Origin of the sequence: Peteryoungia wuzhouensis, from assembly GCF_003205195.1 — a bacterium.
GTDB classification, from domain to species: Bacteria; Pseudomonadota; Alphaproteobacteria; order Rhizobiales; family Rhizobiaceae; genus Allorhizobium; species Allorhizobium wuzhouense.
Genome location: NZ_QJRY01000001.1, coordinates 385,183 through 438,376, shown reverse-complemented (window position 1 = coordinate 438,376; position 53,194 = coordinate 385,183). Strand labels below are relative to the sequence as shown.

Genomic DNA, 53,194 nt, shown 5'->3' with positions numbered 1-53,194 from the left:
GCACAATGCCCGCGTTTCGGATGACCAAAGCAATGAGGCGAGCCGTCTTGCACAGCAGGCGGCAGCGCTACGTGCAATGATCGAACGTTTCGAGCTGCAGGCGCGACCGTCGGGAATGCGCCGGGCCGCGTGAGGTCTGATCTCCCGACCCTTCTGCCATCCTGCACAAACGAAGAAAGCCCGTGGCGTATGCCACGGGCTTTCCCCGTTTAGCCTGCTGGGCAGGCTTTACCGGGCGTCATCGACATCGTCGACCACGTCCGCCATGGGCCGGTCCGCACCGTCCGCATGTTCATGGATCCACTCGCCGTTTTCGTCCTGCCAGCTGATCTCCGCATCGCCGTCGGCAAGCTGCTGGGCGCCGGCGGCATGCCGTGCAGCCGCAACGGCTTCGGCATGGGTGGCGAAGGGCTCGGAATAGACATTGCCCAGCCGGTAGGCGAAGCCTTCGTCATGTTCGACGACGTGATAGGTCACCTTGGCCATGTACTCTGCCTCAGTTCCAGCGCCAGCGGCTGTCGCGGGCCGGCGGAGCCGAGTTGGCGAGCAGGTAACCGACGACGCCACCGATGATGCCGAGCGTGATGAGACCGGCAGAGGTTGCGGCACCCGGATGGCGGCGAACAACGCCGGCAACGGTGTCCGCACCTTCGCGGGCGTAATCGGCAACCACATGGGCGGTGCGGGCTGCACCATTCACCACGTCGGAGGCGCGGTTGCGAACGTCATCGGCGCTATAGCCGGTTACCGACGAGGCGGTGCGGGCCGCATCATCAAGCGCTTCCGAGGCGCGGTTGCGGACGGTCCGGCCGCTGCGGCTCGCTTCGCGTGCAATCGTGTCCTTGAGATCGTTCATCTGCTCGCGCAGGTCACGCAGTTCTGCCTGAAGGTTCGAAGAGGCCATGGAACGGTTCCTTTCCTGTTGTCCGGTCTTGCGGAACAAACGTGGCCGGCACCGGAAGGTTCCATGCAGGAGGCTGCCTCAAGTGTCGCAGCCTGAAATGAAAACGCCCGGCACCTTGCGGCACCGGGCGTCTTTGAAATTATGGCTTGAGAAGGCCTTACTTGGTCGCGGCTTCGTACATTTCCAGCACGTAGTCCCAGTTGACCAGGCTGTCGACGAAGGCTTCGAGATACTTCGGACGGGCATTGCGATAGTCGATGTAGTAGGAGTGTTCCCAGACATCGACGCCGAGGATCGGCGATGCACCGTGAACGAGCGGGTTCTCGCCGTTCGGGGTCTTGGAGATTTCCAGCTTGCCGTCCTTGACCGAAAGCCAGGCCCAGCCGGAGCCGAACTGCGTGGTGCCGGCTGCAACGAAATCGGCCTTGAACTTGTCATAGCCGCCAAGGTCGCTGTCGATGGCAGCCTGCAGCTTGCCGGGCAGCTTGTTGCCGCCGCCGTCCTTCTTCATCCAGTTCCAGAAGTGGATGTGGTTGTAGTGCTGGCCGGCATTGTTGAACAGGCCGGCATTCTTGCCATAGGACTGCTTGACGATCTCTTCCAGCGACAGGCCTTCAAGGCCCGAGTCCTTCAAGAGGTTGTTGCCGTTGGTCACATAGGCCTGGTGATGCTTGTCGTGGTGAAACTCAAGCGTTTCAGCCGACATGAACGGCGAAAGCGAGTCGTAAGCATAGGGCAGGGCGGGCAATTCGAAGGCCATGGTGATATCTCCTTTGGGCAATGGATTGCGTTTTGGCAGGTGACGGGAACATAGGTGCGGATGGGAGGCGAGGCAACCTTCGGCCTTCCAAAAACCGGCTTCTGATCGAAAGAAATATCTTCCGTTTTTGGACTTGCACCGTGTGCCGTTCCATCCCACGTTCCCGGCCCGACATCCCCCAACCGAGGTATCCCATGTTCCGTTCCCGCAAGCTTCTCGCGATTGCTGCCCTGGCCGTTGTCCCGCTCTCCTCCCCGGCCGTCGCGTCCTCGGATGACGCCTGGGCCGAGTTCGCCAAGGATGTCGCCGCGAAATGCACGGTCCTGGCGGAGGGACGCATCGAGCAGCCAAAGGTCGTTGTCGATCCCTTCGGAACAGAGAGCTATGGCGTGGCCATCGTGACCGGCAAGGCCGTGGGGGCGGATGCTGTGGTGAGCTCGATCTGCGTCTACGACAAGAAGACCCAGGCGGCGGAGATCGGCGGCGAGCTTCCCGCCGACCAGGTGACGATCACCGTTCCCTGAGACCTACGCCTCGTAGACCTCCGGCTCGGGCAAGCCGTCGATGGCGAAGCCGAATTCGGCCCGCGCGATCTTGCACTCCTCGTCGCCCGGCATGCAGGTGCGGCAGACATGCGGCCGCACCAGATAGACTGCGCAGCCGACATGTTTGCCGACTTCGCCGGTGAGCGCCGCACATCGCCCGTTCTCGAACTTCATGCCGCTTTCGTCCTTGGCGATCATCGCTTCCGGGATGGCGGATATCTCCTCGTCGCTTTCAAGCGAAAAGCGCGGCCAGTCGGCGGAATAGGCGCAGCATGCGCCGCAGGCCTGGCAATCGAAGATCTCGGGTGGGGACGTCTCGAGCATGGGCTCAGCGCTTCGCCGCGCGCAGGCGCATGAGATTGACCGCGAAGAAGCCGGTGAAAACAAGCATCAACAGGCCGACAAAGACGGGCCCGGCATCGACCGAGACGAGATCCATGGTGAGACCTGTGGTGCCGGAGCCTGCGGCACTGCCGATCGCGTAAGCCAGAGCGAAGACGGCACTTCCCGAGACGAGAAGACCGCCGCGGAAGCGTTCGCCGAGCAAGGTGAGCGCAGCCGTATAGAGCGAAAAGCTCGCAGCCCCGAGGATCGATATGGTGATCAGCAGGGTGAGCGGAGAGGTCATCAGAGGCAGAACCAGGAAGGCGACGGCGGCAATCAGCGAGCCTGCGATGGCGATGACAGGCCGCGACAGCCGATCCAGCAGCCAGCCGACAAAGGGCTGGGCAAGCGCCGTCGGCAGCGCCACCATGGTGACGACGAAGGCCGCGAAATTCTGGCTGTAGCCACGCTCGACGAAATAGAGCGGGATCATCGAGATCGCCGCGATATCCGAAAAGCCGAAGGCGACGACCATCAGCGTGAGCACCGGTGCAAGCTTGACGAAGGTGACAAGCCCGCCCGCTTCGGAGGCCTCAGGCTTCGTCTTGGCGTAGCGACCCAGCATGACCGAGGCAAAGGCGACGAGCGCCACGTAAGCCGCCGTCAGCGCAAAGGCAAAGCCGTCCTCAATGCCGACAAGCGGAATGGCGAGCGGGCCGGCGGCAAAGCCTGCGCACATGCCAGCGCTATAGGCGCCGGACACGCGGCCGCGCAGGCGATCGGGACAAGCGGTGTTCAGCCAGGCCTCGCTCACCGTGTAGATGATGCTGGTGCAGAAGCCGAGCAGGAAGCGGGCGACGAACCAGACCCAGAGCTGGTCGAAGGCCGCCAAGGTCGCAAGCGAGATCGAAACGCCGAGCAGCGACGCCACGATCAGGCGGTCGCCACGCATCGCCTGTGTCAGCTGGCCGATCATCAGTGTCGAGGAGGCGAGCCCCAGCGCGAAAACCGACGCATTGAGCCCCGCCATGCTGGACGAGACGCCACGACTTTCCAGGATCAGCGAAATCAGGGGATACGTCAGCCCCTGGCCGACGGCAAAGGCCGTGACACCGAGAATGACGACTGCGATCGCCGCCCAGTCTGGCGCGAAATCGGGTGCAATATCCGTGGTGCCTGCCGTCTGCATGGAGCCTCCAAAGCGCGTTTCAGCGCCTGTCGATTGAAGGCCCGGTCTAGCGGGGGGAGCGGGGGAAGTCCAGAGAGAGGTGGGCTGGAGCGCTTACCCCGCCGCAATCACACCCGGCACGTCCTGACCCAGCGCCGCAAACACCGTCTTCAGAATACCGGCCGCATCGAGGCCTGCCTTGGCATACATGGTTTCGGGTTTGGCCTGGTCCATCCAGACATCGGGCAGCACGAGCGAGCGGACCTTCAGGCCGTTGTCGAGCAAGCCCTCGTTGACGAGGAAATGCACCACCTGGCTGCCGAAGCCTCCGACGGCGCCTTCCTCGACGGTGACGACCACCTGGTGGTGGCGGGCGAGTTGGCGGATCAGGTCATGATCCAAGGGCTTGGCGAAGCGAGCGTCGGCGACAGTGGTTGAAAGGCCAGCGGCATCGAGGTCTTCGGCGGCAAGCAGACAGTCGGCGAGGCGCGTGCCGAAGGAGAGGAGTGCGACCTTCGAGCCCTGCTTGACGATGCGGCCACGGCCGATTTCGAGGATCTCGCCGCGTTCGGGCATCGGAACGCCCACACCTTCGCCGCGCGGATAGCGGAAGGAGATCGGACCCTCGTCATAGGCAGCCGCAGTGCGCACCATGTGCTTCAGCTCCGCCTCGTCGGCAGCGGCCATGACCACGAAGCCGGGCAGCGCCGCGAGAAAACCGGTGTCGAAGGAACCCGCATGGGTCGGGCCGTCGGCGCCGACGAAACCGGCCCGGTCGATCGGGAAGCGCACCGGCAGCTTCTGGATGCCGACATCGTGCACGACCTGGTCGTAACCACGCTGCAGGAAGGTCGAATAAAGGGCGCAGAAGGGCTTGTAGCCTTCAGCGGCGAGACCGGCTGCGAAGGTCACGGCGTGCTGCTCGGCGATGCCGACATCAAAGGTGCGTTCCGGAAAGAGCGCATGCAGCTTGTCGAGGCCGGTGCCAGACGGCATGGCGGCGGTGATGCCGACGATCTTCTCGTCGTGGCGGGCTTCCTCGACCAGCGCATCGGCGAAGACGGCGGTATAGGCCGGCGCATTCGGCTTGGCCTTGGCCTGGGTGCCGGTGATGACGTCGAACTTGTTGACGCCATGATACTTGTCGGCTGCCGCTTCGGCCGGCGGATAGCCCTTGCCCTTCTGGGTCACGACATGAATCAGAACCGGGCCCTTGGCATTGTCGCGGACATTGCGCAGCACCGGCAGCAGATGCTCGAAGGAATGGCCGTCGATCGGGCCGATGTGGTAGAAACCGAGCTCCTCGAACATGGTGCCGCCGGTGACATAGCCACGGGCATGTTCGACGGCGCGGGTGATCGCGCGGTCGACGGTCTTGCCGAGATAGGCGGTCAGTTTCTTGCCGAAGTCGCGGAAGCCCATATAGGTCCGGCCGGAGGCAAGGCGCGCAAGATAGGCGCTCATCGCGCCCGTCGGCGGTGCAATCGACATGTCGTTGTCGTTGAGGATGACGATCAGGCGGGCATCGAGCGCACCGGCATTGTTCAGCGCCTCATAGGCCATGCCGGCCGACATGGCGCCATCGCCGATCACGGCGATCACCTTGCGGTCGGTCTTCGACAGCTCGGCGGCAACCGCCATGCCGAGGCCGGCGGAAATCGAGGTGGACGAGTGGGCAGCACCGAAGGGATCGTATTCGCTCTCGGCGCGCTTGGTGAAGCCGGAGAGGCCGTCTTCCTGGCGCAGCGTGCGAATGCGCTCGCGGCGGCCGGTCAGGATCTTGTGCGGATAGCACTGGTGGCCGACGTCGAAGATCAGCCGGTCGTCAGGCGTGTTGAACACCTTGTGGATCGCGATCGTCAATTCCACGACCCCGAGACCGGCACCCAGATGACCACCCGTCTTCGACACCGCGTCGATCATCTCGTCGCGGACCTCGCGCGCCAGCTGCGGCAGGTCACGATCTTCGACGGCCTTCAGGTCTTTCGGGAGCTTGACCTTGTCCAGGAGCGGCGTATCGGGCAGGGATGTCACGGGCTGATGCCTCTTCAGTCTGTTTGGATGCGCGATACCATCCCCCGACGATCAGGGCAATTCCACGTCATCAAGCGCTTATATAGCGGTCAACGGCCCTCCGGCAAAGGCACGAACTCTTCTTCATCGCCGGGAACGATATCGAAACGCCCGGTTCTCCACTCTTCCTTGGCCTGTTCGATTCGCTCTTTGGACGACGAAACAAAGTTCCACCAGATATGTTTCTTCGTCCCCATGGCCGCTCCGCCGAAGAGCATCACGTGACAGCCTGTCGCGCCGCCGATCAGGGTGATTTCGTCACCGGGTCGGAAGACGAGCAACTGGTCGGCGGCAAAACGGTCGCCGGCGATCTCGATCTCGCCCGAGAGGATGTAAAGCGCGCGCTCTTCCTGACCTGCGTCGAAGGGGAAGCGGGCGCCGGCTTCGAGCGACAGATCGACATAAAGAGTTTCGGAGAACGTCTTCACCGGTGACCGCAGGCCGCCCATGCCGCCGATGACGATGCGACCGGATGCGCCGCGATCGTTGAAGGTCGGTAATTCGCCCTTGGCGGTATGGGCAAAGGCCGGATCGATCTCTTCCATCTGGTCGGGCAGGGCGATCCAGGTCTGCAGACCCGACATCGCAAGCGGGTAACCGCGCAGGTTTTCCGGCGTGCGCTCGGAATGCACGATGCCGCGGCCTGCCGTCATCAGATTGATGTCGCCAGGCGCAATCACGAGTTCCGTGCCCAGGCTGTCGCGATGCTTGATCTCGCCGTCGAAGAGATAGGTGACGGTCGAGAGCCCGATATGCGGATGCGGGCGCACATCCATGGCTTCGTCTGCCTTCAGGATCGCCGGACCCATCCGGTCGAAGAAGATGAACGGCCCGACCAGCCGCCGCTTGATCGATGGCAGCGCCCGGCGCACGGAAAACCCGCCGATATCGCTGGAGCGCGGGATGATCAGATGCTCGATCGCATCACAGGCAAAACCGTCACCAGGGACAGGATCGTTTCCGGGGAAGAAGGACATGGGGGCGGTCTCCGCGTGGTCGATGGGGAGAGTGTAGGATGGCATTGAGGCCGGAAGCTAGACGTGAGGCCTGCGGGGAAGCGTGACGCTGCGTTCAGTCTTTGACGCCTGTCCAATCATGGTTCGGTAGCAGGTCGGGCGCAAATGACCCCAGTTTCACTGCAGCTTCCGAGATGCGCGCAAGGCATCTCTCGGAACCATCTCTGACCAGAGGGTTTGTCAGATACTGCGCGTAGGTCATGCCTTCGGTATAGGCGAGAACGCTTCTGGCATTGTCGAGAATGTCCATCAGGCGCAGCCATGGACGCTCAGAAGGCAAGCTGGCGATCCCTCTCTATGCGTCGAGCAAGGCGTTCCTTTTCGACCGGTTCGCAGACGATATCCACAGGTCGACCGGTGATGGTCTCGAGCTTCTGTCGCAAAATATCTAGGTCGCTGAAAAAACTGAAGCCCTTGCCCATCTTGGAATGGTCAAGGCGAACAACAACATCGACGTCCGATTCCTCGGTCGCCTCACCGCGCGCAACAGACCCGAACAGAGACAGCGACAAGATGCCATCAGCGACCAGTTCGTCGCGATGCTCCCGCAGCTTGGCAATGACCATGTCCTTGTCCATGGCCGAAAGCATAACAAATTTTCCCGCTATGGTCGAGAAAAGTCGCTCAAGCCCCGTCGAGCGGCTCGGTTCCCGTTGGCTTGCCGGCGCGATCGAGCCGGATCTTCTCAATGCGGTTTTCGGCAGCCGACAGCAGCGTCTCGCAATGCTTCTTCAGGAGTTCGCCGCGCTCATAGATCGCGATGGAATCCTCCAGCGCCACATCGCCACGTTCGAGCCGTGCGACGATGCTTTCGAGTTCGGCCACGGCCTTTTCGAACGAGAGGCCGGAAAGATCGGCGGAAACAGCGGCGTCGGACATACTCAACCCTTCATCAGTCTGGCGATGTGCAGGCCGGCCGATTCGGCGAGCCCTTCGAGATCATAGCCGCCTTCAAGCAGGCTGACGACCCGGTTGTTGCAGAAGCGATCGGCGACTTCCAGCAGACGCCCCGTCGCCCAGTCGAAGTCTTCGCCGACAAGATTGATCTGGGCCAGCGGATCGCGGTGATGCGCGTCGAAGCCGGCCGAAATCAGGATGAGATCGGGCGAGAAATCGTGCAGAGCCGGCAGGACCCGGCTCTTGAACGCCTCGCGAAAATGATCCGAGCCGACATTCGGCGAGAGCGGTGCATTGACGATATTGCGGTGTTTACCCGTCTCGTCCTTGGCGCCGCTGCCGGGATAGAGCGGCATCTGGTGCGTCGAGCAGAACAGCACCGACGGGTCGTCCCAGAAGATGTCCTGCGTGCCATTGCCGTGATGCACGTCCCAGTCGACGATCGCGACACGCTCCACGCCATAGGTCTTCTGGGCATGGCGTGCGGCAATCGCGATTGTGTTGAACAGGCAGAAACCCATCGCCTTGGATTTTTCGGCGTGATGCCCCGGCGGTCGACCGGCGACGAAGGCATTGTCTGCCTTGCCGGTCATCACGTCGTCGACCGCTGCCATAGCGCCACCAATGGCGGTCAGTGCCACCTGCAGGCTCTTCGGCGAGGCATAGGTGTCAGCCTCGATCTGGTTGATCTCGCCCTCTTCTTCGGGGATCTGCCGCATCACCGCAAACAGATGTTCTTCCGGATGCGCCAGCGTCACGGCGTCTTCATTGGCCTGCACAGCCTCGACCCGCTCAAGCTGTGCGAAGTTGGGGTGCTCAAGCGCGATGTTGAGCGAGCGCAGCCGGTCCGCCCGTTCGGGATGCCCCGGTGGCGTGTTGTGCTCCAGGAAGAGCGGGTTCTCGTAAAGACGTGTTGTCATCGGGCCATCCTCGGTCGCGGTGAACATAAGGCGGCATACCGTCATCTTCCACCTCGCAATGCGGTTTTACCCATTCCTCTTGGCCCGCAACCGGAAACCCCGCGCAGATACCTTTTTGGGACACGACTTGTGGAGGAGGGGGCGATGCCGTTAGATGCCGCTAACACACGGAAAAGACGGGACCTTGCATGGATGAGATCGACCGCGTCGAGGTGAGCGAAATCACCATTCCCTACCGCGACATCGCCGACACAGGCGAAATGCAGGCGGCGGCCTATGTCACCCATGCCGAGGCCGCCTTGCGTCATTTCTGGCGTTACCGTCCGCCGCTGGAGGATGAACCGCGCTATGCGCCGACCAAGCTGGAACTGCGTCTTCACCTGCCCCTGCGCCTTGACGATCCGGTGCGCGTGGTCGTGCGGGTCGACAAGATCGGCGGCAAGTCGGTCGGCTTCGAGGTCGAGATGGAGCGTGACGGCCAGACGGTCGCGGAGATCGACGTGACCTGGACCGCCCGCGATCGTGAAACCGGTGAGCCAGCCGCGCTGCCGGAAGACATCCGCGACTGGCTTTATCGATACCTCCGCTGAGCGTGGAGGCTCCCGCGACCTGCACATAGCCCTCAATCGAGGCCGAGCCGCTCGATCTCCTCGTCGCTGAGTTCGAAGCGGCGCTTGATGAAGTCCTCGGGAATGCCCAGGCGCTTGGCGATGTCGAGATCGGGTTTGCGCTGGGCGACCGGCGGAATGAACAGCGTCGAGATTGTGCTGATCATCGATGCGTCGAGTTCGCCGATCGTGGTTCTGAGCATGGTCGGATCGCAGACCGGATAGCGCGCGGCCTCATACACCGTGAGGGGGTGGTCGGCAGGATAGGCCTTGAGCAGCTTTTCCTTCAGCACCTCCAGCTTCTCCTGCGACAGCGAGATCTTGTAGCCCACTTCGCCGAGCACGCCGACCTGCCACAGCACGAGGTTGTTGCGCGGATCGAAGGTGCGGTCGAAGATCAGGAAATCCGTCGCCTCGAAGCTCTGGCATCCCTTGCGGGCGGGGTCGACCCCGAGATCGGCAAACAGGCAGTCCTCGGCGGAGATCCCCGGCAACATGACCGCGTCGAACCCCTCCTGTCGGGCACGGGCGACGGCCCGGTGCGACGGAAAGACGAAGATTCCGGGATGGCCGTAGAACACCGCGCAGACGTGCAGGCCCTGGCGGACATGTTCCAGAATGTATTCGGTGATATCAAGATAGGTCGCCAGACGGCTGCTGCGGTCTTCGTAGAAGGACTGCAGTGACTGCGCCGAGGGATTGAGCGAGGTGAGCCAGTATTCGGTACCAGGGTCCGTGACGAGGTAGAAAACCCGGTCTGCGGCTTCGATATGGGCCTTCGCCTCGAGGCTGGTCTGGGCCGCGAGCTTGATCCCGACGCCGACGACCGAGAGGAAGCCGGTCTTCACCGGCGGCTCTGAGCGTGTCGCGATGGGATCGAAGGGTTTTTCAGCAACCAGTGCATCCATGACGGTATCTCCCGAAAGGTGTTGATGCAGTGAGGCCGCGCCGATCTCGGACCGGCACGGCCCGCCGGATCAGATGACCACGACGACGGTCCAGACGGTTTCTCCGTCGGCTGCCTTGAGACTGTTCTTCAAGGCGGCCGCATGGAGGGTGGACTGGATCAGTTTCGGATCACGGGAGAGGAGCACGGACTCCTCCACCGGAGACAGGTTAGAGTTGTTGATCACTGCCAGCGGGTTTTCGCGGAATTTCTTGGCAGTGGAGGCGTTCGTCGCAATGTCGACGAGCAGTTTGTCGATTGCAGGCATTGCAATATCCTTTCCTTCTGCTGGTTGACGCGCGCTGGTTCAGAGCACCACGACGACCACGTTGACGGTGTCTGCGGCGGCATTGGCGCCGAAGTTCGTCTTGATCGCCTTGTGGATCGCGGGGGCGTCCTTGCTCTTGATGATCTTTGCGGCGCTGTCGGAAATGCCGAACCGTTTCAGTTCGGCATCCGGATTGGCGTGGAATCGCTGCAGCGCAGCCGCGTCCATAGACACCCCGACCATGAATCGGGCTACTTCCGTGTCACTCATGTCACGTCTCCCTTGTCGATTGTGAATGTATGCGGTGTGGATGTGTGCGGCGGGGCTGTTCAGGAAGGCAAATGGCCTCAGCGGCGCCGTGCAGAAAGATGTGTAATCTAATTTAATAACTGCTGAAATATATAAATTTAGGAAGAAAGTTTACTCTTCCTGAGTGGCTATACTTCCGGTTTTTCATCCAAGGTTCAAAAGTAAACATGAAAAAGCCCGCCGAAGCGGGCTTGTGTCATTTTGGCCAGACAGGGAATGTGCGCAATGTCACACGCGCACGGGCAGCAGCGGATATCCGACCAGGACCGCACGGGCGGCAAGCGTGGCAATCGCAGCCTTGACCAGGTCACCGGGGATGAAGGCCAGCGAACCGAAGAGCACCTTGTCGAAGGGCGTGCCGGCAACCAGAGACAGCCACGGCATGCCGCAGAGATAGACCACGCCGATGCCGCCGAGGATCGACGCGAGGAAGAAGCCGGTCATCTGCTTCGTGGCGGACTGGTCTTCCCGCACCAGCTTTTCCGCCAGGAGGCCGGTGACGAAGGCACCGAGTATCCAGCCGAAGATATAGCCGCCGGTCGGGCCGATCAGCACGGCAAGGCCGCCACGTCCGCCGGAGAGAACCGGCAGGCCGACCGCGACCAGCACGACCAGTAGCACATAGGCAAGCGCCCCGCGCCTGGCGCCGATGATGCAGCCGGCGAGCATCACGCCCATCGACTGCGCGGTGATCGGCACGGGCAAAAGCGGGATCGGCACCGGCGGCAGGAAGCCGAGCACGATGATGATGGCGGTGAAGAGGGCGGAGAGAACGAGATCTCTGGTGGTCATGGTGGCGGTCCCCAAAAAAACTTTGGGAATTTTACTGGCCTCTAATCCCGCGCGCGTCAATCGCCTCGGCGATCCGGTCGGCATCCTTCAACGTCGAAATGATCAGCGGTCCCAGCATGCGCGAGAGCTTGACCGGAATGCCACGGGCCGCGTGGGCCTCCTTCAGCGCCTCGTGGCGGGCGGCGATCTCCGGCACGAAGCGCAGAACCAGCCCGAAGGCGAGGCCGACATCGGACGCCTTGAGGAGCCCCATCCGCTCCAGAGGACGAGCGAGATCGGTGATGACCTCCATGAAGGCGGCAATCGTCGTGGTCGCGGTGATGGCGGCGGCGAGAAACAGCACGGCCAGCAGCCGAAGTGTCGTCGAGAGCGCCTCCGCAGGCGAAAGGAGAAGGATGTTGAACAGGCCGAGAATGGCGATGGTGAAGAGCACCGGCCGCACCCGTCTGAGCGCCTCGCCGACGGAAAGCCCGCTAGACAGATAAAGCCCGCCGGTCGCCAGCATGGCGAGCATCAGCGCGATGGGGTTCGAAACGAAGTAGAGCCCGAGCCCGACGAGAAGCAGCAAGGCAAGCTTGGTCCGCACGCCCACCCGGTGCAGCGGGCTCACGCCCTCAACGAACAGGCTGGTCAGCATCCGGCAATCTCCCGGTAGCAGGCGATGGCAGCGTCGCCAGGGCCGTCGAAGGCGAGCGCCTGCTCATGGAAAACCAGCACACGGGCAAAATCGGCAACGAGATCGAGGTCGTGGCTGATCACCACCGCCTGTTCGGTCAGCCCGTCGATCGCAGCCTTCACCAATGCTCGATTGCGAAGATCCAGCTGGTTGGTCGGCTCGTCGAACAGGATGATTTCGGGCCGGGTGACCACGACGGCAGCCAGCGCCGCGAGCTGCAACTCCCCGCCCGAAAGCTCATGCGGTCGGCGGCTCGAAAGCGCCTCGATGCCGAAACGGGCCAGAACGGCATCCACGGCCTGCTCGACCTCGTCAGCTCCCAGCCCGCGCGCCTTCGGCCCCATGGCAATGTCGTCGCGAATGACGGGCAGGATGATCTGGTGGCCGGGGTTCTGGAAGATGAAGCCGGTCTTAGCCCGCGCCGCCTTTTCGTCCGCGACCGTATCGAGCCCATCCAGCGTCACCCGGCCGGAGGAAGGCTTGGCCAGCCCTGCGATCAGCCGCGCGAAACTCGTCTTGCCGGAGCCATTGAGCCCGATCACACCGATGCGCGGTTCGCTGAGAGTTAGCGAGAGCGGCCGGACTGCCACGCGGTCGCCATAACGCAATTCGGCCTGGTCGAAACGAATGTGCAAGGTGGGTCTCCGAAAGGTTCGGGTCTCTATAGCGTTCGGGAACGTATGGGGGAATGCTCCAAGGTGTTGCCGACGTCTGCTGCCCGCAGTTTTCTTGACAATCGAGGGCGAAACGCCAATATTGGCGTGGCAAGTTTCGAGGTGGGAACGGCCTCCCCACGCACCCGCAAGGGTCAGTAGCCGCAAGGTGAAGAGATCCGGGCTTTGGCACCCCGGCGGAAATGGAAAGCCTCGCTTCGCGCGGGGCTTTTTATTGTGTCTCTATCAGATGCCCTTTCCGCAACCGATTTTCCAGCTTGTTGCGATCGATCGGGTAGGTCGACTTTACCATGTAGACGCCCTGCCGGGTCGGACGGATCAGCACCGCCACGAGCAGGATGAGGTCCAATTGCCGAACCTCACGGATTAACTCAAGGCCATCATTCATATGCTTCGGCGACTGGCCGACATGGCTCGGCCGCGCGACGGTCTGCGTCAGGAACGGCAAACAGGACATGAAACTGTCCGGATGTGATTTGAAGGCGTGTTTCTGAGCCGGGATTGAAAAGCCGACCGGGCCGGGCTGCAGATTAAGTCCGAAACGGCGCAGATGCTGAACCGGCAGCTCGCCCAGGATCAGAGGTTTGAACCGCGGCCATTCCTCCTTATTTTTCTCCGAAAGCTTTGGTCGACGCTTATCGGATAGGTTGTATCGCGATTGCGCGATGCTTTCCAGAGCGGCCAGCCCATTGAACAAACCACGAACAACCGCTAGCGTCTCAATCATGGCGATTCCCGTTCCCAATGCGCTGGCGCGAAAAATCTTCCTTGAACGGCAGGGCCTGTCCCGCGCGCCGACGAAGGCGCTTGGCCGCGAGGGGCTTTATCAGCTGGTCCACGATCTCGGCTTCGTCCAGGTCGACAGCATCCAGTGGGTCGAGCGCGCCCATCACCAGATCCTCTTTTCCCGCAACCAGACCTATCGCCAGACGGATCTCGCCCATCTGGCGGAAAAGGATCGCTCGCTCTTCGAACACTGGACGCATGACGCCTCGATCATTCCGTCCGAATTCTTCCCCTATTGGAAACACCGCTTCGTCCGCCGCGAGGCGAAGATCATGGAAAACTGGGCGAAGTGGCAGGGGGAGGGCTTCGACAAGGCGTTCGAGGAAACCTATGCCCGCATCCGCGACACCGGCCCGGTCATGGCGCGCGACGTCAAGGGCGACGACCACAAGTCCGGTGGCTGGTGGAACTGGCATCCCTCCAAGACCGCGCTGGAATTCCTGTGGCATACGGGCAAACTGTCGATCGCCCGCCGCGAGGGCTTTCAGAAGGTCTACGATCTGTCTGAACGCGTCATCCCGCCGGAGCATCATGCCGCCGAAGTCGATCACGAAACTTTTGTCGACTGGGCCTGCCGTGCGGCGCTCTCTCGCCTCGGTTTTGCCACCTCGGGCGAGATTGCCGCCTTCTTCGACATCGTCACGCCCGATGAGGCCAAGGCCTGGGTGGCCACGCATCGCGAGGAACTGGAGGAGCTGTCGCTCGGCACCGTCGATGGAAAGCCGCGCGCCTCCTTCGCCTTCGCGGATCGGGTCGCCGCGCTGCTGGAGGCGCCGGAACCGCCCGCCCGCATCCGCGTGCTCTCGCCTTTCGATCCGCTGATCCGCGATCGCAACCGCACGGAGCGCCTGTTCGGCTTCTTCTATCGCATCGAAGTCTTCGTTCCCGAGCCGAAGCGGCAATATGGCTATTACGTCTTCCCGCTGCTTGAAGGCGACCGGCTGATCGGCCGCATCGACATGAAGGCCGAGCGCAAGGAGGGAGTGCTCGAGGTGCGCCGCCTCTGGCTGGAGCCGGGGGTAAAGCCGAGCGCTGGCCGCCTGGACAGGCTGCAGGCCGAATTGCAGCGCGTTGCCCGGTTCTCCGGCATGGACAGCGTCCGGCTGCGAGACGGCTGGCTGGGCTGACCGACAGACATCAAAACAGACAGAAAGATCCGACGTGACCGACAACAGCGCCTACCGCATCGAGCCCCGTGTGCCCGCCATCGACGACTACATGCGCCTGCGCCTCGAATCCGGCCTCACGCCCTTTTCGCGGGAGGCGGCAGAAAAGGGCCTGCCGAACTCGATCTTCGGCGTCAGCCTCATGCTGGGCGAAGAGACCGTCGGCATGGGCCGCATCATCGGCGATGGCGGTTGCTTCTTCCAGGTCACCGACATCGCCATTCTGCCGGCCCATCAGGGCAGGGGGCTTGCCAAATGGATCATGGCGGCGCTCTCCGATGTCATCGCCACCCTGCCCAAAACAGCCTATGTCAGCCTGATCGCCGATGTGCCGGCCAACACACTCTACGCCCAGTTCGGCTTCGACGAAACGGCTCCGCGCTCGGTCGGCATGGCGCGCAAGGTGGTGTGAACCACTGCTGAGATCGGGGCTGGTTCACGCCTCTTGGCCGGCAGCCGCAAGCGCCCGGTCCTTCAAGTCCTGGAACTTGCGCGACACCGAGGCGAGCTTGGCATCCCAGGCTGGGTCCGGCCGCTGTCCCTCGATCGCCTGGAAATAGACCTGCATCAGCGCGGCAATGGCGAAAGGTTCGAGAACCGCCGCCTTCAGCGCCAGCGCACCGACGACGGCAATGGCGATCCCGAAGCCGCTCGCAGCACCCGGAAACAGAGAGACGAGCGCAAGGGCCGGGCCGATCAGCAGCACGAAGATCACCGCCGTCACAAGCCAGAGGACGATCGCCAGCCACACGGCGTTCTTCACCATTCGCCCTCCGTTCTGCGCATAGAGAACCAGGCCCTGGCGGCCGGTCTCCCACGGGTTCTGGCTGTTGGTGCGGATGTTGTGCGCCAGGATGATCTCGTCGACATAGGTGAGCGACAGCCGGATCACCGTATTGACGAACCGCGCCACGCCTTCGAGCCCCGGGATCGCCATGCCGATGCCGCCGATGATCCCGGTAATCGCCCGGATCACGCCCTTGATGAGCTGGTCCAGCACGAAGAGCAGATTTGCCTCGGCAAAACGGGACTCGACGACCGCCCGCCCATGGGCGATCTGCCCCTTGCCGTCGGGCATCAGGCGGCGGCCCTCATAGAGTTCGACCATGACGGCGATATGCGCCGCCTTGACCATGTAGAGCAGCCATTCGCGGATCCAGTAGACGGCGAAGGATACCATGCCGAAGCCGAGGATCCCGCCCCAGACGGCGAAATCCTCGCCGCTGCCGAACATCATGCCCATGCCGTATCCGACCCCGGCCGCACCGCCGGTTCCAAGCACATAGGCAAGCGTGATGGTGAAATAGATGACGATGCGCAGCGCAATGAAGGGCAGCGTGCCGGCCAGGATGCCGATCGCCCGTCCGATGGAAAAGTCCCACATGGTGAAGTCCCCCAAGCCCAAGACCGGTCCGGATTTTAGGAATGGCGCGTTCGCCAGGCAAGGTCATCGCTCACAGGCCCGCATTGCGCGCGGCCAGATCGGCGAAGATGAAACGGCTGCGAAAATTGCATGCAACCTTTGGAGTTGTGCATGAGTCCCAACTCACACAGTTCTTTCACATAACCACTGCCGGGACACCTGTGCGCCCGGCAGCCCCGTGGATATTGCGAAAGACGGTTTCATGCGCTTTTTATCCCCCGCCGGCTCGCTGGCGCGTCGTCTCCTTCTCCTCGGAAGTTCTGCTCTTTGCGCGAGCCATGTCGCCGCCGCCGATTATGGTTATGAGTGGATCGCCAGCGTCCCGGGATCGACGGTACAGCCCTCGGCGATGAGCGCCGATGGCCATGTCGTGGTCGGCAATTTCCAGACCTACTTTACACCGCCGAGCGGACCGGGCGGATATGTGTCGAATGGCTTCGTCTGGACGGACGGCAGCGCCGTCCGCACCGTCCAGCCGGAACCGGGCTGGTATTCGATCTCCATCGGCGATGTCAGCTCGGATGGAAACATCTCTGTCGGCATCCTTGCGGGCGGCAATGCCACCCAGGCCTACCGGGCGGATGCGGCTGCAGGCCAGATCGAGTTGTTGGGCTTCCTGCCCGGCGGCACGGCCTCGCGTGCTACCGGCGTCAGCGGCGATGGCAATGTTGTGTCCGGTTGGGGCAATTCCAGCAACGGCAATCGCGCTTTCCGCTGGACTTACGACCCCGTGGCCCTGTCAGGCAGTATGCAGGAACTCGGAACGCTTGGCGGGGCCGATTCCTTTTCCAACGGCATCAGCCGCGATGGGCATGTCGTGGTCGGCAGTGCGAAGGATGCAGGCGGCTTCGCGATCGCCGCCTACTGGGTCGACAACGGCCCGGCAACAGCGATCGGCGTTCTGGCCGGAGGTGACGAATCGGGCGCCATGGAGGCCAATGCCGATGGCTCGGTGATCGTCGGCCAGTCCGATGTCGCAAGCGGAACTCATGCGTTCCGCTACCTTGTGGCCTCGTCAACGATGCAGGATCTCGGAACCCTCGGCGGAATCTACTCCGAAGCGTTTGGCGTCAGCGACGACGGTTCCGTCGTCATCGGACGGTCCGGCCGCAGTGACGGAACCTCCTCCGGCTTCCGCTGGTCGGAGGCGACGGGCACGATTTCCGTTGACGACTGGCTGCGGCAGAGTGGCGTCACCATCGCAACGGATGTCACGAACGACGCGAGCGCCGTTTCCGCCGATGGCAGGATCATCACCGGCACCTTGCGGGACGGCAAGGCCTATCTCGCCCGTGGGGCGTCCACGGACCCGTCCGCACCACCAGGTCCTCCGGCTGGCATCATCACGGTCGAGGACTACATGCAGAGCTTCAACGGTCTGCCGCGCCATTTCTTCGTGCCCCAGCAGGTCGCCGATCTCGCGATGAACGGTGCCAACTCCTCGCCGATGTTCCACCGCTTGTCGGCGGGCCAGCGATCGGTGTGGGCCACGGGCGACCTGGGCGCCGTGCGCAACGACTTCGGCACTGGCCCGACCGGCACCGGCGAAATCGGCTTTGCCTATGCGCCGACGGACGACGTGACATTGCGCCTCGCCCTCGGCACCTCCTATTCCAAGGCTGATCTCGATCTTACCGGTTATAGTCGCGTGCAGGGCAGTTATGTGCTGCCCGAGGTCAGCATGGCAGTCGCGCCAAACATCTATGCCACGCTCACGGGCTTTGCCAGCATCGGTGAGCTGTCCATGAGCCGCGCCTATCTCAACGGTACGGGAACGGACATTTCGGCGGGCGAGGCCGACAGCCGCACGCTCGGCTTTCGCGCCCGCCTGGACTGGCTCGGCGCCTTCAGCGTGAAAGATGCCGTCTTCACCCCTTATGCCAGTTTCACCCATCTGACGACGAAGACCGACGGTTACACAGAGACCGGCGGCAGCTTCCCCGCCCGCTTTGACCAGGTGGAGTGCTCGTCCAACACCGTGCGCCTGGGGCTCGACGGCCGCCTTGACCTGACGACCACCGTCAGCCTTATCGGCCGAGCCGAAGTGGCCCATCGTTTCCAGGATCAGGCGCCTCACACCACCGGCGAGATCATCGGCTTCTCCAGCTTCGACCTTCCAGGGGCGCCCATCGAGCAGAACTGGCTGCGCGGTGGCATCGGTTTCCAGGCGAAGTCCGGACCGCTGGAAGGGCAGCTGATGTTCAACGTCTCAAGCCAGGAAAAGGGCAGCTACTGGCTGAGTGCCAGCTCGCGCGTGATCTTCTGAACCCGCCTCCTTGTGAAATCCTTCAAGTGACATATATTGAAGATGTCATTTGAAGGAGAAAACCGGTGTTGAACACGGCTCAACTGTCATCCGCACCCCAAGCCTTCACGCAGGGCTTTTCCCTTGAGGCGGATCGCAAGCGCCTGTCGCTGACTGCGCTCAAGGCCTTTCGCCGGCTTGTCGGACAGTGGGATCTGACAAGCCAGCAGGCCGCCGCGTTGCTCGGGGTGTCGCTCAGCACCTGGGAACGCTTGAAGCCGGATGGCGTGGCAAAGACGCTGAGCCAGGACCAGATGACCCGAGTTTCCGCGCTGACAGGCATCTACAAGGCGCTGCATCTGCTGTTCGTCGACGCCATGGCGGATCGCTGGCCGATGCTCGAAAACACCGGGCCCCTGTTCGACCGCCGCACGCCGGTCGCCGCCATGATCGAGGGCGGCATTCCCCTCATGCTTGAGGTGCGCCGCTACGTCGATGCGGTGCGCGGGGGACTCTGAGTGCAAATATCAGGCGTCCCGGTCGCCACCCTTGCCTATCCCCGCACCGTGCGCCTGGTATCGACCGCCCGGCTGCGTGCAGCCGTGCTGGAACCTCTCGTCGACACGGCCGACGAGTTGCAGCAATTGGCGGAGATCGAGGCCGCAACATCGAGCCGCATGCAGGCGCAGACGCGGGGTATCTCCGGCCTGGAGGCCCGCGAACTGGTGTATGACGTGCCGCATGCGCATTTCATCAATGCCAGCTTCACCTATGCCAAACCGCGCGAGCCGAACCGTTTCAACGGCGAGATGCGCGGTGCCTGGTATGCGGCGCTCAAGGTCGAGACCTGCCTTGCGGAAATCACGTTCCATATGACCGAATTCCTCGCCCGCACCGGCCAATACCGGGCAGTCGCCGAATATGCGGAGATGTATTGCAGCATCTCGGGGGAATTCCTCGATCTGCGTGAATTGCCGGCCCATCCGGCTTTGTCGCCGGACAAGGCATCCGGCTATCCGGAAGGCAACCGCCTCGCGCTGGAAGCACGCGGTGCGGGCCTGAACGGCATCGTCTACCCCTCCGTGCGCCACGAAGGCGGCACGTGTTTTGCCATCCTGCGCCCCGCCGCAGTCCAGTCCGTCCGCCAGGGCGATGTCTGGCGGCTCACATGGGCGGGCAAGGCGGAGCCAAAGGTCGAGGGGCCGATTGTTTCTTGACGTTTCGCAGTCGGCAGATGATCGCATCTTTTGTTTTCCGCCGGCGGTGACGTTTGCTGCGACGGACGAGCGCGACACGCCACCCTCCCCTTGAGGGGGAGGGTCGGACCGCAGGTCCGGGGTGGGGTGACCAGGCGACTGCAAGCCGCCGCGTGCGCATGAATGGATCAAGAAGGACCCGAAGGCCTCAGACGATCTCGGTCCCCGAGATCTGGATGCCGAAGCCTTCAAGCCCGACATAATGCCGTTCGCGCGAGGCCATCAGGCGGATGGAATTGACGCCAAGGTCCTTCAGAATTTGCGCGCCGAGCCCGATTTCCAGCCATTCGCTTTCGCGCGCCTGCGCCTCGCTATGGGCCTCGCGATCATGTTTGCCGCTGCGGGCGGTGGTGGAAACGCCAACCCCGACGGAGCCCTCGCGCAGATAGACGACCACGCCACGGCCCTTGTCGGCAATCCGCTTCATCACGCCGTCGATCTGCCGATCGGCGCCGAACACGTCGCGGCCCACATCTTCGAGATGCAGACGGACCGGAATGTCCTCGCCGTCCCTGATGTCACCGAACACGACCGCCAGATGCTGCATCGGGTCCCAGGGCAGCGAATAGGCATAGGCCTTGGCCGCTCCGTAAGGCGTCTGGATGTCGAACGTTGACTTGAGCTCGATCAGCGTTTCCTTGCGCTGGCGATAGGCGATGAGGTCGGCCACGGAGACCTGTTTCAGCTTGTGCTGTTCGGCAAAGGCCGCCACCTGCGGCCCGCGCATCACGGTGCCGTCGTCATTGACCAGCTCCGAAATGACGCCGATCGGCGGAAGCCCGGCCATGGTGCAGAGATCGACGGCCGCTTCCGTGTGACCCGACCGCATCAACACGCCGCCTTCGCGCGCGACCAGCGGGAAGATATGGCCCGGACGAACAAAATCGGACGCGCCGACATTGGGGTTTGCAAGGTTGCGCACCGTCAGCGTCCGGTCATCGGCGGAAATGCCGGTCGAGGTACCGTGTTTGAAGTCGACCGAAACGGTAAACGCGGTCGTGTGGGCGCTGTCGTTATCCGCCACCATGGCCGAGAGATTCAGCCGCTTGGCTTCTTCCTTCGGCATCGGGGCGCAGACGATGCCAGAGGTGTGGCGCACGATGAAGGCCATCTTCTCGGCGGTGCAATGCACGGCAGCAACAATGAGGTCGCCTTCGTTCTCTCGCCCGTCATCATCCATGACCACCACGATTTCGCCAGCCTCAAAGGCGCGCAGCGCCTCGACGACACGTTTCTGGTCATAGCTCATGCGCGGTCCTCACCTTGTGCGGTTGTTCTGGCCCCGGTCTCTCAGGATATGATCGAGAATGATGCAGGCGAGCATCGCCTCGCCGACCGGAACAGCGCGAATACCGACGCAAGGGTCGTGCCGGCCCTTGGTCCGGACATCGACATTGTTGCCATCGGAATCGATCGACTGGCGCTCGGTCAGGATCGACGAGGTCGGCTTGATGGCGAAGCGGGCCACGATCGGCTCGCCGGTCGCAATGCCACCCAGAATCCCGCCGGCATGGTTCGACAGGAAGATCGGGCGGCCATCATTGCCCATGCGCATCTCGTCGGCATTTTCTTCGCCGGTGATTTCGGCCGACTGGAAGCCGTTGCCGATTTCGACGCCCTTGACCGCGTTGATCGACATCAGGCCGGAGGCGATATCCTGGTCCAGCTTGCCATAGACGGGCGCACCGATGCCGGCCGGTACGCCCTCGGCGACCACCTCTATCACGGCGCCGACGGAGGAGCCGGCCTTGCGGATGCCGTCGAGATAATCTTCGAACACCGGCACCATCGAAGCGTCAGGGCAGAAGAACGGGTTCTGGTCGACCTCAGCCCAATCCCAGTTGTCGCGGTTGATCTTGTGTTTGCCGATCTGCACCAGCGCGCCGCGAATGGTCACGTCAGGCATGGCAAGCCGGGCGAGCGCGCCAGCGGCCACACGCGCCGCCGTTTCGCGGGCCGAAGAGCGGCCGCCGCCACGGTAGTCGCGGATGCCGTATTTCAGGTCATAGGTATAGTCGGCATGGCCGGGGCGGTAACGCTTTGCGATCTCGCCGTAATCCTTCGAGCGCTGGTCGGTGTTTTCGATGAACAGCGACACCGGCGTACCTGTTGTGATCATCGAGCCGTCTTCCTGCGGCATGACACCGGAGAGGACCTTGACGATGTCGTCCTCGCGGCGTTGCGTGACGAAGCGGGACTGGCCGGGTTTGCGCTTGTCCATGAAGACCTGCAGGTCCTGTTGGGTAAAGCGCACGCCCGGAGGGCAGCCGTCGACAACAGCGCCGAGCGCCGGCCCGTGGCTTTCGCCCCAGGTGGTGACGCGGAAGAGATGACCGAAGGTATTGTGCGACATGCGAGAGCTACCGTTCCATTCTTTCCCACCGGACAGCGTTCCGGCAGGCCCTGCCTTGGATGGCGTCACTCATAAAGCAATTCCCCGAAGGGGGGGAAGGGGTTTTCGACCCGGCCGCCCGGAAATCCGGCAGACGCAAGCGTGGTCTAGCGGCACACGGATCGCACGCCGCCATCCATCCGTCACGATGCCTTCTGCTGCGGCAGACGGTCGACGAATCGGGTGAAGTCGTCGAAGGACAGAGGCTTGGCGAAGGCATAACCCTGCAGATAGTCGCAGCCGAGCTGGCGCAGCATGCCGGCATGTTCGTGTGTTTCGACCCCTTCGGCCACCGTTTCGATGCCCAGCGAGCGGGCGATCTCGACGATGTTGCGGACCAGGCTGCGCTCCTGCGGCTGCACCGTGATCGGCATGACCAGCTGGCGGTCGATCTTCAGCCGCTTCGGTTTCAGCTTCAGCAGTGAGACGATGGAGGTGTGGCCGGTGCCGAAATCGTCGATTTCGATGTCGATGCCGAGCGCCTTGATCTTCTCGATGTTCTCGGTGGCCTTGGTGTCGCTCTCGTCGAGGAAGATCGATTCCACCAGTTCGAAACAGATCGATCCGGGCGTGATCGACAGCCCCTGCAACTGTTCGATCAGGTTCTCGTCATGCAGGCGCTTGGAGGAGACGTTGACCGAGATCCGCGGCACCGGCATGCCGGCGGCCGTCCAGCGCATCTGGTCCTTCAGCGCTGTCTGTAGAACGAGCTGGTCGATACGCGCCATGACGTTCAGGTCTTCCGCCACCTTGAGGAAGTTTCCGGAGGCCAGCACGCCGCGATCGGGATGGCGCCAGCGCACCAGTGCTTCGGCCCCGCAGAGCTGCATGCTGTTGGCTTCGAATTGCGGCTGGTACCAGACGATGAACTCGTCGCGCTCAAGCCCGGCCAGCATGTCGTCGGCCATGCGCTTCTTGGCGATGATGTTCGCCTGCAGGTCCGGCGTGAAGAATTCGTAGCAGTTCCGGCCCTTTTCCTTGGCCTGGTAGAGGGCGATGTCGGCGTTGATCAGAACCTTGCGGGCATCCGGCATCAAGCCGGAGGCCTGGGCAATGCCGATCGACACGCCACAGCGACAGTCGAAGCCTTCGAAATCGATCGGATGGCGCATCTCCTCGATAATCCGGCTGGCAAGGCTGGTCAGTTCCTCGATCGAGGTCGCGCGCCGGGCAAGCACGACGAATTCATCGCCGCCGATGCGGGCGACCAAGTCGCCACGCGGCACGTGCCGGCGCAGGACTTCCGATGTATGCACCAGCATGGCATCGCCTGCGGCATGGCCAAGCGTATCGTTGATTTCCTTGAAGCGGTCGAGATCGAGATGGAGGATCGCGAACTTGGCGCGTTGGGCGGAGTTTCCGCGGCTCAGTCCGTCGAGTTCGAGATCGAGCTTGCGACGGTTGGCAAGCGAGGTGAGCGGATCGTGCAGCGCATTGAACTCGATGCGGTTCTTGGCAAGCTCCAGCTCGATATTGCGCATATCGGCCTCGGCCTTGGCCGCCCGCATCTGCTCCGCCAGAAGCGCGTCTGCGGTGACGTCGAAGGCGATGCCGATCAGCTTCTTGCGCCCGTCACGCCCGATATGCGGTTGCCCCACGGAGCGGATGTAGCGGATCTCGTTGTTCGGCAGCACGACCTTCTGGGTCGTGTTGAGCGTCTGGTCCAGTGTGGAGGCGCGTTTGGTCGCCAGCTGGATCTCGCCGCGTTCGTCCGGATGGACCCGCGACAGCCAGACATGCTCGGGAACGGGCTTGTCGCTATAGGGAACGCCGTAGAGCTGATGCATGCGCTCGTCCCAGACAGCGGTCTTGTTGGCCGGATCGCCTTCCCAGGTGCCGCAATTGTAGGAGCCGAGTGCAAGGTCCAGCCGCCGTGAGGCTTCCGCCAGCTGGTGTTCGCGGCTCGACAATTCCTCGAGCGCCAGTTCCAGTTCGGCATTCTTGATGTCGCTGTTCTCTTTGGCGCGGCTCAGCGATTGCGTCATGAGCGTGTCGGTCGTGACGTCGCAGACAATGCCGGTGATCCGGCCATCCACCGTCCGCGCGCCGACGGATCGCAGGTAACGGAAGCTGTTGTCGCTGAGCGGCACGCGATAGGCCACGTCCCAGGAATCGGTGGTGCGGGCGATCACGCTGTCGAAATAGAGTTGTTCTGCACGGCCGAGATCATCGGCCTGAATGCAGCCATACCAGTCGGCCAGTCGGTCTTCCTCGTCGTCCAGGCTGACCGGAAGGCCGTGCAGACCGGCGGTGCGCTCGTCCCAGAGCAGCGAATGGGTGGATTCGTCGATCTCCCAGATGCCGATATTCGAGGTTTCGAGCGCAAGCTGGAAACGCTGCGACAGTTCCAGCAACCGCTCCTCGCGAGCCCGCAGCCGCTGGATGTTGAGATTGCGCTCGCGCAGCAGCACGATGGCCAGCAGGATGGAAACCATCATGGCCCCGACGCCGGCTGCCAGCAGCAAACGGCTCGGCAGCAGCCGGTTCATCGCCGCATCCCAACCCTCTTCCGGCATGCCGAGCACGACGAGCGACATGCGGTCGACGTCGACGGGCAGGGTAAGGGTTGGCTCCTCGATCAGCTTGGGGTCGCCAAGGATGATTTCCAGTGCACCGGTCGGCGTGATCTGGGCGACGGCGATCTTGAGTCCGCTACCGTCGGTGTGAGCGGTCTCGGCGTTGTCGCTGTTGATCTCAGCATCCGCCATGAAGGCCATCGAATCGATTTCGATCAGCAAGGATTGCCACTGGCGTTTCGTCTGCCAGGTCATCGGCGGCACAGGAATGTCGATCGACAGAAGGCTTCCGGCGTTTCGGATCACCGGGTCGAACGCCATTCGGAATTGATCTTGAAGAGGCTGGAGGCGGATCGATCGAAAATGCGGGTTCCGCGCCAGCAGCATGGCAACCGTACGGTTGAATTCGGGGGGGGACAGCATCGGGTCGTCGGCGATGTCATCCGCCACTTCGAGTGCCAATTGCACATCGTGGTTGATCTTGCTGCGGATCGCGGCGCTGGCATGTTCCAGCCCATCCTGAACCAGATGCTCGACACGCTTGCGCTCGTGGGCTGCGGTGTTGCGATCGATCAGGAAGCCGGCAACGAGCACCAGGAGGCCGATGACAGCGCCACCCGCCAGCAAGAAGATGCCGTTGCCCCATTTGCCGTCGGACTGCGGCCCTGCTTTCCGTTTACGCAACGCTACCAACCCTTAAACCCCTGTTGCGAGAAACCCTATGCGATGGCGGTTAATTTAGAATTTCGAAGAGTTTGCGCAGTCTTGGGCTTGGTGCCTTCGGGGCGTTCCGGGTATGCTTTGGCGGCCGGAAGAAGAGGCTAGACGTCAACGCACGGGATAAACCTTGTCCATGGCTTGATCACGGCTGCGTTCCTCTCCACAATCTCACCGAATTGACACGTCATCGGGCAAATTTTGCCATATTCCGGAGGCCTATCTTGTACTCGTTTTCAGAATTGATTTGGTCGAAGGTGGTTCGTATGCGTGTCGTGATCTCCCTGCTTCTTGGAGCGGCAAGCCTCCTGTCTCCGATCGCTGCCTTTGCCGGCAGCCACGACGTCGAGGCGACGATTGCTGCCGTCAATGTCGATGGCATGAGCCTGATGCTCGATGACGGCAAGACCTACACGGTTCCGGACGAGTTCAATTTCGAAGGCCTGGAAAAGGGTCAGAAGGTCATCGTGTTTTACACGGAAGTCGACGGCAAGCGCGTCATCGATGATCTCGAGGTCGTCCAGTAAGGCAGCCTCTGGTCTGAGCCGACGGGTGGATGCCGATCGGACAACGGCCGCCCGTCAGATCCAGCTGATCGAGCCGCCCTCGGCCTGAGGCTCGAGTTCCATCTTGAGAATCCGGTCCTGCGGAATGTTCATCTCGCAGGCCTCGTTTTCATCGACATTCCCGATCAGCCGGAAACAGCTGCGGATCACGCCGCCGTGGCTGACACAGACGGTCGCCCGATCGACCGAGGCGAGCCAGGCACCGATCCGCCAGGACAGGATTTCGTAGCTTTCCGCATCGTCGCCGGGGGGGATGAAGCTCCATTTTTGCCGCGCCCGTTCCGCCACCCGTTCGGGCGACACGCGGGCGAGTTCCGGAAGCGTCGAGCCTTCCCAGTCACCGAAGGAGAGTTCCTTGAGGCGTTCGTCGAGGCGATAGCGTTCGGGCGGCAGGCCCATGGAGCTTCGCACCCGCTCCATCGTGTCGCGGGTCCGCCAGAGCGGCGAGCTGACGAAGTCGAAATCGAGTGCCGTCTCGCCGAGGATCTGGCCGAGCTTGCGCCCGTTTTCGCTCGCCTGGGCGCGGCCGATATCGTTGAGCCCGATATCCTTCTGCCCCTGCATGCGCCCTTCGGCGTTCCAGTCGGTCTGGCCGTGACGGATCATGTAGATGAGCACGGCGGCAGACCTCGGTTTCAATCCTTGGTGACGGAAATGTCGGGCGCGTCCACGGCCTTCATGCCGACCGTGTGATAGCCGCAGTCGACGTGATGCACTTCGCCGGAGACGCCGCTCGACAGGTCGGAGAGCAGATACATGCCCGACGAGCCCACTTCATCCGTGGTGACGTTGCGCTTCAGCGGCGAGTTAAGCTCGTTCCACTTCAGGATATAGCGGAAATCGCCGATGCCGGATGCCGCAAGCGTCTTGATCGGGCCGGCAGAGATGGCGTTGACGCGAATGCCGCGACCGCCCATGTCGACGGCAAGATAACGTACGGAGGCTTCGAGTGCCGCCTTCGCCACGCCCATGACGTTGTAATGCGGCATGACCTTTTCGGCGCCGTAATAGGTGAGGGTCAGAAGCGAGCCGCCGTCATTCATGATCTTTTCGGCCCGTGCGGCAACAGCCGTGAAGGAATAGACCGAGATGTCCATCGTCCGGGCAAAATTGTCGCGCGTCGTGTCGATATAGCGGCCGGTCAGTTCGTCCTTGTCGGAAAACGCGATGGCATGCACGACGAAATCGATCTTGCCCCACTTGGCTTCGAGATTGGCGAAGACCGCATCGATGCTTTCGAGATTGGTAACGTCGCAGTCGCCGGCCAGGAATGCGTCCAGTTCGGCCGCCAGCGGCTCCACGCGCTTCTTCAGCGCATCACCCTGCCAGGTCAGCGCGATCTCGGCGCCCTGGTCGCGACAGGCCTTGGCAATGCCCCATGCGATGGAGCGATTGTTGGCGACGCCCATGATGACGCCGCGCTTGCCTGCCATGAGGCCCGAACCCTGAACCATGATGCATCCCCTAAACCGTCGATTGGTGTTGCCTATGGCATAGCCCGTTCCAGCGTTCAAGATTGAACCGGACGGTCAGGCCCTGTCGGGCCGACAATGGCCTGTATGTTTGAATTGTTGAATGAATCGAATGGCGGGGGCGATGGCGGGCGTCGGGTTTGACGCCCGCACGGGAGCTCGTCAGATGTAGAGGCCTTCGCGCATCAGGCGCATCAGGTCGGTCACCTTTTCGTCCGGCTTTTCCCACAGCATGACACGCAGTTCGACGACGAGCGCGCCGCGGCCGCCTTCGCCATCCGGCAGGCCGAGCGCCTCGATGCGGATCACCTGATCGGAATTGGACCATGGCGGCACGGTCACCTTGACCGGACCCTCCGGCCCCTCGACGTCCGTTTCGCAACCGAGAACGGCATTTTCGAGCGTGATCGGCAGAACGGTCTTGATGTCGAGACCATCGACGACGAAGCGTTCGTGGCGCTGGATCCGGACAGTGACGGCGAGGTCGCCGCGCAGCAGCCCCTGGAACTTCAGCCCCTGGCCTTTCAGCTTGACCACATGCCCTTCGGTGGCACCGCTCAGCGGCACGCGCACTTCGCGCCCGTCCGTGAGGGTTACCGGGACCGCCTTCTGTTCGAGAAGGTCAGAGATCGCGACGATCGCTTCGGCAAAGACGTCAGGCGCCTTTTCCGGCGGCGGCGGAGGAGGGGTGCCGCGCAGGCGACGCACAAGCGAGCTGAACAGCTCGATCGGCGCCAGAAGGGGCGAACTCGTATTGCGCAACGGAATGCCGTCATTGATGTCGGCCGCATCCTGATCGCGTTTCAACTGCTCGGCCGCCACCGCCGCTTCCGGGCTGTCGCCGAAGATGCGGGACACCATTTCCTCCGGACCTTCGGCCTTGCCGTTGGCACTTGTGCTGGAAGCGGAGGTCGAGGCTTGTGCCTTGGCTCCATCGCCGGCGTTCCCATCCGCCGAAGCCTTGCTGGCAGTCTCGCCGGTCGCGCTTGCCGCCTTGGGTGCCTCGGCCTTGCTCTCGGTCTTTGCGGACTTTGCCTGCTTGGCGGCCTTTGCAGCCTCGGCCTTTGCGGCGGCTGCGGCTTCCGCCTTCGCCTTTTCGGCTTCCGCCTGGGCAAGTTCCGCCAGAATGCGCTCGGCATTCGCCTTGGCCTGTTTCGCCTTTTCGGCCGCCTCGCGGGCAGCGTTGCGCTGCTGCATGATCGTCTGTTCGCGCTCCAGCGCCTCGACCTTGGAGCGCTGCTGGTCGTAGCGGCTGCGCTTGGCCGGGTCCTTCAGCACCTCATAGGCGCGGCCCATCTCGGCAAAGCGGTTATGCGCATTGGGATCGTCCCGGTTCTGGTCCGGGTGGATGGATTTCGCCTTCGTGCGCCACGCGGCCTTGATCTCGTCCGCACCCGCATCGCGCTTTACGCCCAGGATCGAATAGAAGTCACGCATCGATGACACCAACTATCGAAAGCGGCGAGGCCCGTTCATGGCGCCTTGAGCCGCAGAAATTCGGTAACCACACCGCAGACATGGCGGTGACGGCAGAACAATAGGCCGAAACCGTCGCATGCAATTCGCTAATTGAAAGTTACATGGAGCAGGTGTCGGTCAGGCTATTCTTTCAGCTTGCTTAAGCAAACCTTTCAAATGCGACCGAACAGGAGGTCACCGTTTACGAACGGCGATCGAAGCTCATAAGTTCCCAGTTACCGGTTCCCGATGTGCAGGTCTTGCCGGAGAAATAGGCGATGCCCTCATAGGAGTGGCGGGTGGTGGAGAAGTTCCGGCAGATGAAGCCCTGGCCCTTCTCTTCCTGAATGGCGGTCACGACACCGGCACTGCCGGTCGTGGCATTGGCCCAGGGAAGGGGCTTGCCATCGGTCTTGTCGAGGTCTGCGGACGAGACGGCACTCTGGACGGTCAGTTCGTCCGAATGGCTGGAGGGATTGCCCTTCTTCGCAACCGTCGACGTCGAGATCGAACTGTCGACGGTGTCGGACCCGAACAGGTCCATGCTGCTGCCGAAGCAGCCGCTGAGCGGAAGTGTCGCAGCGATGAGGAGGATCATCGAGGCTTTGCGCATGCAGCTACCCTTTGTACGCTCAACCGACTTTGCTATGTCTCTCAAGGGCCCTTCCATCCGGTGCTTCGCGCCGGTGGCTAGTATGCAGATCAGGAGCAATTGAGACAATATGTCAGAAGTCGGGTTAACAACTGGTGACTTTACCGAGGAGAGCGAGCCGTTTGCCCTGTTCGCCGCCTGGCTGAAAGATGCCGAGGCCTCGGAGATCAATGATCCCAATGCGGTAGCGCTGGCCACCGTGGATGCGGATGGTCTTCCGAATGTGCGTATGGTGCTTCTCAAGGGGTTCGATTCTCGCGGCTTCGTTTTCTACACGAATTTTGAGAGCCAAAAGGGACAGGAAATTCTCGGCCAGAAGAAGGCGGCAATGTGTTTTCATTGGAAATCGCTGCGCCGCCAGATCCGTTTGCGCGGTGAAGTCGAGGTCGTCTCCGACGCCGAGGCCGATGAATATTATCAGTCCCGCCCGCTCGGCAGCCGCATCGGCGCCTGGGCTTCCAAGCAGTCGAGGCCGCTCGAAGGCCGCTTCGCGCTGGAAAAAGCGGTGGCCGAATACACGGCGAAATACGCGCTCGGAAATGTGCCGCGTCCGCCGCACTGGTCGGGCTTCCGCATCATCCCGAAGTCGATCGAATTCTGGCACGACCGCAAGTTCCGCCTGCACGACCGTATCGAGTTCCGTCGCGATGGCGACGGCTGGTCGAAGGTCCGGATGTATCCGTGATCGCAGACGAGGGCAGGGGCGCCTTCAGCCCCTGTTGAGGCGCGAGGGAATGCCAGACGCCAGCGCCTGCACGTAACGCGGCTTCTGGTAAAGTCCGTTGAGCGAGATGCGCGGCAGGAGATGCGGCGCAGTGAGTGAGGCGGGCGACAATGTCCCGGGACGTGTGGTGACGGCGAGCTTGAGGCCTGCCCACTGCACATAACCTGCCGTCCGCGGTGTGGCACTGCGGGCATCACCATAGGGATAGGCAAACGTCACCGGCCGGCGGCCGGTGATATCGGCCACATAATCGGCGCTCTCGTTGAGTTCCGCCAGGATCTCGGTATCGCCGAGGGCGTCCAGGCCCCGATGGCTCACGGTATGAGCGCCATAGGAGACGAGCGGATGGCGACCGAGCGCCTGTAACTCGTCCCTATCCATCACGCTTTCCGCCACCAGCGCATGTGGGTTGATGCCGGCCGCCTGGGCCGCCGCGTCGAGCTGGGCGACGGATTTCGTCTCGTCGCCGGCAAACACCGCCTGCGCCACCGCATCAAAGGCAGACTGTTTGGCACGCGCCGTGCTGCAATCCACATCGATGCGTCCGGCCGGCAGGCAAAGCGTCAGGCGCTTCTGTTTGCCGATGAGCGCTGCTGCCGTATCCCACCACATCGTATGGCTGCGCTCGGACAGGCCCTTGCAGACGAAGATGGTGAAGGGCACACGGTGTTTCTCAAATATGGGAAGCGCATGCATGGGATTGTCGCGGAAACCGTCGTCGAGCGTGAAGACGGCAAAGGGCTGGGCAGGGCCGGGTTCGGCAAGGGCCGCCGCCACGTCCTCCAGCCGGATGAAACGATATCCGTCGCGCTTCAGCGCTGTGATCGCCGCATCGAGAAATTCGGGCGTGATATCGAGATGCCGGTTGGGCTGGAACGCCTCCGCTTCGGCCGGGCGCACGTGATGCAGGGTGAACACCACCCCGCGCCCCTGCGCAGCCTTGAGCAGCCCCATCCTGGAAAGGCAGAAGGAAACCTCCAGCCCGCCGGTGATCACTGCCCGCTTGATGCTCTGTTTGAGACGTCCCGCCATCGTTCCCGCCTGCACCCCCTTTTCGAGTTGCGGTCAACCTAATGGCGAAGTCCTTAAGCTTCGTTCAATGGAACTGTCTCATTTCCTGCCAGGCGTCGCGCCCCAGGGAGGCGGAGCAAGCCCGACCGTCCGGCGGGCGAGAACCATGGCTGGAAGCGTCCAGAGAATGGGCAGGATGAAGGTCGCCGTGAGGACGAGCCGCAGGGTGTCCCTGTCCAAGCCTGCGGAAAAGCCGAGACTGTTGGCCGTGAGGCCGGCGAGAGCCGCACCGATGGCATAGCCGGCCGATTGCAGGGTGGGCAACAGGCCGGAGGTCTTGTCGCGTTCCGCAGCCGGGCTTGAGGCCATCAGCATCTGGTTGAGATAGGACCAGCTGGAGCCGAAGGCGGCCCCGACCAGCGCCTGGCCGAGGACAAGCATCGGCAAGAATTGTAAACCCATCCCGCCTGCAACGAGGATCATGCCGGCGCATTGCAGCACGGGACCGCCCCGGATGGCCCGCCGCCGGGCCGACGGCGAGGTGAGGTTGGCGATCAGTACGGCGACCACGCTCCAGCTCATCGCCATCACGGCGCCGAAACCGCCGGCCGCCGTTGGTCCATAGCCGAAGACATGCTGCAGTCCGAAGACGATGTAGACGGCGCTGGTGGCCTGTGCCACCGGCATCAGCAGCACGATCCAGAGGCCGGCGCCGACCGTCGACCCGAGCCCGAACGCGCCCTCTGGCATCAGCCGGTGGGAAGCCTTTCGATCGCGGATGACGCTTGAGCCGACCAGCGCGAGACCGAGCAGGACGGTGAGCGCTGAAATCCGCAGATCGACCACCGAGCCGGCAGACAACAGCACCAGCATTCCTGCCGCGAGCAGAAGCAGGGGTGCAAGCGGTATGCGATTGCCAGTGTCGGATATGTCCCGCGGGGTGGCCGTCTTGAGTGCCAGCACAAGGAAGATGAGCCCGAGAGGGACATTGACCAGAAAGGCGCCCCGCCAGGAGACGGTCTCCGTGATCCACCCGGCAGCGAAAGGTCCGCCAAACGATGCGACCGCCCAGACCATGGCCTCGGCGCCAAAAACCTTTGGCACCAGGCGGGTCGGGTAGAGAGCCGGAATGAGCGCATAACACAGTGCAGCGACGACACCCTCGCCCAGCCCCTGCGCCATCCGGCCGATCAGCACCTGCGGCATCGATGTTGCAAAAGAGGCCCCGAGCGTGCCCGCGAGAAACAGCAGCGTCGCGATGAGCATCACCAGCCGTGCCCCAAACCGGCTCTTCAGCGCTGCAGCACTGGCACCAGAGACGATCGAACCGATCAGGTAGAGCGAGACCGACCACGCGATCAGGTGACCACCGCCGATCTCGGCAATCGCGCTCGGCATGACCGTGGTGACCAGAAAACCGTTGAAGGCGAAGAGCGCAACGCCCATGCACAGCATGACGGTGGTGGCCGCATGGCGCGGGGCGAGGAGGTCGAGCCAGCGTTGATCGGACAAGCCGTCGGCCGGAGTCGGATCCGGCGGCAGGGGATCGGCGGCGGAAGGTGTGGCGCTGACGGCTGCAGTCTTGGGCATGGGGCATCCTTGAAGATGAGACTTGGTCGGGTCGGGATCGGATGCTACAACCTCAACTTAAGTTGAGGTAAAGACCCATGGCGAAAGAAAATTCCCTCCTGAGTGTCGGCGATGTCGCGCGGCGCAGCGGCCTTGCCGTCTCGGCCATTCATTTCTACGAGCGCAAGGGTTTGATTGCCGCCGACCGCACCGGCGGGAACCAGCGGCGGTATGGCCGCGACGTCCTCCGCCGTCTCGCCTTGATCCGCGCGGCCCAGGAGGTCGGGCTGCCGCTTTCGGAAGTCGCCGACGCGCTGAAGAGCCTGCCGGCCGGTCGCACACCCACCCCGGCCGACTGGCGCCGCATCGCGACCGGCTGGGCGGAAAGGCTCGACGCCCGCATCCGCGTGCTGCAGCGTCTGCGCCACGATCTCGACGGCTGTATCGGCTGCGGCTGCCTGTCAATGAAACGCTGCCAGCTGGTCAATCCAGCCGACGCGCTTTCGGACGAAGGAACCGGCGGCGTGGCGCTCTGCAGGTAAGCTTCGGGGAGGTTTGGGCAGATACAGGAGAGGTCAGGGCGCGCGTGGCAGAACTCGCCCACAAAATTAACCCCCTGCTAACCATGATCAAGGCACCTTCTGTGGATCATCGGTTGCATTTGATCTCAATTGGCTGATTGTCGCCCCATTCTTGCCCTAAGCGCAGCACCGGGACGGCGCGTCGAGAGAATCATGCAGGCCTGATCCATCATCGAAATCCAGGCGGCATTTGGAGTTTTCATGAAGAAGTTATTGATCGCGTTTTCGTTTTGCGTGGCGATCCTGTCTCTCTCGACCTCGGCTAAGGCCGGCAGTGCCCAGCTTCTGCTCGATGCGCGCACCGGCGAGGTCCTGGCTTCCGAAAACCCGGATGCGCTGAACCATCCGGCCTCGCTGACCAAGATGATGACCATCTACATGGTTCTGGACGCGATCCATGCCGGCAAGCTGTCGTGGGACAGCCCGGTCCCCTTCTCGAAATACGCCTCTGCCCGTCCGCCGACCAAGCTGCGCGTCAAGGCCGGTGACTCAATCACCGTCAAGGAAGCCGTGCTGGCGATGATCGTGCTTTCGGCCAATGACGTGGCGACCGCCGTCGGCGAAAAGATCGGTGGTTCGGAAGAAGGCTTTGCCGCGCTGATGACCCGCAAGGCGCGCTCGCTTGGCATGCTCAACACCACCTTCTTCAATGCGTCGGGCCTGCCGCATGATCAGCAGTTCACCACAGCCCGCGACATGTCGACCCTCGGCGTCGCCCTGATCCGCGACTTCCCCAAGGATTACGACCTCTTCTCCACCAAGAGCTTTGCCTTCCGCGGCCGCACCATCAACGGCCACAACAACCTGATGTATCGCTACAAGGGCATGGACGGCATCAAGACCGGCTATACCAACGCCTCCGGCTTCAATCTGGTCAGCGCCGTCGAAGACAAGGGCCGCCGCGTGATCGGCGTGGTCATGGGCGGCCGCACGGCGGCGAGCCGTGACAAGCTGATGGAAAAGCTCATCGACGCCAATCTCGGCAAGGCGTCCACCGGCACGCAGCTTGTTGCGAGCCGCACGACCGGCGTGCAGATGGATCTTGCGCGCCTCGGCGACGACATCCCGGTTCCCGGCTCGCGCCAGAGCGCCATGGCTGCCGTACAGGGCATGGCCGGAGCCACCGGCGTCGGCACGAGCAACGTGGCCGCAGCTTACGCCGAAGGCGACCTTGCTCCGGCAGAACAACCCCTGACCGCCGCCATCCCCCGATTGGCACCCCGCGCCGAAACCGCAGACGGCGCGATTGTCGCAGGGCAGGGCGCCCAGCACGCCACGGCCGCCTCGACCACCGGCGAGCGCAAGTGGCAGATCCAGATCGCGGCCGCCACCTCCGCCCAGGCCGCCATGGACCTCCTGTCCGACGCCCGCAACAAGGTCGGCGGCTCCTTGAAGAGCCTCGATACCTATACCGAGATGGTCACCCGCAACGGCACCACCTTCTACCGCGCCCGCTTCACCGGGTTTGAGACCAAGGACGAAGCCCGCACCGCCTGCGACAAGCTGGTCCGCCAGCGCTATGACTGCGTGCTGATGCCGGCGCGGGGGTGATCATTTGATCGCGTCACGCGCGATCCGCGTGAGTTCCAAGCGCAGCTTTTTGGGCATGTCTCGGCGCACATTCACGAGCATCAATATGCCCATCGCACCGCTCGGCAGTTCTCGAAAGAAGATGTAGTGCATCCGGTAGCGGGAGACATAGTTCGTGACCTTGCTGTGGATCAGGATGCCCATGCGGTTTGGCAGGGCTCTCCAGAGGCCACGAGACGCGGCTAGCAATTCGAGATGCGCGTGAAGTCCGTAGATATAGGTTTCCGCTTGCCCTTGGCCCCAGCGCTCTCGCGTAGAACGAAAGATCTCGTCCTGCGCCGCATCCGCGATCGGGTGGAACAGGTACCGGCTCATGCTAGCGTGGAGAATTGCGCCGTATCACGTCGCTTGGCTCGATCGCACGATAGCTGTCTTCGCCGTCATTGACCGCATCGGCCAGCAGGTCGCGCATGAAGTCTGCCGTGGCGTCGTCTGCCTCCATATCCTGGCGGATCAACTCACCGACATAGTCCTCTGCAGTTTCGTATCCTGTTTCGACCTGAAGCTTCCGGTCGAGATGGGCGGACAGGTCGTGATCGAGTGTAATGTGAAGTCGTCTGTTTGCCATATCTGCTCCCACCGACTTTGATCGATTCAGTCTCGCACAGGGACGAAGCCTTGCCAATTGGTCGCGCTATGGATGTTGTCACCCCACAAACGCCAGATCCCGCCGACCAAGATCCTCAAACAGCCTCAGCAGATACCCATCCGGATCCGCCACGACGAATTGCCGGTTGCCGACCTCATGGTCGTCCCGGCGATACCACTTCTCTTCGAGCGCCAGAGAAAGGCCCACCCCTGCCGCAGTAAGGCGGGTGAGGATGTCTTCGACGCTGGGCACCAGGATCTGCAAATTCAGCCCGCGCCCGAAGGGCCGCTCGATCGGCGCGTTTTCGATCTCGAAGGTGCGGCCGATGCCGATCTGGTCGATCATCAATTGCGCCTGCCCGAGAACCAGAAAGCTGAACCCTTCCTCCGGCCGTTCATAGGCGACCTCGAAGCCGATCAGGTCGAGGTAGAAGGCCCGGCTCATTTGCCAGTCGCTGACGGCCAGCTCAGGAACCAGCGCGTTGCCCATCAAGCCTTGGTTCCGCCGACCGTGATCTGGTCCATCCGGAGATGCGGCTGGCCGACGCCGACCGGCACCCACTGGCCGGCCTTGCCGCAATTGCCGATCCCGGTGTCCAGCTTGGAATCATTGCCGATCATGGTGATGCGCTTCATTGCGTCCGGTCCGTTGCCGATCAGCATGGCGCCCTTCACCGGCGCGCCGATCCTGCCGTTTTCGATGAGGTAAGCCTCGGTGCAGCCGAAGACGAATTTGCCCGAGGTGATGTCCACCTGGCCGCCACCGAAGGAGACGGCATAGATGCCCTTCTTCACCGAGGCGATGATCTCGTCCGGCGTCTTGTCGCCCGAGAGCATGTAGGTATTGGTCATGCGCGGCATCGGCTGGTGGGCATACCCCTGGCGACGCCCATTGCCGGTCGCCTTCATGCCCATCAGCCGGGCATTCTGTCGGTCCTGCATATAGCCGACCAGCTTTCCGTTTTCGATCAGCACATTATAGGCCGATGGCGTGCCCTCATCGTCGATGGTGATCGAGCCGCGTCGGTCATTGATCGTGCCGTCGTCGACGACGGTAACGCCGGGGGCGGCGACCATTTCGCCCAGCAATCCGGCAAAGGCGGACGTTTTCTTGCGGTTGAAATCGCCTTCCAGCCCGTGGCCCACGGCCTCGTGCAGCATCACGCCCGGCCAGCCATTGCCAAGCACGATATCCATCGTGCCGGCCGGCGCTTCCTGGGCCTCCAGATTGACGAGCGCCTGACGCAGCGCCTCATCGGCCCCGCGCTGCCAGCTCTCCTCGGTCAGGAAATCGTTGAAGCCCATGCGCCCGCCGACACCGAAGGAGCCGCTTTCCTGGCGGTCGCCCGCGCCGGTCACGACGGAGATGTTGATCCGCGTCATCGGCCTGGTATCGCGCACGCGGTGGCCATCGGCGCGCAGGATCTCGACCACCTGCCAGCTGGCGCCGACAGTTGCCGTCACCTGCCGCACCTTCGGGTCCTTGTCGCGCAGATAGGCGTCGATTTCTGAGAGCAGCTTCACCTTCTCCTCGAAACTCGGTGAGCCGATCGGGTTGCCGTCGCCATAGAGTTTGGAATTCGTCCGCTGCGGAGCGGCGGCATAGGAGCCGGAATGACCATGGGTGACCGCACCGACGGCATCGGCCGCACGGGAGAGGGCGGCGAGCGACAACTCGCCCGCATGGGCATAACCGACGGCCTCGCCGGCCACCGCGCGAAGGCCAAATCCCTGGTCGGTGTTGAACGATCCACCCTTCAGCCGTCCATTGTCGAAGGTCAGCGATTCCGCCTGCGCATGCTCGACGAACAATTCGCCATCGTCAGCACCGTTCAACGCCTCGGCAACGCGTCGCGTCAAGGTGGCGTCGTCGCAGTCGAAGAGGGAGAGTAGGTCCTGGGTCATGCGGGTCTCCTTGAAGCGCTGGCCCCTGCATGTAGGGGGACAATAAGAAAGGGGCAAGCCCGATGGACTTGCCCCGAAAGATCACGACTTCACGATCAGGCGATGTATCATGGCAGCGTGTCATAACCCTCGCCGAAGCCGGCGAGCTCGATCGGAATGCCGACGCGGTCCTGATCGGCCGACTCACGCAGCGCAAAGACGGCGGCCTTGCCGGCGCGCAGGATCTTCATCAGCTCTTCGTCGATCTCGACCTCGACATAGCAGCCCTCGGAGAAGCAGCGGGTGAAATAGGCGCGACCGATATTGTTGCCGTCGACGAACAGCTCCATGCCATCCTTCAAGAGCACGCCGAGCGGCGCCAGAATGCGCAGGATGCGGGCTTTGCGGTCAGCGGTCTTCAAGACGACGACGGAGAGGCCCACTTCGGGCCGGTCTTCCGCGATCACGTTCTGCATCAGCGCGCATTGCTCTGCATTGGCCCCGGCCGGCTTGTCGCAGATCACCGACCAGGCTCCGTGGTTGGAGCGCACGGTGCCGGGCTGCTGCTGTGTTTGCTGGCTCTGTGCCGGGCCTGCAAGCGTGCTGAAAAGCACGGCGGTTGCGGCAAGGCCAGACCAGACACGTCTCGAAAGACCCATGAATACCTCTGGAAAACGAATCATCCCGCACATTCTTGTCGCCCGGGTGGGGAAATGGAAAGCCCCGACGCCTGTTTTACGGTCGACTGCGGCATAATTGGGACTGGCTGCGCGCCTCTGGCGGGCATTCGGACCGACTTGCTCAGCCGGTTGGGGAAAAGCCTGTGAAGGAAGGCGCCCGCCAATTGATCAAGCGCAAAAATGCCGCACCGGCTTTCACCTCAGCGTATTGCGAATGCGGCCGATCTGTGATTTTAAACGGCGACACTAGCATGATTTTTGCGCTATGGTTTGATGTGGATCAAGCGCTTGTGGGAGACCAAACCGTGATGAAGAGAACCTATGCAGCCTTGGCCGCGCTGGCCTGTCTGCTTTTCGCTTCTGCCAGCTTCGCCGATCAGCCGAGGCCGTGGCAGATGGGCATGCAGGATGCAGCGACCCCGGTCATGGAGATGAACCGTTGGTTTGAGCAGTACACGCTCTGGTTCATCGTGCCGATCACCATCTTCGTCCTGATCCTTCTGATCCTGGTCGTGGTGAAGTTCCGGGCCGCTGCAAACCCGGTACCGTCGAAGACCAGCCACAACACGGCGATCGAAATCGTCTGGACCGTGGCGCCGGTTCTCATCCTCTTCGCCATCGCGATCCCGTCCTTCAACCTTCTGACCTACCAGTTGAAGATGCCGGAAAATCCGGACCTGACGGTCAAGGCGACCGCCACCCAGTGGCTGTGGTCCTATGAATATGAAGGTGAGCAGGCCGTGTCCTTCGACAGCTACATGCTGAAGGATGCAGACCGCGCCGCTGCCGGCAAGGAAGACGTCGCGCGGTATCCGCGCCTTCTCGCCGTCGACAACGAAGTCGTCGTTCCCGTCGGCAAGACCGTCCGCATGCTGGTCACGGCCGCCCCGACCGACGTTATCCACGCTTTTGCCATGCCGGCCTTCGGCATCAAGATTGATGCCATCCCCGGCCGTCTGAACGAAACCTGGTTCAAGGCTGAGCGCGAAGGTCTCTATTACGGCCAGTGTTCGGAGTTGTGCGGCAAGGATCACTCCTTCATGCCGATCGCCATCCGTGTCGTGTCTGATGAGCAGTACGCGACCTGGCTCGCGGCTGCGGCATCTGACCTTGCTGGCGCCAACAAGGCGCTGATGGCGGCTGTCGACGGGGCTCCGGCTGCCGTCCAGAGCGCTGAAAACATCACGAACTGAGAGGAGTGAGGACAATGGCCGGCTCTGTTGCCCACGACGACCACGCGCACGATGCGCATCATGACCATAAGCCGGGCTTTGCTGCTCGCTGGTTGTTTTCGACCAACCACAAGGACATCGGCACGCTCTACCTGATCTTCGCGATCATCGCGGGCATCATCGGTGGTGCCCTGTCGGTTGCCATGCGCGCCGAGCTCCAGGAGCCCGGCATCCAGATCTTCCACGGCCTCGCTGCCATGGTTTACGGCACCAGCGGCGATGCCGCCATCGATGCCGGCAAGCATATGTACAACGTCTTCACGACGGCGCATGCGCTGATCATGATCTTCTTCATGGTCATGCCCGCGCTGATCGGCGGTTTTGCCAACTGGATGATCCCGATCATGATCGGCGCTCCGGATATGGCCTTCCCGCGCCTCAACAACATCTCCTTCTGGCTGATCGTCCCGGCCTTCCTGCTGCTCGTGCTCTCGATGTTCGTCGAAGGCCCGGCGGGCGCCCACGGCGTCGGCGGCGGCTGGACCATGTATCCGCCGCTTGCGACATCCGGCCAGCCGGGACCTGCGGTTGACCTTGCGATCTTCGCGCTTCACGTCTCCGGTGCGTCCTCGATCCTCGGTGCGATCAACTTCATCACCACCATCCTCAACATGCGTGCGCCGGGCATGACCCTGCACAAGATGCCGCTGTTCGCCTGGGCCGTTCTGGTCACGGCATTCCTGCTGCTCCTGTCGCTCCCGGTTCTCGCCGGCGGCATCACCATGCTGTTGACCGATCGCAACTTCGGCACGACCTTCTTCGCGCCGGAAGGCGGCGGTGATCCGATCCTCTACCAGCACCTGTTCTGGTTCTTCGGTCACCCGGAAGTCTACATCCTGATCCTGCCCGGCTTCGGCATCATCAGCCACATCGTGTCGACCTTCTCAAAGAAGCCGGTTTTCGGCTACCTCGGCATGGCCTACGCCATGGTCGGCATCGGCGCCGTCGGCTTCGTCGTGTGGGCTCACCACATGTACACGGTCGGCCTGTCGCTCGCCGCCCAGCGTTACTTCCTCTTCGCAACCATGGTCATCGCGGTGCCGACCGGCATCAAGATCTTCTCCTGGATCGCGACGATGTGGGGCGGTTCGCTCACCTTCAAGACCCCGATGGTCTGGGCGATCGGCTTCATCTTCCTCTTCACCGTCGGTGGCGTCACGGGCGTTCAGCTCGCCAATGCCGGCCTCGACCGCTCGCTGCATGACACCTACTACGTCGTGGCTCACTTCCACTACGTTCTGTCGCTCGGCGCCGTCTTCGCCATCTTCGCCGGCTGGTACTACTGGTTCCCGAAGATGACCGGCTACATGTACAACGAGTTCGTCGGCAAGCTGCACTTCTGGATCATGTTCGTCGGTGTGAACCTGGTCTTCTTCCCGCAGCACTTCCTCGGCCTCGCCGGCATGCCGCGCCGTTACATCGACTATCCGGATGCCTATGCCGGCTGGAACTATGTCTCGTCGATCGGCTCCTACATCTCGGCCTTCGCGGTTCTCGTCTTCCTCTACGGCGTCTTCGAAGCCTTCGCCAAGAAGCGCGTCGCCGGCGACAACCCCTGGGGTGAAGGTGCGACCACGCTGGAATGGCAGCTGTCTTCGCCGCCGCCGTACCACCAGTGGGAACAGCTGCCGAAGATCAAGTAATCAGATCTTCGCATCTCCTAGACAATCGGGCGCCGCAGTCATCGGGATTGCGGCGCCCGAAAGACCAGACGGAAGACGGAAAGCAACAGAATGACAGTCATCGACAATCGCGACGTATTCGGCCTCGAGGGCGAAATCCGCCTGTCCGAAGCCGGCCCGCGCGATTTCTTCGCGCTTCTGAAGCCGCGTGTCATGTCGCTCGTCGTCTTCACCGCGCTGGCGGGCCTCGTTCTCGCCCCCGGCTCCATCAATCCGGTCATCGGCTTCATCGCCATCCTGTGCATCGCGGTCGGGGCAGGGGCCTCCGGTGCGCTCAACATGTGGTATGATGCCGATATCGACGCCGTGATGTCGCGCACCGCGACCCGTCCCGTTCCGGCCGGCCGCATCACGCCGCATGAAGCGCTCGCCTTCGGCCTCGTGCTCTCGGTGTTTTCGGTCGCCATCCTTGGCCTCGCCGTCAACTGGTTCGCCGCCGGCCTGCTCGCCTTCACCATCTTCTTCTATGCCGTCGTCTACACGATGTGGCTCAAGCGCTCGACCCCGCAGAACATCGTTATCGGCGGTGCGGCCGGCGCCTTCCCGCCCATGGTCGGTTGGGCCTGCGTGACGGGCGGCGTGTCGCTCGACAGCTTCATTCTGTTCATGATCATCTTCCTCTGGACGCCGGCCCATTTCTGGGCGCTGGCGCTGTTCAAGATGAAGGACTACGGCGCAGTCGGCGTGCCGATGATGCCGAATGTCGCCGGCATTCCCTCGACCAAGCGCCAGATCGCCGTCTATGCCGTGCTGACCGCCGTGACCGGCGTGCTGCCGACCTTCACTGGACTGTCCTCGGTTGGCTACGGCATTGTGGCCGGCCTGCTCGGCATCGTCTTCGTCCACTGTTCCATCGCCGTCTGGCGCATGGCCGACGGCGACGAGAAGATGGTGCCGGCCAAGAAGCTCTTCGGCTATTCGATCTTCTATCTCTTCGCGATCTTCTCCGCGCTGATGATCGACCTTTATCTCGCACCCGCGATCCTGTCCCTCGGAGGTACCGCCTGATGGAAACCATCGAGCTCAATGACGTGCAGAAGAAGTCGCGCCGTGGCCGCAATATTGCCCTTGGCGTGGTTCTGGCCTTTCTCGTGGTGATCTTCTACGCGGTGACGATCATCAAGATCAGCAATGTCGGCTGACGGAAAAGCATCATGGCAGACACCCCGATGAACCACATGCCGAAGACAACCGACCGCCGCGCGACCCGCCGCGATTTCGGCGTCGCGACGGCTTGTGTCGTCTTCGTCGGTGCCATGGTCGGCATGAGCTTTGCCGCCGTTCCGCTCTACCAGATGTTCTGCAAGGTCACCGGGTATGGTGGCACCACGCAGCGCGTCGAGCAGATGTCCGAGGTTGTCCTCGACAAGACGATCAATGTGACCTTCGACGCCAATGTCTCGAACGGCCTGAACTGGGATTTCAAGCCGATCGACAAGAAGATCACGCCGAAGATCGGCGAGACCGTCGAGATCCGCTACACCGCCACCAATCATTCGTCTGAACCGGTCACTGGCGAGGCGATCTTCAACGTCTCCCCAGGCGAGGCCGGCGCCTATTTCAACAAGGTCCAGTGCTTCTGCTTCACCAAGACCACGTTGCAGCCGGGCGAGACACTGGAAATGCCGGTTGTCTTCTTCGTTGACCCCGCCATCGTCGATGCGGAAGAGACCAAGGACATCGGAACGATTACCCTTTCCTACACCTTCTATCCGCGCGAAGATGACAAGCCGGTAGCAGCGCTGAACGTGGACAAGGGCAAGGAACAGCCGAAACTGTGAGAGGGGTCCGGTAAGCCGGGTCTCGTAATGAAATTGACATTCGGGGATTGCTGAAATGGCCGAAGCGCACCAGAAGAACCACGACTACCACATCATCGATCCGAGCCCCTGGCCGATCCTGGCCTCGATCGGTGCCTTCCTCCTGACCTTCGGCGGCGTCGGCTACATGCGCTATCTGCATGGCGGTTCGTTCAAGCTGTTCGGTCTTGAACTGGCCCATCCGTGGCTCTTCTTCATCGGCCTTGCCATCGTGATCTTCACCATGTTCGCCTGGTGGGCCGATACGATCAAGGAAGCGCATGCCGGGGCCCATACGCGCGTCGTGTCGCTGCATCTGCGCTATGGCATGATCATGTTCATCGCGTCGGAAGTGATGTTCTTCGTCGCCTGGTTCTGGGCCTTCTTCGATGCCAGCCTCTTCGCCAATGAAGCGATCCAGGCGAGCCGCGTCGAATTCACCGGTGGCACCTGGCCGCCGAAGGGCATCGAGGTCGTCGATCCCTGGCACCTGCCGCTCTACAACACCGTCATCCTGCTGCTGTCCGGCACCTGCGTCACCTGGGCTCACCATGCGCTGCTGCACAACGACCGCAAGGGCGTCGTCTCCGGTCTGGTCCTGACGGTCCTGCTCGGCATCCTGTTCTCGTCGGTCCAAGCCTACGAGTACATGCACTCGCCGTTCGACTTCAAGAACTCGATCTACGGCGCGACCTTCTTCATGGCGACCGGTTTCCACGGCTTCCACGTTCTGATCGGTACGATCTTCCTGATCGTCTGCCTGTTCCGCGCGCTTGCCGGCCACTTCACCCCGCAGCAGCATTTCGGCTTCGAAGCTGCCGCCTGGTACTGGCACTTCGTCGACGTCGTCTGGCTGTTCCTCTTCTTCGCCATCTACATCTGGGGCGACTGGGGTGCACCGCTGCACGCCGGCTGATTGCGGCCAAAGCATTCAAGGGCGGCGAAAGCCGCCCTTTTTCGTTTTCCGCCGCCGAAGATGTCCTCCCCTGCGACGCTGCGCACTCTGGGATGGAACGTCGCCCTCCGCTAAAGGTTGGCGACAGAATCGGGGCGACCCCGAAGGAGCAAGATGATGACCGAAGACAATGCGAAATTCCCGCCGGTAGACCCGATGAAGGCAGCGCTCTCGGCCTCCTGCCCGCGCTGCGGCAATGGCAAGCTGTTCGATGGACTGACCAAGCCGAAGCAGCGCTGCGCCTCCTGCGGGCTCGATTACTCCTTCATTGATGCGGGCGATGGCCCGGCGATCTTCGTCATCCTGCTGGCCGACCTTCTGGTGGTCGGTTTCGCCGTCTGGGTCGAACTCACCTACCAGCCCTCCGTCTGGCTGCACATCCTCGTCTTCGCCCCCCTCGGCGTGGGACTGACGCTCTGGCTGATGCGCACGCTGAAGGCGTTGCTGATCGCCCTGCAGTATCGTCACAACGCCGCCCCTGGGGTCATCGACCGTGGCTGAGCAGGGTAACCGGCTCCAGGTAGGCGGGCGGGGCTGGCGCTTCTGGATCGGGCTCGTGCTGGTGCCGGTCGCCATGGCCATCCTGCTGTCGCTCGGGACCTGGCAGGTCAACCGTCTCCACTGGAAGGAAAGCCTGCTCGCAGACATAGACGAGCGCAGCCATGCGCCGGCCGTCGATGTGTCTGATATCGCGGCGCGTCTGGCGGCGGGAGAAGAGATCGATTACCGCCACGCCAGCGCCAGTGGCCGCTTCCTCAACGACAAGGAGCGTCATTTCCTCGCCACCTTCGACGGCCAGTCCGGCTTCTATCTCTACACACCGCTGGAAATGGCGGACGGTCGCTACCTCTTCGTCAACAGGGGCTTCGTCCCCTATGACCGCAAGGACCCCAAGACCCGCCCGGAAAGCCTGGTCGAGGGTGAACAGACGATCACGGGTCTGGCCCGTGCGAAGCTGAATGAGAAACCGTCATCGCTCGTGCCTGATAACAATGAAGGCACCAACATCTTCTACTGGAAGGATCTGACCCGCATGGCGGCGTCCACCGGTCTGCCGGAAGACCGCGTGCTGCCCTTCTTCCTCGATGCCGATGCGACACCCGTCGCAGGCGGCCTGCCGAAGGGCGGGGTGACCCAGGTCGATCTGCCCAACAGCCATCTGCAATATGCCATCACCTGGTATGGTCTTGCCTTCGCGCTGGCCGCCGTTACGATCGCTGGACTTTTCCGCCGCAAAACCCCGTAGAGGCGCGCGGCGATTTCGGCTAAACACGCTCAAAGTGCAGCCGGAATCGCGGCTGCCCCTTGGGGGAACCGCATGTCCTATCTCGCCTCGACACTGGTCGCGCTCGTCGCTCTCGAACACATCTACATTCTCGTGCTGGAGATGTTTCTCTGGACCACGCCCACCGGCCGCGGCGCCTTTGGCCTGAAGCCGGAACAGGCGGAAGCGACCAAGGTCATGGCGGCCAACCAGGGGCTCTACAACGGCTTCCTCGCGGCCGGCCTGATCTGGGGCCTGCTGCATCCGGATCTTGTCGTAGGCTATCAAATTCAGTTGTTTTTCCTTGGCTGTGTGCTGGTCGCAGGCCTATATGGGGGTGCAACGGCGTCGCGGAAGATCTTTGTCATTCAGGCTCTGCCCGCAGCGCTCGCCATTCTCGCTGTCCTGATTGCCGGCTGATTTGATGAACATGCATGTGAACCGCCCCCCTCTGACGATAAGGCTCTGCGGCCCGCGCGGCTTCTGCGCCGGTGTCGACCGCGCGATCCAGATCGTCGTGCTCGCGCTCAAGCGCTACGGGGCCCCGGTTTATGTGCGCCACGAGATCGTCCATAACCGCTATGTCGTGGAAGGGCTTGAGGCCAAGGGCGCGATCTTCGTCGAGGAACTGGACGAAATCCCCGCCGAACATCGCCAGCAGCCCGTCGTTTTCTCCGCCCATGGCGTGCCGAAATCGGTGCCGGAGGATGCGGCAAGCCGAAACCTTTTCTATCTCGATGCCACATGCCCGCTGGTCTCCAAGGTTCACAAGCAGGCCATGCGCCACCAGCGCCTCGGTCGCCATGTCATCCTGATCGGCCACAATGGCCACCCGGAAGTGATCGGCACCATGGGCCAGTTGCCGGAAGGTTCGGTCTCGCTGGTCGAGACGGTCGAAGACGCGGCGGCCTACACGCCCGCCGACCCCGACAACCTCGGCTTCGTCACCCAGACGACACTCTCGGTCGACGATACCGCCGGCGTCATAGCCAAGCTGATGGAGCGCTTCCCCAACCTGACGGCCCCCTCGGCCGACAGCATCTGCTACGCCACCACCAACCGCCAGGAAGCCGTCAAGCAGGCCGCCCCCGGCTGCGACCTCTTCATCGTCGTCGGCGCCCCCAACTCGTCCAACTCCAAGCGCCTCGTTGAAGTGGCCCTGAGGGCAGGGGCCACCCGCTCCATGCTCGTCCAGCGGGCGTCCGAAATCGACTGGGACGATGTCGGAACGATCGGTACGCTCGGCATCTCCGCCGGCGCCTCGGCCCCGGAAGTCATCGTCGATGAAATCATCGAGGCTTTTCGCCAGCGTTTCGACGCCAAGGTCGAGCTTGCGATCACGGCCGAAGAAAACGAGCATTTCCTCGTCAACCGCGAACTGCGCGACGTCGAACTGACCCGCGAGGACATGGCCTGGGTGAACGGGTGAGGGGTGGATCTCTTGACCACGGGTGCGATTTGCCCAATCTTTGGGGCAGGTCGTCGGATGACAGGGTCCTTCCATGAACGTTTTGCTCAATGAGCACTGGGAAAAATTTGTCAAAGACAGCGTGAGCAGCGGACGCTATCGCTCTGTGAGCGATGTTGTGCTGGAGGGCCTGCGTCTCGTGGAGGAGCGGGAAGGGAAGATTGCAGCTTTGAGGCATGAACTCCGAGCTGCGATTGCTGAGGGCGGCGACCTCAGTGACGAGTCCGTGGACGAAGCGCTAAACAAAGAGGCGGCCTCGCTGAGACGGCAGGGATTCTGATTGCCGCGTTTGCGATACACGCCGCGTGCTGTTCGCGATCTTCGCTCCATCCTGCAATATGTCACGCGTGAGAGTGGCTCCATTGATGTAGGATCGGCTTTCGTTGTGAGACTGAGAGCGAGATGCAAGGAACTGGCTATCCTGCCCGGACAGATGGGCCGCCCTCGTTTTGAACTGCTGCCCGATCTTCGAAGCTTTGCCTTCCGCAGTTACATCATCTTTTTCCGATATAGGGATGACGTCTTCGAGATCATCGCCATTATCGAAGGGCATCGCGACGTCGAGCGACATTTCCCGCATGACGATGGGTGAAGTGAAGCCCCCATTTCCTGTGCCCCATGTCGTTCCAGGGCTGGCACTGTCCGTCACACCGTTATAGGACTTTGGGCCTCATCGAAGCGGCACGGAAACTCACGCTGTGGCAGTCTATACCGATATAAACGAAATCGATCTCAAGGCCTTCCTGGCACAATATGATGCCGGCGAACTCCTGTCCTACAAGGGCATCGCCGAAGGCGTAGAGAACACCAATTTCCTGCTGCACACGACGAAGCAGCCGCTGATCCTGACGCTCTATGAAAAGCGCGTCGACCGGAATGATCTGCCGTTTTTCCTCGGCTTGATGCATCATTTGTCCGAGCGCGGCCTGTCCTGCCCGCTGCCCTTGCCGCGCAAGGATGGCGCGCTGCTGGGCGAGCTCTCCGGCCGACCGGCGGCGCTGATCTCCTTCCTGGAAGGCATGTGGCTGCGCAAGCCCGAGGCCCAGCACTGCCGCGAAGTCGGCAAGGCGCTGGCTGGCATGCATGTGGCCGGCGAAGGCTTCGAAATCACCCGGCCGAACGCCTTGTCGCTCGAAGGCTGGCAGACGCTCTGGGCAAAGTCCGAGGCCCGTGCCGACGAGGTCGAGACGGGGCTGGAAGAGGAGATCGGCGCCGAACTCGATTTCCTCGCCGCCCATTGGCCTAGGGAATTGCCGTCAGGCGTCATCCATGCCGACCTTTTCCCCGACAACGTCTTCTTCCTCGGCGACGACCTCTCGGGCCTCATCGACTTCTATTTCGCCTGCAACGACTTCCTCGTTTACGACCTGTCCATCTGCCTCAATGCCTGGTGCTTTGAGAAGGACGGCTCCTACAACATCACCAAGGGCAAGGCGATGATCGAGGGGTATCTCTCGGTGCGCCCGCTCTCAGCCGACGAGATATCAGCACTTCCCGTCCTCTGCCGCGGCTCGGCTTTGCGCTTCTTCCTGACGCGCCTTTACGACTGGCTGACGACGCTGGAAGGCGCGCTGGTGGTCAAGAAGGACCCGCTCGAATATCTGAAGAAGCTGCGCTTCCACCGCGCCGTCACCAATGCCTCGGAATACGGACTGATTTCATGAAACATGTCGACATCTTCACCGACGGCGCCTGCTCGGGCAATCCCGGCCCCGGCGGCTGGGGCGCCGTACTCCGCTATGGCGATGTCGAGAAAGAACTGTGCGGCGGTGAGGCCAACACCACTAACAACCGCATGGAACTGCTCGCCGCCATCAGCGCGCTCAATGCGCTGAAAGATGCCTGCGAAGTCGATCTCTACACCGACAGCAAATATGTGATGGACGGCATCTCGAAGTGGATCTTCGGCTGGAAGAGAAACGGCTGGAAGACCGCCGACAAGAAGCCGGTGAAGAACGGCGAGATCTGGCAGGCGCTCGATGCCGCCAACCAGCGCCACAAGGTCAAGTGGCACTGGGTCAAGGGCCATGCCGGCCACCCGGAAAACGAACGCGCCGACGAACTGGCCCGCAAGGGCATGGAGCCCTTCAAGACCTCGAATTTCGGCAAGTCGCTGCTGGTGAAGTAGGTTTGGGTCAGGCTATTGCGACGGCGCGTCCATGGCGTGAAACCAGTCGGTCCAGATTGATGCTCCGTGCCGCCCGTGCCGTCTCGCGGAGTTCTTTGTCGATCCGGTAGCCTTTGGCGGCGACCAGCCAGTCGAGCACATCGGCGAGATGCCAAAGCGTCGTGCTGCCGTCATGCACGGGCAGCGGTGACCCTGAAGCCCCGACAATCAGCTTGCGCATGTTCTGCCGGCTGACATCAAGCAGTTCGGCAATTTCGGTAAGTCCCACCAGATCGGGTCCGACTTCGATGAGCTCAGCCTGGGGTAGGGCGCGTGCGACATCGTCGATAGCGCTGGTGATCGCGCTCGCCGCGTCCGGTGCTTCGCGATCGAATTCCAGCGCCAGCCGCCCGGCAATGCCTATGCCCACAAGCGCATCCGTGCAGCCGGCGGATCCCAGAGCCTCGACGGCCGCCTCTCCGCCCATGCCGTGCGGCAGCCGGTACTTCAGCACAAAGGCGTATTCTGTCATCTTGCAATTCTTAGTCATCTTGTTCCGTCCTGCGTCGGCTGCAGCGGTCCACAACGCGGCGGATTGCGCGAGCGTGGTTCGTCGGATTGGCCGGCGTGCTCCAGATGCTGGTGATGCAGAATTCACCGCAGCGGCAGGTTTTATCGTCATAGGGGCAGTAGATCCGTCCCCAAGCATGGCTGCCGCCGATCTCAACCCGCCAGCCTTGCGCTTCCGCGTGCCGCAGGGCCTCCTCGATTTCCTTATTCGGATGCCTTCGCCTCAACTAAGCCTCCTCAAGATAATTCCGGACGAATGTGTTGTCAAATGACAACCGGTCCGTAGCAGCGCTCGTGGAGCATCATAATGGCCAGCAACCCCAGGTTTTCGCAAGGCAGCCCTCCCGGATGCGCCCTTGCCCTTTCCCCCATTCCCCCTATGCTCGCCTCAAAACGAAACACACGGGAGACATCGATGATCCAGCACTGCGTGTTCCTGCGCTTCAAGGCCGCGATCCAGGAGGCCGAGAAGCAGGCGATCTACGCCGCGATCGCGGAACTGAAGGATGTCGTGCCCGGCATGCTGGAGGTGAAGTCGGGACCGAATGTCTCGCCCGAGGGCCTGAGCGGCGGTTATAACGACGGCTTCATCGTCACCTTCGAGGACGAACTGGTCCGCGACTATTATCTGAAGCATCCGCAGCATGTCGCCGTCGGCGAGCGCATCGTGCATGCCACAGATGGCGGCCTTGCCGGGATCCTGGTCTTCGACCTCGCCCATTGACGAAAAGCCCTCCCGGTGGGGGAGGGCTTGCCGACCATGCGTCGCAGGATTTGCGATCAGCTCGATTTTGCCATCGCGGCCGAGAGCTGGTCGACATTGTAGCGGAACATCTGTTCATAGGTCGGCGCAGGGCCGTCCTTTTCCGACAGCGACTCGACATAGAGTTCGCCGCCCGACTGTGCGCCGGTGGCGCCGGCAATCTGCTCCACCAGACGCGGATCGTTAGAGTTTTCCAGGAAGTAGCTCTTCACATGTTCGGTCTTGATCTGCTCGATCAGCTTGGCAATCTCGGCCGCCGAGGCTTCCGTCTCCGTCGATAGCCCGAGCGGCGACAGGAAGGCCACGCCATACTCCCGGCCGAGATAACCGAAGGCGTCATGGCTGGTCAGGATCTTGCGGCTGGCTTGCGGGATCGCGTCGAACTTCTCGTGCGCATAGGCATCCATGGCATCGAGCTTGGTCTTGTAGGCCTTGGCGTTCGCTGCGAAATCCGCCGCATCATCAGGATCGGCCTTGGCAAGGGCCGCCTCGATATTGTCGACCCAGACCTTCACGTTGACAGGGCTGTTCCACACATGCGGATCGTTCACGGTCTTGCCGTCTTCTTCCATGGTGCGAAGCGCAATGCCGTCGGAGACGACCACCGGCTTGCCGTCATAGCCGGAGGCCGAGATCAGCCGTTCCATCCAGCCTTCGAGACCCTCGCCGCTGATGAAGGTGACCTTCGCCGCCTTCAGCGCCTTGGCATCTGTCGGCGACGGCTCGAATTCATGCGGGTCGCCATTCGGCCCGACCAGGCTGGAAACGTCGACGTGATCGCCACCCACCTGCGCCACCACATCGGCAAGCACGGTGAAGGAGGCAACCACCTTGACCGGCTCGCCGGCCAGCGCCGTGGAGCCGTAAAGCGCTGTGATCAGGGGGAGGGCGGAGAGGAGGGTGAGCTTGCGGGTCATGAGGCACTCCTTGGAGTTCACGCTTGGGGGAGGTCGCTCTCAAGCCTTGAGATGCGGCCGGGGGAAGAAGCGGCGAGCGATGCCCATCGGGGCAACGAGGATCGACAGGCCGTAGAGGATGGCCGCCGTCAGGATGATCGTTGGGCCGGAGGCGAGTTCGAAATGGAAGGACGCGATCAGCCCGACATAGCTGGAGACGATCGCCGTCACGGCCGAAACCGCCATCATGCCGGGCAGCGTGCGCGCCCAGAGCTGCGCAATCGCCGCCGGCAGCATCATCAGTCCGACAGCCATCAGCGTGCCCAATGCCTGGAAGCTCGCGACAAGGTTGATGACGACCAGCAGCAGGAAGGCAAAGTGATAGAGCGATCCACGGCCGCCGACGGCGCGCAGGAAACCGGGGTCGAGGCACTCGAGCACCAGCGGCCGGTAGATCAGCGCAAGGGCTACCAGCGTCAGCGTGCTGATCGCGCCGATCAGTGTCAATGCCGAGGCGTCGATGGCCAGGATGGTGCCGAACAGCACATGTAAGAGGTCGATATTGGAACCACGCAGCGACACGATCAGCACGCCAAGCGCCAGCGACGCCAGATAGAAGCTGGCAAAGCTCGCATCCTCCTGCAGCACGGTGGAGCGGCTGACGAGGCCGGAGAGCACGGCGACCGACAGACCCGCGACAAGCCCGCCAATGCCCATGGCGGTGAGCGACAGCGAGCCGGCGACGAGATAACCGATGGCAGCCCCCGGCAACACCGCATGGCTCATGGCGTCGCCCATCAGGCTCATCCGCCGGAGCAGCAAGAAGACGCCGATCGGCCCGGCGCTGAACCCGAGGCAGACGGCGGCCATCAGGGCGCGGCGCATGAAGCCGTAATCGGCAAAGGGCGCAATCAAGAGATCGAAGACGCTCATGCCGCCGTCCTCCCGGTCGTGTCGGCCGGTTGACAGACCTCGGCATCCTCATCCCAGCGCTCGGCCATGCGGCGCATCGACAGGAGATTGGCGGGTGTCAGCACCTCTTCCGTCGCACCCCAGCCGATCAGCTCACGGGCCAGGAGCAGGGTCTCGGGAAAATGGTTTCGCACCTGGTCGAGATCATGCAGCACGGCTATGACAGTGCGGCCGGCACCATGCCAGCCGGCAACGAGATCGATCAGGTCGCGGGTGGTGCGCGCGTCGATCGCGGTAAACGGCTCGTCGAGCAGGATGACCTGTGCATCCTGCAGCAGAAGCCGTGCAAACAGCACGCGCTGGAACTGCCCGGCCGAGAGCGAACCGATCTCGCGGCGTTCGAAGCCCTCGAGCCCGACCGTGGAAAGCGCCTCGCGCGCCCTCATCATCTCTTCCCGGCCAATGCGTCCGAACGCACCCACCCGTCGCCATGCGCCGAGCAAGACAGTGTCGAGCACGCTGATCGGAAAGCGCCGGTTGATCTCCGCCGCCTGCGGCAGATAGCCGAAGTCACGCGCGGTGAGGACATGCTCGATGCGGCCCTCAGCGGGGCGGATCTCGCCCATGATCGCCTTCAGCAGAGTGGATTTGCCTGCCCCGTTCGGCCCGGCAATCGCCGTCAGGCTCCCCTTTTGGATCACGCCGGAGAGATGGTGCACGGCCGGATGGCGCTGATAGGTCAGCGTCAGATTGTCGATGCGGATCAGGCTCATGGAAGTGCAACAGCCCATTGGATGCCGGCCCAGATCAGGGCGATCAGCAGAAGGACAAAACACAGGCGGGCCAGCGCCGAGCGGGCGAGCAGGCTGGGAAGAAAGGCAGGGTCGTCCATCGGCGGCTCGTCATAAATGTAATAACATTACGCAACCAAGGGCGCCCGCATTGCGGCAAAATCAAGGCCGATGGAGAGACCTCCCGCCGGTGGTTTCGCTTGGCCCGTGTCTCCGCTCTGTCATCTGGCCCTGTTAGATCAGCGCTGTTCCAACACACCGTTTCACGGAGACATCGTCATGCGCAGCTTCTCGCTGATGCTTTCTGCAATCCTTCTCGCCGCTCCCGGGTTTGCCCACGCGCAGCAGCCGGTCGAACTCACCGTGATGAGTTTCAACATCTGGGGCGGCGGCGGCAATGCGGGAAAACCCGTGGATGAAACCGTTGCCGCGATCAAGGCGGTCAATCCCGACATCATCGGCATTCAGGAAACGCGCCTGGAACCCGACCCCTGCACAGCCGAGGCCTGTGTGCCCGTCGGTGAGAGCAAGGCAAAAGCCATCGCCGAAATGCTCGGCTACTTCTATTATGATCAGAGCCAGCAGAACGTCGCCCTCTG

At 62.5% G+C, this 53,194-nt stretch carries 66 protein-coding genes (2 of these 66 running past the window's edge); 28 read left to right on the top strand and 38 right to left on the bottom strand.

All coding sequences use genetic code 11. The features are described 5' to 3' along the window. Positions 1-133, top strand: partial view of a methyl-accepting chemotaxis protein gene (locus DMY87_RS02340; RefSeq protein ID WP_110789662.1) — the 3' end only. Its footprint begins 1,712 nt before the window's first position; only the last 133 of its 1,845 coding nucleotides appear in the window; the start codon falls outside the window, past its left edge; its stop codon occupies positions 131-133. Positions 134-228: 95 nt separating this feature from the next. Here DMY87_RS02340 and DMY87_RS02335 read toward each other — a convergent pair whose 3' ends face one another. From DMY87_RS02335 to DMY87_RS02325, 3 genes are all read right to left on the bottom strand, one after another. After that, positions 229-486, bottom strand: coding sequence for a DUF2188 domain-containing protein (locus DMY87_RS02335; protein WP_110789661.1), 258 nt, complete (start codon positions 484-486; stop codon positions 229-231). 10 nt (positions 487-496) lie between these two features. Further along, on the bottom strand, positions 497-904 hold the full coding sequence (locus DMY87_RS02330) for a hypothetical protein (RefSeq protein WP_110789660.1): 408 nt from the start codon (positions 902-904) through the stop codon (positions 497-499). A 157-nt stretch (positions 905-1,061) separates the two neighbouring features. Next, positions 1,062-1,664: a superoxide dismutase gene (locus tag DMY87_RS02325; RefSeq protein ID WP_110789659.1), complete on the bottom strand. Its 603-nt coding sequence runs from the start codon at positions 1,662-1,664 to the stop codon at positions 1,062-1,064. Between the two features lie 194 nt (positions 1,665-1,858). Between DMY87_RS02325 and DMY87_RS02320 the strand changes: the two genes are divergently transcribed. Then, positions 1,859-2,188 (top strand): hypothetical protein, encoded by a 330-nt coding sequence (locus DMY87_RS02320; RefSeq protein ID WP_110789658.1) that lies wholly within the window; start codon positions 1,859-1,861, stop codon positions 2,186-2,188. Positions 2,189-2,191: 3 nt separating this feature from the next. On the opposite strand, the gene DMY87_RS02315 is transcribed toward DMY87_RS02320, so the two are convergent. From DMY87_RS02315 to DMY87_RS02280, 8 genes are all read right to left on the bottom strand, one after another. Next, a complete protein-coding gene (locus DMY87_RS02315) occupies positions 2,192-2,533 on the bottom strand; it encodes a YkgJ family cysteine cluster protein (RefSeq protein ID WP_110789657.1) in 342 nt (113 codons plus the stop codon). A gap of 4 nt (positions 2,534-2,537) precedes the next feature. Beyond that, a complete protein-coding gene (locus tag DMY87_RS02310) occupies positions 2,538-3,722 on the bottom strand; it encodes an MFS transporter (RefSeq protein ID WP_110789656.1) in 1,185 nt (394 codons plus the stop codon). A gap of 93 nt (positions 3,723-3,815) precedes the next feature. Next, the gene (gene dxs / locus DMY87_RS02305) at positions 3,816-5,735 is read right to left on the bottom strand and encodes a 1-deoxy-D-xylulose-5-phosphate synthase (protein WP_110789655.1); all 1,920 of its coding nucleotides are present in this window, start codon (positions 5,733-5,735) and stop codon (positions 3,816-3,818) included. A gap of 89 nt (positions 5,736-5,824) precedes the next feature. Further along, on the bottom strand, positions 5,825-6,751 hold the full coding sequence (locus DMY87_RS02300) for a pirin family protein (protein WP_110789654.1): 927 nt from the start codon (positions 6,749-6,751) through the stop codon (positions 5,825-5,827). Positions 6,752-6,845: 94 nt separating this feature from the next. Further along, the gene (locus DMY87_RS02295; RefSeq protein ID WP_110789653.1) at positions 6,846-7,040 is read right to left on the bottom strand and encodes a HepT-like ribonuclease domain-containing protein; all 195 of its coding nucleotides are present in this window, start codon (positions 7,038-7,040) and stop codon (positions 6,846-6,848) included. Between the two features lie 19 nt (positions 7,041-7,059). After that, the gene (locus DMY87_RS02290; RefSeq protein ID WP_245408806.1) at positions 7,060-7,356 is read right to left on the bottom strand and encodes a nucleotidyltransferase family protein; all 297 of its coding nucleotides are present in this window, start codon (positions 7,354-7,356) and stop codon (positions 7,060-7,062) included. Between the two features lie 58 nt (positions 7,357-7,414). Further along, positions 7,415-7,669, bottom strand: a complete 255-nt coding sequence (locus DMY87_RS02285; RefSeq protein ID WP_110789652.1) for an exodeoxyribonuclease VII small subunit — start codon at positions 7,667-7,669, stop codon at positions 7,415-7,417. Positions 7,670-7,671: 2 nt separating this feature from the next. Further along, on the bottom strand, positions 7,672-8,607 hold the full coding sequence (locus DMY87_RS02280) for a histone deacetylase family protein (protein WP_110790344.1): 936 nt from the start codon (positions 8,605-8,607) through the stop codon (positions 7,672-7,674). A gap of 188 nt (positions 8,608-8,795) precedes the next feature. Between DMY87_RS02280 and DMY87_RS02275 the strand changes: the two genes are divergently transcribed. Then, entirely contained in the window at positions 8,796-9,197 is a 402-nt protein-coding gene (locus DMY87_RS02275) for an acyl-CoA thioesterase (RefSeq protein ID WP_110789651.1), read from the top strand. Between the two features lie 32 nt (positions 9,198-9,229). Here DMY87_RS02275 and DMY87_RS02270 read toward each other — a convergent pair whose 3' ends face one another. From DMY87_RS02270 to DMY87_RS02240, 7 genes are all read right to left on the bottom strand, one after another. After that, entirely contained in the window at positions 9,230-10,123 is an 894-nt protein-coding gene (locus tag DMY87_RS02270) for an SAM-dependent methyltransferase (RefSeq protein ID WP_110789650.1), read from the bottom strand. Positions 10,124-10,192: 69 nt separating this feature from the next. Beyond that, positions 10,193-10,429, bottom strand: coding sequence for a hypothetical protein (locus DMY87_RS02265; RefSeq protein WP_110789649.1), 237 nt, complete (start codon positions 10,427-10,429; stop codon positions 10,193-10,195). A gap of 39 nt (positions 10,430-10,468) precedes the next feature. After that, complete coding sequence (locus DMY87_RS02260) at positions 10,469-10,699, bottom strand: hypothetical protein (RefSeq protein ID WP_133252992.1); 231 nt, start codon at positions 10,697-10,699, stop codon at positions 10,469-10,471. A gap of 267 nt (positions 10,700-10,966) precedes the next feature. Beyond that, positions 10,967-11,530: a biotin transporter BioY gene (locus tag DMY87_RS02255; RefSeq protein ID WP_110789647.1), complete on the bottom strand. Its 564-nt coding sequence runs from the start codon at positions 11,528-11,530 to the stop codon at positions 10,967-10,969. 31 nt (positions 11,531-11,561) lie between these two features. Next, entirely contained in the window at positions 11,562-12,167 is a 606-nt protein-coding gene (locus DMY87_RS02250; RefSeq protein ID WP_110789646.1) for an energy-coupling factor transporter transmembrane component T family protein, read from the bottom strand. Beyond that, the gene (locus DMY87_RS02245; RefSeq protein ID WP_110789645.1) at positions 12,161-12,841 is read right to left on the bottom strand and encodes an energy-coupling factor ABC transporter ATP-binding protein; all 681 of its coding nucleotides are present in this window, start codon (positions 12,839-12,841) and stop codon (positions 12,161-12,163) included. The genes DMY87_RS02250 and DMY87_RS02245 overlap by 7 nt, the downstream gene beginning before the upstream one ends. A gap of 250 nt (positions 12,842-13,091) precedes the next feature. Further along, the gene (locus DMY87_RS02240; RefSeq protein ID WP_110789644.1) at positions 13,092-13,607 is read right to left on the bottom strand and encodes a hypothetical protein; all 516 of its coding nucleotides are present in this window, start codon (positions 13,605-13,607) and stop codon (positions 13,092-13,094) included. Between DMY87_RS02240 and DMY87_RS02235 the strand changes: the two genes are divergently transcribed. Continuing rightward, the gene (locus tag DMY87_RS02235) at positions 13,606-14,793 is read left to right on the top strand and encodes a winged helix-turn-helix domain-containing protein (protein WP_110789643.1); all 1,188 of its coding nucleotides are present in this window, start codon (positions 13,606-13,608) and stop codon (positions 14,791-14,793) included. The two genes, DMY87_RS02240 and DMY87_RS02235, sit on opposite strands and share 2 nt — an antisense overlap. Before the next feature lie 91 nt (positions 14,794-14,884). Beyond that, positions 14,885-15,244, top strand: coding sequence for a GNAT family N-acetyltransferase (locus DMY87_RS02230; protein WP_425353466.1), 360 nt, complete (start codon positions 14,885-14,887; stop codon positions 15,242-15,244). Between the two features lie 24 nt (positions 15,245-15,268). Here DMY87_RS02230 and DMY87_RS02225 read toward each other — a convergent pair whose 3' ends face one another. After that, on the bottom strand, positions 15,269-16,216 hold the full coding sequence (locus DMY87_RS02225) for a hypothetical protein (protein WP_110789641.1): 948 nt from the start codon (positions 16,214-16,216) through the stop codon (positions 15,269-15,271). 241 nt (positions 16,217-16,457) lie between these two features. On the opposite strand from DMY87_RS02225, the gene DMY87_RS02220 reads away from it, so the two are divergent. From DMY87_RS02220 to DMY87_RS02210, 3 genes are all read left to right on the top strand, one after another. Then, positions 16,458-18,521, top strand: coding sequence for an autotransporter domain-containing protein (locus DMY87_RS02220; protein ID WP_110789640.1), 2,064 nt, complete (start codon positions 16,458-16,460; stop codon positions 18,519-18,521). Positions 18,522-18,586: 65 nt separating this feature from the next. Beyond that, positions 18,587-19,018 (top strand): antitoxin Xre-like helix-turn-helix domain-containing protein, encoded by a 432-nt coding sequence (locus DMY87_RS02215; protein ID WP_110789639.1) that lies wholly within the window; start codon positions 18,587-18,589, stop codon positions 19,016-19,018. Beyond that, positions 19,019-19,717 (top strand): RES family NAD+ phosphorylase, encoded by a 699-nt coding sequence (locus DMY87_RS02210; protein WP_110789638.1) that lies wholly within the window; start codon positions 19,019-19,021, stop codon positions 19,715-19,717. Between the two features lie 187 nt (positions 19,718-19,904). Here the strand turns inward: DMY87_RS02210 and ribB are convergent, their stop codons facing one another. The 3 genes from ribB to DMY87_RS02195 form a co-directional block, all read right to left on the bottom strand. Further along, positions 19,905-21,005 (bottom strand): 3,4-dihydroxy-2-butanone-4-phosphate synthase, encoded by a 1,101-nt coding sequence (ribB, locus tag DMY87_RS02205; RefSeq protein WP_110789637.1) that lies wholly within the window; start codon positions 21,003-21,005, stop codon positions 19,905-19,907. 9 nt (positions 21,006-21,014) lie between these two features. After that, positions 21,015-22,109, bottom strand: coding sequence for a chorismate synthase (gene aroC, locus DMY87_RS02200; RefSeq protein ID WP_110789636.1), 1,095 nt, complete (start codon positions 22,107-22,109; stop codon positions 21,015-21,017). A 182-nt stretch (positions 22,110-22,291) separates the two neighbouring features. Continuing rightward, a complete protein-coding gene (locus DMY87_RS02195; RefSeq protein ID WP_110789635.1) occupies positions 22,292-25,348 on the bottom strand; it encodes a bifunctional diguanylate cyclase/phosphodiesterase in 3,057 nt (1,018 codons plus the stop codon). A 299-nt stretch (positions 25,349-25,647) separates the two neighbouring features. Here DMY87_RS02195 and DMY87_RS02190 point away from each other — a divergent pair, with 299 nt between their 5' ends. Beyond that, positions 25,648-25,908 carry a DUF1344 domain-containing protein gene (locus tag DMY87_RS02190; RefSeq protein WP_110789634.1) on the top strand — a complete coding sequence of 87 codons (261 nt, stop codon included), beginning with the start codon at positions 25,648-25,650 and terminating at the stop codon, positions 25,906-25,908. A gap of 54 nt (positions 25,909-25,962) precedes the next feature. Here DMY87_RS02190 and DMY87_RS02185 read toward each other — a convergent pair whose 3' ends face one another. The 4 genes from DMY87_RS02185 to DMY87_RS02170 form a co-directional block, all read right to left on the bottom strand. Beyond that, the gene (locus DMY87_RS02185; RefSeq protein WP_110789633.1) at positions 25,963-26,565 is read right to left on the bottom strand and encodes a histidine phosphatase family protein; all 603 of its coding nucleotides are present in this window, start codon (positions 26,563-26,565) and stop codon (positions 25,963-25,965) included. A gap of 17 nt (positions 26,566-26,582) precedes the next feature. Next, the gene (gene fabI, locus DMY87_RS02180) at positions 26,583-27,401 is read right to left on the bottom strand and encodes an enoyl-ACP reductase FabI (RefSeq protein ID WP_110789632.1); all 819 of its coding nucleotides are present in this window, start codon (positions 27,399-27,401) and stop codon (positions 26,583-26,585) included. 180 nt (positions 27,402-27,581) lie between these two features. Next, the gene (locus DMY87_RS02175; protein ID WP_110789631.1) at positions 27,582-28,856 is read right to left on the bottom strand and encodes a DnaJ domain-containing protein; all 1,275 of its coding nucleotides are present in this window, start codon (positions 28,854-28,856) and stop codon (positions 27,582-27,584) included. 223 nt (positions 28,857-29,079) lie between these two features. Beyond that, a complete protein-coding gene (locus DMY87_RS02170) occupies positions 29,080-29,490 on the bottom strand; it encodes an RT0821/Lpp0805 family surface protein (protein WP_110789630.1) in 411 nt (136 codons plus the stop codon). A gap of 109 nt (positions 29,491-29,599) precedes the next feature. Here DMY87_RS02170 and pdxH point away from each other — a divergent pair, with 109 nt between their 5' ends. Beyond that, the gene (gene pdxH / locus DMY87_RS02165) at positions 29,600-30,214 is read left to right on the top strand and encodes a pyridoxamine 5'-phosphate oxidase (RefSeq protein WP_110789629.1); all 615 of its coding nucleotides are present in this window, start codon (positions 29,600-29,602) and stop codon (positions 30,212-30,214) included. A gap of 24 nt (positions 30,215-30,238) precedes the next feature. Here pdxH and DMY87_RS02160 read toward each other — a convergent pair whose 3' ends face one another. Together DMY87_RS02160 and DMY87_RS02155 are read right to left on the bottom strand one after the other, a co-directional pair. Beyond that, on the bottom strand, positions 30,239-31,285 hold the full coding sequence (locus DMY87_RS02160; protein WP_110789628.1) for a polysaccharide deacetylase family protein: 1,047 nt from the start codon (positions 31,283-31,285) through the stop codon (positions 30,239-30,241). Positions 31,286-31,363: 78 nt separating this feature from the next. After that, positions 31,364-32,854, bottom strand: a complete 1,491-nt coding sequence (locus DMY87_RS02155; protein WP_110789627.1) for an MFS transporter — start codon at positions 32,852-32,854, stop codon at positions 31,364-31,366. Positions 32,855-32,931: 77 nt separating this feature from the next. Between DMY87_RS02155 and soxR the strand changes: the two genes are divergently transcribed. Together soxR and DMY87_RS02145 are read left to right on the top strand one after the other, a co-directional pair. After that, complete coding sequence (gene soxR, locus DMY87_RS02150; RefSeq protein WP_110789626.1) at positions 32,932-33,375, top strand: redox-sensitive transcriptional activator SoxR; 444 nt, start codon at positions 32,932-32,934, stop codon at positions 33,373-33,375. 240 nt (positions 33,376-33,615) lie between these two features. After that, positions 33,616-34,965, top strand: coding sequence for a D-alanyl-D-alanine carboxypeptidase (locus DMY87_RS02145; RefSeq protein WP_110789625.1), 1,350 nt, complete (start codon positions 33,616-33,618; stop codon positions 34,963-34,965). On the opposite strand, the gene DMY87_RS02140 is transcribed toward DMY87_RS02145, so the two are convergent. The 5 genes from DMY87_RS02140 to DMY87_RS02120 form a co-directional block, all read right to left on the bottom strand. Continuing rightward, positions 34,966-35,319, bottom strand: coding sequence for a type II toxin-antitoxin system RelE/ParE family toxin (locus DMY87_RS02140; RefSeq protein ID WP_110789624.1), 354 nt, complete (start codon positions 35,317-35,319; stop codon positions 34,966-34,968). It lies immediately after the preceding gene. 1 nt (position 35,320) lies between these two features. Next, positions 35,321-35,572 (bottom strand): hypothetical protein, encoded by a 252-nt coding sequence (locus tag DMY87_RS02135; RefSeq protein WP_110789623.1) that lies wholly within the window; start codon positions 35,570-35,572, stop codon positions 35,321-35,323. A 78-nt stretch (positions 35,573-35,650) separates the two neighbouring features. After that, the gene (locus DMY87_RS02130; protein WP_110789622.1) at positions 35,651-36,082 is read right to left on the bottom strand and encodes a bleomycin resistance protein; all 432 of its coding nucleotides are present in this window, start codon (positions 36,080-36,082) and stop codon (positions 35,651-35,653) included. After that, complete coding sequence (tldD, locus tag DMY87_RS02125) at positions 36,082-37,497, bottom strand: metalloprotease TldD (RefSeq protein ID WP_110789621.1); 1,416 nt, start codon at positions 37,495-37,497, stop codon at positions 36,082-36,084. Before tldD ends, DMY87_RS02130 begins: the two co-directional genes overlap by 1 nt. A gap of 107 nt (positions 37,498-37,604) precedes the next feature. Beyond that, positions 37,605-38,135 carry an invasion associated locus B family protein gene (locus DMY87_RS02120; protein WP_110789620.1) on the bottom strand — a complete coding sequence of 177 codons (531 nt, stop codon included), beginning with the start codon at positions 38,133-38,135 and terminating at the stop codon, positions 37,605-37,607. Between the two features lie 329 nt (positions 38,136-38,464). Here DMY87_RS02120 and coxB point away from each other — a divergent pair, with 329 nt between their 5' ends. The 14 genes from coxB (at position 38,465) to rnhA (ending at position 48,684) form a co-directional block, all read left to right on the top strand. Then, a complete protein-coding gene (gene coxB / locus DMY87_RS02115) occupies positions 38,465-39,349 on the top strand; it encodes a cytochrome c oxidase subunit II (protein ID WP_110789619.1) in 885 nt (294 codons plus the stop codon). A gap of 14 nt (positions 39,350-39,363) precedes the next feature. Continuing rightward, the gene (gene ctaD / locus DMY87_RS02110; RefSeq protein ID WP_110789618.1) at positions 39,364-41,031 is read left to right on the top strand and encodes a cytochrome c oxidase subunit I; all 1,668 of its coding nucleotides are present in this window, start codon (positions 39,364-39,366) and stop codon (positions 41,029-41,031) included. A gap of 90 nt (positions 41,032-41,121) precedes the next feature. Next, complete coding sequence (locus DMY87_RS02105; RefSeq protein ID WP_110789617.1) at positions 41,122-42,078, top strand: heme o synthase; 957 nt, start codon at positions 41,122-41,124, stop codon at positions 42,076-42,078. After that, entirely contained in the window at positions 42,078-42,212 is a 135-nt protein-coding gene (locus tag DMY87_RS24520; RefSeq protein ID WP_110789616.1) for a hypothetical protein, read from the top strand. The genes DMY87_RS02105 and DMY87_RS24520 overlap by 1 nt, the downstream gene beginning before the upstream one ends. A 27-nt stretch (positions 42,213-42,239) precedes the next feature. Beyond that, complete coding sequence (locus tag DMY87_RS02095; RefSeq protein ID WP_110790343.1) at positions 42,240-42,851, top strand: cytochrome c oxidase assembly protein; 612 nt, start codon at positions 42,240-42,242, stop codon at positions 42,849-42,851. A gap of 55 nt (positions 42,852-42,906) precedes the next feature. Further along, a complete protein-coding gene (locus tag DMY87_RS02090) occupies positions 42,907-43,785 on the top strand; it encodes a cytochrome c oxidase subunit 3 (protein ID WP_110789615.1) in 879 nt (292 codons plus the stop codon). 156 nt (positions 43,786-43,941) lie between these two features. Beyond that, positions 43,942-44,325 (top strand): DUF983 domain-containing protein, encoded by a 384-nt coding sequence (locus DMY87_RS02085; RefSeq protein ID WP_110789614.1) that lies wholly within the window; start codon positions 43,942-43,944, stop codon positions 44,323-44,325. A 73-nt stretch (positions 44,326-44,398) separates the two neighbouring features. Continuing rightward, positions 44,399-45,070, top strand: coding sequence for an SURF1 family protein (locus DMY87_RS02080; protein ID WP_110790342.1), 672 nt, complete (start codon positions 44,399-44,401; stop codon positions 45,068-45,070). A gap of 72 nt (positions 45,071-45,142) precedes the next feature. Next, positions 45,143-45,508 carry a DUF1304 domain-containing protein gene (locus DMY87_RS02075; protein WP_110789613.1) on the top strand — a complete coding sequence of 122 codons (366 nt, stop codon included), beginning with the start codon at positions 45,143-45,145 and terminating at the stop codon, positions 45,506-45,508. A gap of 4 nt (positions 45,509-45,512) precedes the next feature. Then, complete coding sequence (gene ispH / locus DMY87_RS02070; RefSeq protein ID WP_110790341.1) at positions 45,513-46,517, top strand: 4-hydroxy-3-methylbut-2-enyl diphosphate reductase; 1,005 nt, start codon at positions 45,513-45,515, stop codon at positions 46,515-46,517. A gap of 73 nt (positions 46,518-46,590) precedes the next feature. Beyond that, complete coding sequence (locus DMY87_RS02065; RefSeq protein ID WP_110789612.1) at positions 46,591-46,836, top strand: type II toxin-antitoxin system ParD family antitoxin; 246 nt, start codon at positions 46,591-46,593, stop codon at positions 46,834-46,836. Continuing rightward, positions 46,837-47,148 carry a type II toxin-antitoxin system RelE/ParE family toxin gene (locus DMY87_RS02060; RefSeq protein WP_110789611.1) on the top strand — a complete coding sequence of 104 codons (312 nt, stop codon included), beginning with the start codon at positions 46,837-46,839 and terminating at the stop codon, positions 47,146-47,148. A 106-nt stretch (positions 47,149-47,254) separates the two neighbouring features. Beyond that, positions 47,255-48,220: a homoserine kinase gene (locus DMY87_RS02055; RefSeq protein ID WP_110789610.1), complete on the top strand. Its 966-nt coding sequence runs from the start codon at positions 47,255-47,257 to the stop codon at positions 48,218-48,220. After that, positions 48,217-48,684, top strand: coding sequence for a ribonuclease HI (gene rnhA / locus DMY87_RS02050; RefSeq protein WP_110789609.1), 468 nt, complete (start codon positions 48,217-48,219; stop codon positions 48,682-48,684). The genes DMY87_RS02055 and rnhA overlap by 4 nt, the downstream gene beginning before the upstream one ends. 7 nt (positions 48,685-48,691) lie before the next feature. On the opposite strand, the gene DMY87_RS02045 is transcribed toward rnhA, so the two are convergent. Continuing rightward, complete coding sequence (locus DMY87_RS02045; protein ID WP_205908132.1) at positions 48,692-49,213, bottom strand: helix-turn-helix transcriptional regulator; 522 nt, start codon at positions 49,211-49,213, stop codon at positions 48,692-48,694. Positions 49,214-49,648: 435 nt separating this feature from the next. On the opposite strand from DMY87_RS02045, the gene DMY87_RS02035 reads away from it, so the two are divergent. Next, entirely contained in the window at positions 49,649-49,957 is a 309-nt protein-coding gene (locus tag DMY87_RS02035; RefSeq protein WP_110789606.1) for a Dabb family protein, read from the top strand. A 56-nt stretch (positions 49,958-50,013) separates the two neighbouring features. Here DMY87_RS02035 and DMY87_RS02030 read toward each other — a convergent pair whose 3' ends face one another. Genes DMY87_RS02030 through DMY87_RS24515 form a run of 4 tightly spaced genes read right to left on the bottom strand, consistent with a single transcriptional unit; the run spans position 50,014 to position 52,696 of the window. Further along, on the bottom strand, positions 50,014-50,913 hold the full coding sequence (locus DMY87_RS02030; RefSeq protein WP_110789605.1) for a metal ABC transporter solute-binding protein, Zn/Mn family: 900 nt from the start codon (positions 50,911-50,913) through the stop codon (positions 50,014-50,016). Between the two features lie 39 nt (positions 50,914-50,952). After that, a complete protein-coding gene (locus DMY87_RS02025; RefSeq protein WP_110789604.1) occupies positions 50,953-51,825 on the bottom strand; it encodes a metal ABC transporter permease in 873 nt (290 codons plus the stop codon). Beyond that, complete coding sequence (locus tag DMY87_RS02020; protein WP_245408804.1) at positions 51,822-52,577, bottom strand: metal ABC transporter ATP-binding protein; 756 nt, start codon at positions 52,575-52,577, stop codon at positions 51,822-51,824. The genes DMY87_RS02025 and DMY87_RS02020 overlap by 4 nt, the downstream gene beginning before the upstream one ends. Beyond that, positions 52,574-52,696, bottom strand: a complete 123-nt coding sequence (locus DMY87_RS24515) for a hypothetical protein (RefSeq protein ID WP_280953034.1) — start codon at positions 52,694-52,696, stop codon at positions 52,574-52,576. Before DMY87_RS24515 ends, DMY87_RS02020 begins: the two co-directional genes overlap by 4 nt. Positions 52,697-52,874: 178 nt before the next feature. Between DMY87_RS24515 and DMY87_RS02015 the strand changes: the two genes are divergently transcribed. Continuing rightward, positions 52,875-53,194, top strand: partial view of an endonuclease/exonuclease/phosphatase family protein gene (locus DMY87_RS02015; RefSeq protein WP_165826127.1) — the 5' portion only. The gene runs 643 nt beyond the window's last position; 320 of the gene's 963 nt are visible here — the first part of the coding sequence; its start codon is at positions 52,875-52,877; its stop codon lies beyond the right edge, outside the window.

Excerpts from the sequence above, each read along its gene's own strand:
- DMY87_RS02335 (WP_110789661.1), bottom strand. The coding sequence starts at position 486 with ATGGCCAAGGTGACCTATCACGTCGTCGAACATGACGAAGGCTTCGCC.
- DMY87_RS02330 (WP_110789660.1), bottom strand. The coding sequence starts at position 904 with ATGGCCTCTTCGAACCTTCAGGCAGAACTGCGTGACCTGCGCGAGCAG.
- DMY87_RS02325 (WP_110789659.1), bottom strand. The coding sequence starts at position 1,664 with ATGGCCTTCGAATTGCCCGCCCTGCCCTATGCTTACGACTCGCTTTCG.
- DMY87_RS02320 (WP_110789658.1), top strand. The coding sequence starts at position 1,859 with ATGTTCCGTTCCCGCAAGCTTCTCGCGATTGCTGCCCTGGCCGTTGTC.
- DMY87_RS02315 (WP_110789657.1), bottom strand. The coding sequence starts at position 2,533 with ATGCTCGAGACGTCCCCACCCGAGATCTTCGATTGCCAGGCCTGCGGC.
- DMY87_RS02310 (WP_110789656.1), bottom strand. The coding sequence starts at position 3,722 with ATGCAGACGGCAGGCACCACGGATATTGCACCCGATTTCGCGCCAGAC.
- DMY87_RS02300 (WP_110789654.1), bottom strand. The coding sequence starts at position 6,751 with ATGTCCTTCTTCCCCGGAAACGATCCTGTCCCTGGTGACGGTTTTGCC.
- DMY87_RS02295 (WP_110789653.1), bottom strand. The coding sequence starts at position 7,040 with ATGGACATTCTCGACAATGCCAGAAGCGTTCTCGCCTATACCGAAGGC.
- DMY87_RS02290 (WP_245408806.1), bottom strand. The coding sequence starts at position 7,356 with ATGGTCATTGCCAAGCTGCGGGAGCATCGCGACGAACTGGTCGCTGAT.
- DMY87_RS02285 (WP_110789652.1), bottom strand. The coding sequence starts at position 7,669 with ATGTCCGACGCCGCTGTTTCCGCCGATCTTTCCGGCCTCTCGTTCGAA.
- DMY87_RS02280 (WP_110790344.1), bottom strand. The coding sequence starts at position 8,607 with ATGACAACACGTCTTTACGAGAACCCGCTCTTCCTGGAGCACAACACG.
- DMY87_RS02275 (WP_110789651.1), top strand. The coding sequence starts at position 8,796 with ATGGATGAGATCGACCGCGTCGAGGTGAGCGAAATCACCATTCCCTAC.
- DMY87_RS02270 (WP_110789650.1), bottom strand. The coding sequence starts at position 10,123 with ATGGATGCACTGGTTGCTGAAAAACCCTTCGATCCCATCGCGACACGC.
- DMY87_RS02265 (WP_110789649.1), bottom strand. The coding sequence starts at position 10,429 with ATGCCTGCAATCGACAAACTGCTCGTCGACATTGCGACGAACGCCTCC.
- DMY87_RS02260 (WP_133252992.1), bottom strand. The coding sequence starts at position 10,699 with ATGAGTGACACGGAAGTAGCCCGATTCATGGTCGGGGTGTCTATGGAC.
- DMY87_RS02255 (WP_110789647.1), bottom strand. The coding sequence starts at position 11,530 with ATGACCACCAGAGATCTCGTTCTCTCCGCCCTCTTCACCGCCATCATC.
- DMY87_RS02250 (WP_110789646.1), bottom strand. The coding sequence starts at position 12,167 with ATGCTGACCAGCCTGTTCGTTGAGGGCGTGAGCCCGCTGCACCGGGTG.
- DMY87_RS02235 (WP_110789643.1), top strand. The coding sequence starts at position 13,606 with ATGGCGATTCCCGTTCCCAATGCGCTGGCGCGAAAAATCTTCCTTGAA.
- DMY87_RS02240 (WP_110789644.1), bottom strand. The coding sequence starts at position 13,607 with ATGATTGAGACGCTAGCGGTTGTTCGTGGTTTGTTCAATGGGCTGGCC.
- DMY87_RS02230 (WP_425353466.1), top strand. The coding sequence starts at position 14,885 with ATGCGCCTGCGCCTCGAATCCGGCCTCACGCCCTTTTCGCGGGAGGCG.
- DMY87_RS02225 (WP_110789641.1), bottom strand. The coding sequence starts at position 16,216 with ATGTGGGACTTTTCCATCGGACGGGCGATCGGCATCCTGGCCGGCACG.
- DMY87_RS02220 (WP_110789640.1), top strand. The coding sequence starts at position 16,458 with ATGCGCTTTTTATCCCCCGCCGGCTCGCTGGCGCGTCGTCTCCTTCTC.
- ribB (WP_110789637.1), bottom strand. The coding sequence starts at position 21,005 with ATGAGCTATGACCAGAAACGTGTCGTCGAGGCGCTGCGCGCCTTTGAG.
- aroC (WP_110789636.1), bottom strand. The coding sequence starts at position 22,109 with ATGTCGCACAATACCTTCGGTCATCTCTTCCGCGTCACCACCTGGGGC.
- DMY87_RS02190 (WP_110789634.1), top strand. The coding sequence starts at position 25,648 with ATGCGTGTCGTGATCTCCCTGCTTCTTGGAGCGGCAAGCCTCCTGTCT.
- fabI (WP_110789632.1), bottom strand. The coding sequence starts at position 27,401 with ATGGTTCAGGGTTCGGGCCTCATGGCAGGCAAGCGCGGCGTCATCATG.
- DMY87_RS02175 (WP_110789631.1), bottom strand. The coding sequence starts at position 28,856 with ATGCGTGACTTCTATTCGATCCTGGGCGTAAAGCGCGATGCGGGTGCG.
- DMY87_RS02170 (WP_110789630.1), bottom strand. The coding sequence starts at position 29,490 with ATGCGCAAAGCCTCGATGATCCTCCTCATCGCTGCGACACTTCCGCTC.
- pdxH (WP_110789629.1), top strand. The coding sequence starts at position 29,600 with ATGTCAGAAGTCGGGTTAACAACTGGTGACTTTACCGAGGAGAGCGAG.
- DMY87_RS02160 (WP_110789628.1), bottom strand. The coding sequence starts at position 31,285 with ATGGCGGGACGTCTCAAACAGAGCATCAAGCGGGCAGTGATCACCGGC.
- DMY87_RS02155 (WP_110789627.1), bottom strand. The coding sequence starts at position 32,854 with ATGCCCAAGACTGCAGCCGTCAGCGCCACACCTTCCGCCGCCGATCCC.
- soxR (WP_110789626.1), top strand. The coding sequence starts at position 32,932 with ATGGCGAAAGAAAATTCCCTCCTGAGTGTCGGCGATGTCGCGCGGCGC.
- DMY87_RS02145 (WP_110789625.1), top strand. The coding sequence starts at position 33,616 with ATGAAGAAGTTATTGATCGCGTTTTCGTTTTGCGTGGCGATCCTGTCT.
- DMY87_RS02140 (WP_110789624.1), bottom strand. The coding sequence starts at position 35,319 with ATGAGCCGGTACCTGTTCCACCCGATCGCGGATGCGGCGCAGGACGAG.
- DMY87_RS02135 (WP_110789623.1), bottom strand. The coding sequence starts at position 35,572 with ATGGCAAACAGACGACTTCACATTACACTCGATCACGACCTGTCCGCC.
- DMY87_RS02130 (WP_110789622.1), bottom strand. The coding sequence starts at position 36,082 with ATGGGCAACGCGCTGGTTCCTGAGCTGGCCGTCAGCGACTGGCAAATG.
- tldD (WP_110789621.1), bottom strand. The coding sequence starts at position 37,497 with ATGACCCAGGACCTACTCTCCCTCTTCGACTGCGACGACGCCACCTTG.
- DMY87_RS02120 (WP_110789620.1), bottom strand. The coding sequence starts at position 38,135 with ATGGGTCTTTCGAGACGTGTCTGGTCTGGCCTTGCCGCAACCGCCGTG.
- coxB (WP_110789619.1), top strand. The coding sequence starts at position 38,465 with ATGAAGAGAACCTATGCAGCCTTGGCCGCGCTGGCCTGTCTGCTTTTC.
- ctaD (WP_110789618.1), top strand. The coding sequence starts at position 39,364 with ATGGCCGGCTCTGTTGCCCACGACGACCACGCGCACGATGCGCATCAT.
- DMY87_RS02105 (WP_110789617.1), top strand. The coding sequence starts at position 41,122 with ATGACAGTCATCGACAATCGCGACGTATTCGGCCTCGAGGGCGAAATC.
- DMY87_RS24520 (WP_110789616.1), top strand. The coding sequence starts at position 42,078 with ATGGAAACCATCGAGCTCAATGACGTGCAGAAGAAGTCGCGCCGTGGC.
- DMY87_RS02095 (WP_110790343.1), top strand. The coding sequence starts at position 42,240 with ATGAACCACATGCCGAAGACAACCGACCGCCGCGCGACCCGCCGCGAT.
- DMY87_RS02090 (WP_110789615.1), top strand. The coding sequence starts at position 42,907 with ATGGCCGAAGCGCACCAGAAGAACCACGACTACCACATCATCGATCCG.
- DMY87_RS02085 (WP_110789614.1), top strand. The coding sequence starts at position 43,942 with ATGACCGAAGACAATGCGAAATTCCCGCCGGTAGACCCGATGAAGGCA.
- DMY87_RS02080 (WP_110790342.1), top strand. The coding sequence starts at position 44,399 with ATGGCCATCCTGCTGTCGCTCGGGACCTGGCAGGTCAACCGTCTCCAC.
- DMY87_RS02075 (WP_110789613.1), top strand. The coding sequence starts at position 45,143 with ATGTCCTATCTCGCCTCGACACTGGTCGCGCTCGTCGCTCTCGAACAC.
- ispH (WP_110790341.1), top strand. The coding sequence starts at position 45,513 with ATGAACATGCATGTGAACCGCCCCCCTCTGACGATAAGGCTCTGCGGC.
- DMY87_RS02065 (WP_110789612.1), top strand. The coding sequence starts at position 46,591 with ATGAACGTTTTGCTCAATGAGCACTGGGAAAAATTTGTCAAAGACAGC.
- rnhA (WP_110789609.1), top strand. The coding sequence starts at position 48,217 with ATGAAACATGTCGACATCTTCACCGACGGCGCCTGCTCGGGCAATCCC.
- DMY87_RS02045 (WP_205908132.1), bottom strand. The coding sequence starts at position 49,213 with ATGACTAAGAATTGCAAGATGACAGAATACGCCTTTGTGCTGAAGTAC.
- DMY87_RS02035 (WP_110789606.1), top strand. The coding sequence starts at position 49,649 with ATGATCCAGCACTGCGTGTTCCTGCGCTTCAAGGCCGCGATCCAGGAG.
- DMY87_RS02030 (WP_110789605.1), bottom strand. The coding sequence starts at position 50,913 with ATGACCCGCAAGCTCACCCTCCTCTCCGCCCTCCCCCTGATCACAGCG.
- DMY87_RS02025 (WP_110789604.1), bottom strand. The coding sequence starts at position 51,825 with ATGAGCGTCTTCGATCTCTTGATTGCGCCCTTTGCCGATTACGGCTTC.
- DMY87_RS02020 (WP_245408804.1), bottom strand. The coding sequence starts at position 52,577 with ATGAGCCTGATCCGCATCGACAATCTGACGCTGACCTATCAGCGCCAT.
- DMY87_RS24515 (WP_280953034.1), bottom strand. The coding sequence starts at position 52,696 with ATGGACGACCCTGCCTTTCTTCCCAGCCTGCTCGCCCGCTCGGCGCTG.